Origin of the sequence: Sphingomonas sp. NPDC019816 (assembly GCF_050274375.1) — a bacterium.
Lineage (GTDB): Bacteria > Pseudomonadota > Alphaproteobacteria > Sphingomonadales > Sphingomonadaceae > Sphingomonas.
The window spans coordinates 1-49,538 of the sequence record NZ_JBNNOB010000008.1 but is presented as its reverse complement, the minus strand read 5'-3'; the positions used below and the strand labels follow the sequence as shown (position 1 = coordinate 49,538).

The 49,538-nt window shown below is 66.9% G+C and carries 50 protein-coding genes and 2 pseudogenes; 22 read left to right on the top strand and 30 right to left on the bottom strand.

From position 1 onward, the window contains the following. The 4 genes and pseudogenes from ACQKJZ_RS02495 to ACQKJZ_RS02480 all read left to right on the top strand — a co-directional run. A pseudogene (locus ACQKJZ_RS02495) lies at positions 1-287 on the top strand (HlyD family secretion protein); the annotation flags it as partial. After that, positions 287-1,813, top strand: a complete 1,527-nt coding sequence (locus ACQKJZ_RS02490) for a DHA2 family efflux MFS transporter permease subunit (RefSeq protein ID WP_427729848.1) — start codon at positions 287-289, stop codon at positions 1,811-1,813. The pseudogene ACQKJZ_RS02495 and the gene ACQKJZ_RS02490, both read left to right, overlap by 1 nt. Continuing rightward, on the top strand, positions 1,813-3,240 hold the full coding sequence (locus ACQKJZ_RS02485; RefSeq protein WP_427729847.1) for an efflux transporter outer membrane subunit: 1,428 nt from the start codon (positions 1,813-1,815) through the stop codon (positions 3,238-3,240). The genes ACQKJZ_RS02490 and ACQKJZ_RS02485 overlap by 1 nt, the downstream gene beginning before the upstream one ends. A gap of 100 nt (positions 3,241-3,340) precedes the next feature. After that, complete coding sequence (locus ACQKJZ_RS02480) at positions 3,341-3,772, top strand: MarR family winged helix-turn-helix transcriptional regulator (RefSeq protein ID WP_096362248.1); 432 nt, start codon at positions 3,341-3,343, stop codon at positions 3,770-3,772. A 66-nt stretch (positions 3,773-3,838) separates the two neighbouring features. Here ACQKJZ_RS02480 and ACQKJZ_RS02475 read toward each other — a convergent pair whose 3' ends face one another. Continuing rightward, positions 3,839-4,408, bottom strand: a complete 570-nt coding sequence (locus ACQKJZ_RS02475; protein ID WP_066516399.1) for a DUF4142 domain-containing protein — start codon at positions 4,406-4,408, stop codon at positions 3,839-3,841. 21 nt (positions 4,409-4,429) lie between these two features. Further along, positions 4,430-4,561 carry a hypothetical protein gene (locus ACQKJZ_RS02470; protein ID WP_255210224.1) on the bottom strand — a complete coding sequence of 44 codons (132 nt, stop codon included), beginning with the start codon at positions 4,559-4,561 and terminating at the stop codon, positions 4,430-4,432. Between ACQKJZ_RS02470 and ACQKJZ_RS02465 the strand changes: the two genes are divergently transcribed. Then, positions 4,551-6,113 carry a DUF4403 family protein gene (locus ACQKJZ_RS02465; protein ID WP_231923442.1) on the top strand — a complete coding sequence of 521 codons (1,563 nt, stop codon included), beginning with the start codon at positions 4,551-4,553 and terminating at the stop codon, positions 6,111-6,113. The genes ACQKJZ_RS02470 and ACQKJZ_RS02465 overlap by 11 nt on opposite strands. An 80-nt stretch (positions 6,114-6,193) precedes the next feature. Continuing rightward, positions 6,194-6,871, top strand: a complete 678-nt coding sequence (locus ACQKJZ_RS02460) for a phosphoribosylanthranilate isomerase (RefSeq protein WP_083949045.1) — start codon at positions 6,194-6,196, stop codon at positions 6,869-6,871. 364 nt (positions 6,872-7,235) lie between these two features. Here the strand turns inward: ACQKJZ_RS02460 and ACQKJZ_RS02455 are convergent, their stop codons facing one another. Genes ACQKJZ_RS02455 through merC form a run of 4 tightly spaced genes read right to left on the bottom strand, consistent with a single transcriptional unit; the run spans position 7,236 to position 9,680 of the window. Then, positions 7,236-8,582 (bottom strand): dihydrolipoyl dehydrogenase family protein, encoded by a 1,347-nt coding sequence (locus ACQKJZ_RS02455; RefSeq protein ID WP_007406355.1) that lies wholly within the window; start codon positions 8,580-8,582, stop codon positions 7,236-7,238. 44 nt (positions 8,583-8,626) lie between these two features. Next, positions 8,627-8,848 carry a GDCCVxC domain-containing (seleno)protein gene (locus ACQKJZ_RS02450; RefSeq protein ID WP_082450164.1) on the bottom strand — a complete coding sequence of 74 codons (222 nt, stop codon included), beginning with the start codon at positions 8,846-8,848 and terminating at the stop codon, positions 8,627-8,629. Further along, positions 8,848-9,255 (bottom strand): mercuric transporter MerT family protein, encoded by a 408-nt coding sequence (locus tag ACQKJZ_RS02445; protein ID WP_158005333.1) that lies wholly within the window; start codon positions 9,253-9,255, stop codon positions 8,848-8,850. The genes ACQKJZ_RS02450 and ACQKJZ_RS02445 overlap by 1 nt, the downstream gene beginning before the upstream one ends. Continuing rightward, positions 9,255-9,680, bottom strand: a complete 426-nt coding sequence (gene merC / locus ACQKJZ_RS02440) for an organomercurial transporter MerC (protein ID WP_133177339.1) — start codon at positions 9,678-9,680, stop codon at positions 9,255-9,257. Before merC ends, ACQKJZ_RS02445 begins: the two co-directional genes overlap by 1 nt. 115 nt (positions 9,681-9,795) lie before the next feature. Here merC and ACQKJZ_RS02435 point away from each other — a divergent pair, with 115 nt between their 5' ends. From ACQKJZ_RS02435 to ACQKJZ_RS02420, 4 genes are all read left to right on the top strand, one after another. Beyond that, positions 9,796-10,191, top strand: a complete 396-nt coding sequence (locus ACQKJZ_RS02435) for a MerR family transcriptional regulator (protein ID WP_007406344.1) — start codon at positions 9,796-9,798, stop codon at positions 10,189-10,191. Between the two features lie 183 nt (positions 10,192-10,374). Further along, positions 10,375-11,037 carry a recombinase family protein gene (locus ACQKJZ_RS02430; protein ID WP_007406363.1) on the top strand — a complete coding sequence of 221 codons (663 nt, stop codon included), beginning with the start codon at positions 10,375-10,377 and terminating at the stop codon, positions 11,035-11,037. Then, a complete protein-coding gene (locus tag ACQKJZ_RS02425) occupies positions 11,034-12,695 on the top strand; it encodes an IS481 family transposase (protein ID WP_007406365.1) in 1,662 nt (553 codons plus the stop codon). The genes ACQKJZ_RS02430 and ACQKJZ_RS02425 overlap by 4 nt, the downstream gene beginning before the upstream one ends. A 12-nt stretch (positions 12,696-12,707) precedes the next feature. Further along, positions 12,708-13,679 (top strand): ExeA family protein, encoded by a 972-nt coding sequence (locus ACQKJZ_RS02420; RefSeq protein WP_007406337.1) that lies wholly within the window; start codon positions 12,708-12,710, stop codon positions 13,677-13,679. Positions 13,680-13,947: 268 nt separating this feature from the next. Here ACQKJZ_RS02420 and ACQKJZ_RS02415 read toward each other — a convergent pair whose 3' ends face one another. Continuing rightward, a complete protein-coding gene (locus ACQKJZ_RS02415; RefSeq protein ID WP_427729851.1) occupies positions 13,948-14,103 on the bottom strand; it encodes a hypothetical protein in 156 nt (51 codons plus the stop codon). On the opposite strand from ACQKJZ_RS02415, the gene ACQKJZ_RS02410 reads away from it, so the two are divergent. Beyond that, positions 14,080-15,216 carry a DUF1343 domain-containing protein gene (locus ACQKJZ_RS02410; RefSeq protein WP_427729850.1) on the top strand — a complete coding sequence of 379 codons (1,137 nt, stop codon included), beginning with the start codon at positions 14,080-14,082 and terminating at the stop codon, positions 15,214-15,216. The two genes, ACQKJZ_RS02415 and ACQKJZ_RS02410, sit on opposite strands and share 24 nt — an antisense overlap. A gap of 264 nt (positions 15,217-15,480) precedes the next feature. Beyond that, positions 15,481-16,545: an IS110 family transposase gene (locus ACQKJZ_RS02405; RefSeq protein ID WP_427729846.1), complete on the top strand. Its 1,065-nt coding sequence runs from the start codon at positions 15,481-15,483 to the stop codon at positions 16,543-16,545. 277 nt (positions 16,546-16,822) lie between these two features. Here ACQKJZ_RS02405 and ACQKJZ_RS02400 read toward each other — a convergent pair whose 3' ends face one another. Both ACQKJZ_RS02400 and ACQKJZ_RS02395 read right to left on the bottom strand, forming a co-directional pair. After that, positions 16,823-17,242, bottom strand: a complete 420-nt coding sequence (locus ACQKJZ_RS02400; protein ID WP_427729849.1) for an alpha/beta hydrolase — start codon at positions 17,240-17,242, stop codon at positions 16,823-16,825. 720 nt (positions 17,243-17,962) lie between these two features. Next, positions 17,963-18,394, bottom strand: coding sequence for a hypothetical protein (locus ACQKJZ_RS02395; protein ID WP_427729845.1), 432 nt, complete (start codon positions 18,392-18,394; stop codon positions 17,963-17,965). Between the two features lie 34 nt (positions 18,395-18,428). On the opposite strand from ACQKJZ_RS02395, the gene ACQKJZ_RS02390 reads away from it, so the two are divergent. Then, positions 18,429-18,992, top strand: a complete 564-nt coding sequence (locus ACQKJZ_RS02390) for a CBS domain-containing protein (RefSeq protein WP_427729844.1) — start codon at positions 18,429-18,431, stop codon at positions 18,990-18,992. Between the two features lie 68 nt (positions 18,993-19,060). On the opposite strand, the gene ACQKJZ_RS02385 is transcribed toward ACQKJZ_RS02390, so the two are convergent. The 3 genes from ACQKJZ_RS02385 to ACQKJZ_RS02375 form a co-directional block, all read right to left on the bottom strand. Next, entirely contained in the window at positions 19,061-20,395 is a 1,335-nt protein-coding gene (locus ACQKJZ_RS02385) for a DUF1254 domain-containing protein (protein ID WP_427729843.1), read from the bottom strand. A 20-nt stretch (positions 20,396-20,415) separates the two neighbouring features. After that, the gene (locus tag ACQKJZ_RS02380) at positions 20,416-22,362 is read right to left on the bottom strand and encodes an alkyl/aryl-sulfatase (RefSeq protein ID WP_427729842.1); all 1,947 of its coding nucleotides are present in this window, start codon (positions 22,360-22,362) and stop codon (positions 20,416-20,418) included. A 92-nt stretch (positions 22,363-22,454) separates the two neighbouring features. Then, a complete protein-coding gene (locus ACQKJZ_RS02375) occupies positions 22,455-23,288 on the bottom strand; it encodes a TauD/TfdA dioxygenase family protein (RefSeq protein ID WP_191864914.1) in 834 nt (277 codons plus the stop codon). Positions 23,289-23,368: 80 nt separating this feature from the next. On the opposite strand from ACQKJZ_RS02375, the gene ACQKJZ_RS02370 reads away from it, so the two are divergent. Next, a complete protein-coding gene (locus ACQKJZ_RS02370; protein WP_191864915.1) occupies positions 23,369-24,016 on the top strand; it encodes a Crp/Fnr family transcriptional regulator in 648 nt (215 codons plus the stop codon). 40 nt (positions 24,017-24,056) lie between these two features. Here the strand turns inward: ACQKJZ_RS02370 and ACQKJZ_RS02365 are convergent, their stop codons facing one another. From ACQKJZ_RS02365 to ACQKJZ_RS02345, 5 genes are all read right to left on the bottom strand, one after another. Then, a complete protein-coding gene (locus tag ACQKJZ_RS02365; RefSeq protein WP_191864916.1) occupies positions 24,057-24,809 on the bottom strand; it encodes a response regulator in 753 nt (250 codons plus the stop codon). Positions 24,810-24,909: 100 nt separating this feature from the next. After that, the gene (locus tag ACQKJZ_RS02360; RefSeq protein WP_191864917.1) at positions 24,910-25,179 is read right to left on the bottom strand and encodes an EF-hand domain-containing protein; all 270 of its coding nucleotides are present in this window, start codon (positions 25,177-25,179) and stop codon (positions 24,910-24,912) included. 125 nt (positions 25,180-25,304) lie between these two features. After that, the gene (locus tag ACQKJZ_RS02355; RefSeq protein WP_191864918.1) at positions 25,305-26,642 is read right to left on the bottom strand and encodes a TolC family outer membrane protein; all 1,338 of its coding nucleotides are present in this window, start codon (positions 26,640-26,642) and stop codon (positions 25,305-25,307) included. Next, on the bottom strand, positions 26,639-29,722 hold the full coding sequence (locus tag ACQKJZ_RS02350; RefSeq protein ID WP_314471384.1) for an efflux RND transporter permease subunit: 3,084 nt from the start codon (positions 29,720-29,722) through the stop codon (positions 26,639-26,641). Before ACQKJZ_RS02350 ends, ACQKJZ_RS02355 begins: the two co-directional genes overlap by 4 nt. After that, a complete protein-coding gene (locus ACQKJZ_RS02345) occupies positions 29,719-30,837 on the bottom strand; it encodes an efflux RND transporter periplasmic adaptor subunit (RefSeq protein ID WP_191864920.1) in 1,119 nt (372 codons plus the stop codon). The genes ACQKJZ_RS02350 and ACQKJZ_RS02345 overlap by 4 nt, the downstream gene beginning before the upstream one ends. 139 nt (positions 30,838-30,976) lie before the next feature. On the opposite strand from ACQKJZ_RS02345, the gene ACQKJZ_RS02340 reads away from it, so the two are divergent. After that, on the top strand, positions 30,977-31,300 hold the full coding sequence (locus ACQKJZ_RS02340) for a hypothetical protein (RefSeq protein ID WP_191864921.1): 324 nt from the start codon (positions 30,977-30,979) through the stop codon (positions 31,298-31,300). A gap of 79 nt (positions 31,301-31,379) precedes the next feature. Here ACQKJZ_RS02340 and ACQKJZ_RS02335 read toward each other — a convergent pair whose 3' ends face one another. The 8 genes from ACQKJZ_RS02335 to ACQKJZ_RS02300 all read right to left on the bottom strand — a co-directional run bounded on the left by ACQKJZ_RS02335 (position 31,380) and on the right by ACQKJZ_RS02300 (position 38,788). Next, on the bottom strand, positions 31,380-32,186 hold the full coding sequence (locus ACQKJZ_RS02335) for a hypothetical protein (protein ID WP_191864922.1): 807 nt from the start codon (positions 32,184-32,186) through the stop codon (positions 31,380-31,382). 43 nt (positions 32,187-32,229) lie between these two features. After that, the gene (locus ACQKJZ_RS02330) at positions 32,230-32,706 is read right to left on the bottom strand and encodes an RcnB family protein (protein ID WP_191864923.1); all 477 of its coding nucleotides are present in this window, start codon (positions 32,704-32,706) and stop codon (positions 32,230-32,232) included. Between the two features lie 90 nt (positions 32,707-32,796). Continuing rightward, positions 32,797-34,215: an ATP-binding protein gene (locus ACQKJZ_RS02325; protein ID WP_191864924.1), complete on the bottom strand. Its 1,419-nt coding sequence runs from the start codon at positions 34,213-34,215 to the stop codon at positions 32,797-32,799. After that, positions 34,209-34,973, bottom strand: coding sequence for a response regulator (locus ACQKJZ_RS02320; RefSeq protein ID WP_427729841.1), 765 nt, complete (start codon positions 34,971-34,973; stop codon positions 34,209-34,211). The genes ACQKJZ_RS02325 and ACQKJZ_RS02320 overlap by 7 nt, the downstream gene beginning before the upstream one ends. A 223-nt stretch (positions 34,974-35,196) precedes the next feature. After that, positions 35,197-36,099 (bottom strand): VOC family protein, encoded by a 903-nt coding sequence (locus ACQKJZ_RS02315; protein ID WP_191864926.1) that lies wholly within the window; start codon positions 36,097-36,099, stop codon positions 35,197-35,199. A gap of 25 nt (positions 36,100-36,124) precedes the next feature. Then, positions 36,125-36,421 (bottom strand): hypothetical protein, encoded by a 297-nt coding sequence (locus ACQKJZ_RS02310; protein WP_298273756.1) that lies wholly within the window; start codon positions 36,419-36,421, stop codon positions 36,125-36,127. Then, positions 36,399-37,946 carry a bifunctional 3-(3-hydroxy-phenyl)propionate/3-hydroxycinnamic acid hydroxylase gene (locus tag ACQKJZ_RS02305; RefSeq protein ID WP_314471376.1) on the bottom strand — a complete coding sequence of 516 codons (1,548 nt, stop codon included), beginning with the start codon at positions 37,944-37,946 and terminating at the stop codon, positions 36,399-36,401. Before ACQKJZ_RS02305 ends, ACQKJZ_RS02310 begins: the two co-directional genes overlap by 23 nt. After that, positions 37,943-38,788 carry a fumarylacetoacetate hydrolase family protein gene (locus ACQKJZ_RS02300; protein ID WP_314471374.1) on the bottom strand — a complete coding sequence of 282 codons (846 nt, stop codon included), beginning with the start codon at positions 38,786-38,788 and terminating at the stop codon, positions 37,943-37,945. Before ACQKJZ_RS02300 ends, ACQKJZ_RS02305 begins: the two co-directional genes overlap by 4 nt. An 84-nt stretch (positions 38,789-38,872) precedes the next feature. Between ACQKJZ_RS02300 and ACQKJZ_RS02295 the strand changes: the two genes are divergently transcribed. Further along, entirely contained in the window at positions 38,873-39,532 is a 660-nt protein-coding gene (locus ACQKJZ_RS02295) for a TetR/AcrR family transcriptional regulator (RefSeq protein WP_314471372.1), read from the top strand. A gap of 71 nt (positions 39,533-39,603) precedes the next feature. Here ACQKJZ_RS02295 and ACQKJZ_RS02290 read toward each other — a convergent pair whose 3' ends face one another. From ACQKJZ_RS02290 to ACQKJZ_RS02275, 4 genes and pseudogenes are all read right to left on the bottom strand, one after another. After that, positions 39,604-40,638, bottom strand: a complete 1,035-nt coding sequence (locus ACQKJZ_RS02290) for an MBL fold metallo-hydrolase (protein ID WP_427729840.1) — start codon at positions 40,636-40,638, stop codon at positions 39,604-39,606. Beyond that, positions 40,635-41,873: a DUF1254 domain-containing protein gene (locus tag ACQKJZ_RS02285; protein WP_427729839.1), complete on the bottom strand. Its 1,239-nt coding sequence runs from the start codon at positions 41,871-41,873 to the stop codon at positions 40,635-40,637. Before ACQKJZ_RS02285 ends, ACQKJZ_RS02290 begins: the two co-directional genes overlap by 4 nt. Before the next feature lie 236 nt (positions 41,874-42,109). Continuing rightward, a complete protein-coding gene (locus ACQKJZ_RS02280; RefSeq protein WP_427729838.1) occupies positions 42,110-42,601 on the bottom strand; it encodes an MBL fold metallo-hydrolase in 492 nt (163 codons plus the stop codon). A gap of 265 nt (positions 42,602-42,866) precedes the next feature. Continuing rightward, positions 42,867-44,231, bottom strand: a pseudogene (locus tag ACQKJZ_RS02275) (IS3 family transposase). A gap of 514 nt (positions 44,232-44,745) precedes the next feature. Between ACQKJZ_RS02275 and ACQKJZ_RS02270 the strand changes: the two are divergent. Both ACQKJZ_RS02270 and ACQKJZ_RS02265 read left to right on the top strand, forming a co-directional pair. Continuing rightward, positions 44,746-44,994 (top strand): AbrB/MazE/SpoVT family DNA-binding domain-containing protein, encoded by a 249-nt coding sequence (locus ACQKJZ_RS02270; protein WP_066690582.1) that lies wholly within the window; start codon positions 44,746-44,748, stop codon positions 44,992-44,994. Continuing rightward, positions 44,987-45,385, top strand: a complete 399-nt coding sequence (locus ACQKJZ_RS02265) for a type II toxin-antitoxin system VapC family toxin (RefSeq protein ID WP_066690585.1) — start codon at positions 44,987-44,989, stop codon at positions 45,383-45,385. Before ACQKJZ_RS02270 ends, ACQKJZ_RS02265 begins: the two co-directional genes overlap by 8 nt. Before the next feature lie 319 nt (positions 45,386-45,704). Here the strand turns inward: ACQKJZ_RS02265 and ACQKJZ_RS02260 are convergent, their stop codons facing one another. Continuing rightward, positions 45,705-46,937 (bottom strand): tyrosine-type recombinase/integrase, encoded by a 1,233-nt coding sequence (locus ACQKJZ_RS02260; protein WP_066690588.1) that lies wholly within the window; start codon positions 46,935-46,937, stop codon positions 45,705-45,707. A 326-nt stretch (positions 46,938-47,263) separates the two neighbouring features. On the opposite strand from ACQKJZ_RS02260, the gene ACQKJZ_RS02255 reads away from it, so the two are divergent. The 4 genes from ACQKJZ_RS02255 to ACQKJZ_RS02240 all read left to right on the top strand — a co-directional run. Beyond that, a complete protein-coding gene (locus tag ACQKJZ_RS02255) occupies positions 47,264-47,506 on the top strand; it encodes an AbrB/MazE/SpoVT family DNA-binding domain-containing protein (RefSeq protein ID WP_066690591.1) in 243 nt (80 codons plus the stop codon). After that, positions 47,503-47,889, top strand: a complete 387-nt coding sequence (locus tag ACQKJZ_RS02250) for a PIN domain-containing protein (RefSeq protein WP_066690594.1) — start codon at positions 47,503-47,505, stop codon at positions 47,887-47,889. Before ACQKJZ_RS02255 ends, ACQKJZ_RS02250 begins: the two co-directional genes overlap by 4 nt. A gap of 44 nt (positions 47,890-47,933) precedes the next feature. Then, positions 47,934-49,226 (top strand): abortive infection family protein, encoded by a 1,293-nt coding sequence (locus ACQKJZ_RS02245; RefSeq protein WP_232307961.1) that lies wholly within the window; start codon positions 47,934-47,936, stop codon positions 49,224-49,226. Between the two features lie 40 nt (positions 49,227-49,266). Then, positions 49,267-49,538: hypothetical protein (locus tag ACQKJZ_RS02240; protein ID WP_427729837.1), on the top strand; the 272-nt coding region annotated here is incomplete at its 3' end.

Here is a 49,538-nt window from a genome sequence, read left to right as displayed (position 1 = left end):
CACTGGACGGCGCCGAACTGCGCGGCCGGGTTGCGAGCTTCTCGCCAGGCACGGGCGCGCAGTTCTCGCTCATCCCGCCCGAGAATGCGACCGGGAACTTTACCAAGATCGTTCAGCGAGTGCCCGTGCGGATCAGCATTGAAGCCGGGCCGGAGGCGCGCCGGGTGCTGCGTCCCGGCCTGTCGGTCGAGGTCACGGTCGACACGATCAGCGCAAAGGGAAGTCGTGACCGGATCGAGCAGGAAACCGAGCGGCTGAAGCGCGACGAGACGCAGGGCTCGCGCTGATGGCGTCCGAACGCGCCGGCCTGCGCGACTGGCTCGCCGTTGCGGCGGGCACGATCGGGTCGTTCATGGCGCTGCTCGACATCTCGATCGTCAATGCGGCCTTGCCCACCATTCAGGGCGAGATCGGCGCGAGCGGCACCGAGGGCACCTGGGTCGCGACCTCCTATCTCGTGGCAGAGATCGTCATGATACCGCTCAGCCCCTTTCTCGTGCGCCTGTTCGGCCTGCGCAACTTCCTTCTGGGGGCAGCGGTCAGCTTCACTGGCTTTTCCATCGTGTGCGGGATCTCGACGACGCTGCCGATGATGATCGCTGGCCGCGTGGGCCAAGGCTTCACCGGCGGTGCACTGATCCCGACCGCCATGACCATCATCGCGACACGGCTGCCGCCGTCGCAGCAGCCGATCGGCACCGCCGCGTTCGGCGGCACCGCAATCCTTGGTCCGGTGCTCGGGCCGATCATCGGCGGTTGGCTCACCGACAATTACAGCTGGCATTACGCCTTCTTTCTAAATGTGCCGGTCTGTGCAGGGCTTGTCCTCCTCCTGCTGTTCGGGCTCAAGCACGAGCATCTGCGGCTCGACCAGCTACGCCATGCCGACTGGTTCGGGATCGCGGGACTCGCGATCGGCCTGGGTGCGCTCACCGTCATGCTCGAGGAGGGGCAGCGCGAGATGTGGTTCGAGTCCGCCATGATCGTGAAACTCGCGATCGCCACGGTCTTCGGCTTCGCGCTCATCACGATCGGACAGGTCCGCTCCGCGCATCCCGTGCTCAAGTTGTCGCTGATCTTCAGCCGCTCCTTCGGTAGCGTATTCGTCCTCAGCCTCATCATCGGCGTCGTGCTCTACGGCGTGACCTTTCTCATCCCCCAGTTCCTCTCGTCGATGGCGGATTATAGCGCGCTGCAATCGGGCAAGGTGGTCTTCGTCTCCGGTATCCCCGCCCTGATGCTGATGCCGTTCCTGCCGCTAGCGTTCAAATATCTTGACGTTCGCCTGGCGGTTTTCGTCGGCATGACGCTGATCGGCGTCAGCTGCGCCATGGACTGGCACCTCACCGCGCAGTCGGCTGGGGGCGACCTGACGGGTTCACAGCTCGTCCGGGGCTTCGGGCAGATCTTCGCCATGATGTTCCTCAACCAGGCAGCGATCAGCGCTGTGGCACCCGAGGATGCCGGCGATGCGTCCGCGCTGTTCAACGCGGGGCGCAACCTCGGCGGATCGATCGGCCTCGCCCTGATGGCGACCCTCCAGGACCGGCAGACTTTCCTCCATTTCAACCGGCTGGGTGAGACGGTGTCGGCCAATGCGGCCACCACGCAGGAATGGTTCGCTAAAGCCATGGTCATGCCGTCCGGCGAAGCCGGCGCGTATCGGCAGCTCGCCGGTCAACTTCTCGAACAGGCTACCGTCATGGCCTATAACGACCTGTTTTTTGCGCTGGGCGTCGCGATCGCGATCACGACGCCGCTGGCGCTGTTCCTCCGCCCGATCTCCTCCGACACGCAGATGGCGATGCACTGATGAAGCGACTTGGCTGGGCCATTCTCCCCGCACTCCTGACCGGATGCGTCGTCGGCCCCAACTATGGAGGCCCGCCGGGCGTTGCGAGCGGCGAGCGCGCCGGATCGACATTTCGCCGCGCGGATCAGGCCGTCACGTCACCGCAGACCCCTGTCGCACGCTGGTGGGAAGGCATGGGCGACGCGCAGCTCACGATGCTGATCGACCGGGCGCTTGCCTCCAATCCGGACGTGGCGATCGCCGAGGCGCGCATCCGCAAGGCGCGCGCCAGCTTGCGCGAACAGCGCGCGAACCAGCTTCCCACCGTCTCGGCGTCAGGCACTGCGATCGTCGCCGATCTTCCCGCAGGCTCGCTCGCGCTGCCGACGCAAGGCGAGCAATCCGATCGTATCAGGGCCGAGTTCTATAATGCCGGCCTGGACGCATCGTGGGAGATCGATCTGTTCGGCGCGCGACGCCGCGCTGCCGAAGGTGCCGAGGCCCAGGCTCAGGCGGCCGAAGCCAATAAAGCTGATGCGCAGGTTCGTCTGTCGGCGGAGGTTGCCCAGAATTATGTGACTCTGCGCGAACTTCAGCAGCGCCTGATCCTGGCTCGCCGCTCCGCGCAGCTTCAACAGCGATCACTCGCCCTGCTTCAACAGCGCGAACAACGCGGTGCATCGTCGCGCGACGAGGTGGTTCGGCTGAAGACCGAGCTGACCCGCACGGAGGCCGGGCTGTTGCCGCTCGAGGGACAGATCGCGACCACGCTCGACCAGCTTGCCCTGCTCACCGGCGACGAGCCCGGAACACACGATGCCTTGCTGTCCACTCCTGCCCCGATCCCGATGATCCCAGGAACTGTCGCGATCGGCGACCCGGCCGCGATGCTGCGACGCCGGCCTGACATTCGCGCAGCCGAGCGGCAGCTGGCGGCATCGAACGCGCAGATCGGGGTCAACGTCGCCCGGCAGTTCCCATCGGTCAGCATTATGGGGATCATCGGGCTCGGTGGTCCCAATATCGCCGATGTGGTTGATCCTGACAGCGTCGCGGGCCTGCTCCTGCCGCGGATCAGCTGGAGCTTTCTCGACTTCGGCCGTAATCGTGCCCGGGTCGAGCAGGCGCGGGCTGACCGAGACGAGGCGGAAGCACAATACCGCAAGGCGGTTCTCGGCGCGCTGTCTGATGCTGAAACCAGCCTGACCCGCTTCGGCAATCAGCGCCGTAACCTGTTTTCGTCTGTCGCGAGCCGTAACGGTGCCAGACAGTCAGCGACCTATGCCGGGCAGCGATATGCACAGGGAGCGATACCGCTGACCACGTCCATCGATGCCGAACGCGCGGCGCTGGCTGCCGACCAGTCAGTGCTGGAAGCGACCGGCGAACTTGATCGTGCCTTTATCGCCCTCCAAAAGGCGATGGGACTTGGATGGAGCCAGCAGTGACAGTCTTGCAGCGATGCGAGGGGAGGGCACCGACCGCGTGACGGCTCCGCTTCTGCCGCCTCCTGCCCAGTATCTGCGTGATGACGCGATCAGGGGAGGAATGGATCTGATGTTCTTTGCCCACAGATCCCATCTGGCGCATGCCGACGCCGAGCTGGCAACGCGTACCCTCGGACGGGCGCATCACCGCGCCCTGTACTTCCTCGGCAGGTACCCGGAAATCTCAGTCAGCGAACTACTGGACGTTCTCTGCGTCACAAAGCAATCGCTCGGCAGGGTAATGCGGGATTTGATAGACCGCGGGCTAGTCTGCGGACGTGTCGGGGAGCGCGATCGACGGCAGAAGCTGCTGTCGCTCACCGACGAGGGACGTGCGCTCGAGCACGCGCTGTTCGAGGAGCTCAGGCGTAACATGGCGAACGCGTATCAGGCGGCAGGAGAGACAGCCGTCACGGGCTACTGGATCGTAATGCAGCATCTCATGCGCGGTGAAGCACGGGACCAGTTCCGCAGGCTGCACTCCCGTCAATAATCGCCATAAACAGGTACCGGACCAGGTCTAAAGGGGGCTTCATCGACCTGGCCCGGTGGGTATCACCTATCCTGCAAGCCCGGAGGGAGTAAGCGACTTGCCGGTGGTGAGCTCGTTTTCCAGCACCGGGACCGCGGTGCCGGCGACCTGCTGCAGCGCCGGGTCGGTCCCGTCCTGCGCGTAACCCTTGTGCACGGCCCAGGCGGCCTGCTGAACCTGCGCGGACTGCGTCAGATACAGATTGTCAAAGGCGCTCTTGGGCGCCTTCTGGAGCAGCTTGAGGAGGGCAGCGCGGTCGGCGGACAGGCTCGAGGACGGCGCCTTGATCGTGCGCTGATCATTCTTCAGCGCCGCCAGCAGCGCCTTGTGGCTGCTCTGCGTTTCCGCCAGCACGCGCTTTGCATAGGCCTTGACGTCGTCTCTCTGCGCGCGCGTCGCGGCAAGCTGCGCGGCCTTGATCTGGTAAAGGTTCGCATCGGCCGCAGCGAGCACGTAATTGGGTCCGCTCTGGCTCGCGATCGGCGAGACGCCGACGTCAGCGCTGGTCATTGTTCCCGAAGTGGCGGGCGAAACGGCCTGCGCCAGCACTGGTACCGGCGCCAGGGTGAGCAGCGCAGCGACAATCGCAATCTTCATCGAGGTTCTCCGTTGGTGTTGTCAGGCATTGACCGAAATCAACGGGTCGAACGATAAGGAAACGGAACGGTTCCCTTTCTTGCGACGCACCTCGGCGCTCTGCTGGAGAGGTGGCCGCTCGGACGTCTGGAGGTACGCGGCGATGATGAACATGGCGGCTCTTGAAGCCGTTCCAATGCCGGTTAAGTCGAAATCTGAAGCGGCAGACCGAATTGCGAGGTTTTCCTTGCGCAAAAGCGACGTCTCCCGCGCCTCGATCGTGTTCGCTCTGCTCTGCGTTGCCATCCTCACTGGCTGCGACCGAACTCCTCGCGAGGCGCCTCCGCGAGCGAAGGACACGATCAGCGTACCGCCGCAGACCTCCACCATCGACGTGCCGATCGTCGCGGACCTGGGCAAGCTGGCGGCAACTCTCGAAAAGGCGGTTCCGCGTCGCCTTTGGTCAATCGACAAGCCGGAGCAGACCTGCGTCCCGCCGAAGAAGGTCAAGATCCTCTTTGCGAGAATTAAGACGCCCGCGATCCGGTGCCGCATCACGGGCACCGTAGTCCGAGGGCCGTTGGTGCTGGAGGGCTCGGGCAAAACGATCACCGTCACCATGCCGCTTCACGCCGCGATCAGCGCCCGGGACGTGGGAGGCGTGCTCAGCCGGGAAACAGCCGAGGCGGACGCCCGCGTTCGGGCAGTAGCCAGGCTCGACATCGCCGGCGACTGGTCGCCGCGCGCAACGGTATCGATCGCCTACGACTGGACCGACGAGCCGCACGTCGACTTCCTGGGCCAGCGTATCGAGTTCACCAGCAAGGCCGACGCCAAGCTCGCCGGCGTCGTCGCGCGCCTGGAGCACACTCTGCCGCAGGAGCTCGGCAGATTGCAGCTGCGCGAGCAGATCGCGCAGGTGTGGGGCGCGGCGTTCACCTCCGTCCAGCTGAACCGGGCGAACCCGCCGGTGTGGATGCGGATCACTCCCCGACAGTTGAGCTACGGAGGCTACACTATTTCGCGCAATCGGGTGAACCTGGCGCTGGGGCTGACGGCGGGGACGGAGACCTTTGTCGGCGATCGGCCGCCTGATCCGCAGCGCCAGCCGCTCCCCGCCATGACGCGCATGCAGCCTGGACCCGGCCGCATCCTGTTCGCCATACCCGTCATCGCCGACTATCGTCAGCTGGAGCCGGTGCTCGCAAAGGCATTGGTGAAGCGTTCCCGCCGCCCCTTCGAGGTGCCCGGTGTCGGTGCGGTGCGCGCGCAGTTTTACCAGGTGACCATCTACGGCACGACGGGCGGCAAGATCGCGGTCGGGCTCCGCTTCAGTGCGGCAGCCGAAGGCGGGGAGCCTTCGCGGGGCACGATCTGGCTTACCGCCACGCCGCGCAACGCCGTCAATGATCGCCGTGTCGCGTTTGACGATCTCACCGTCGCAGGTGTGACCGACTCGGTCCGAACAAGCCTGCTTCTGAAGCTCGTCAACGCCCCCGGCATCTCCAGCACCGTGTCCGCCGCGCTGACGCAGAACTTCGAAAAGGATTTCGACGAGCTGCTCGCCAAGATCACCCGTGCGATCGACGAGAAGCGGATCGGCGACCTGATCGTGCGCGCCCACATCACGGACGTGCGCACGGGCCAGCTGAAGGCGGCGGGGCAAGGCGTGTACCTTCCCGTATGGGGGCGCGGCACGGCCACGATCCGCCTTGCTCCACGATAGAGGACGCCCGACCTCACGACGGCAACCGGCACGGACCGGCGCATTGCCCTTGCATCGGCCTGGCGGCATGTCTCCATCCCATGAGAACTCGTATAAAGATTTGCTGCATCGCCTCGCCGGATGAAGCGCGGATCGCGATCGCCGCGGGGGCGGATGCGCTGGGGCTGGTAGCACGCATGCCCTCTGGTCCCGGTCCGATCTCCGACAGGGCGATCGCAGAGGTGACGGCGCTCGTGCCACCGCCGGTGGCCACCTTCCTGCTGACATCCGAGACGACCGCCGACGCCATCTCCGCCCATGTCCGCGCGACCGCTCCGTCGGCGGTCCAGATCGTGTCGCACATCGATCCCGCGGAGTCGGGCAAGCTGGCAGCGCTGGAGCCGCACGTCCGCCGGATACAGGTCATCCACGTCGAAGGGCCGGAAGCGCTACAGCTGATCCCGGCCTATGAGCCTTGCGTTCATGCCTTCCTGCTCGACTCCGGCAGGCCCAACGCCCCGGTCGCTGAGCTGGGCGGAACCGGCCGCGCGCATGACTGGGCGGTCAGCGCCGCTTTCGTCCGTGCGACCGAGAAGCCGGTGTTTCTTGCCGGGGGCCTGACCGCCGCTAACGTGGCGGAAGCGATCGGGCAGGTTCGCCCCTATGGTGTCGACCTGTGCTCCGGCGTCCGGACGGGTGGTCAGCTCGACCCGCAGAAGCTGTTCGCCTTCGTCACCGCGGTCCAGCAGATCGACCGGGAAATGGCGCGGGCGATGTGACGGCACTGGCACCGGCGTGAACGCCTTCCTCCGCCGGAGTCCTGTGCAGTTAAGGTTAGCTGTGACGGCCTGCAATGATGATCGGTTCGACGCGAGATAAAGGGCGCACTCTGGCGCATAGTCTGTGAGACCGTCGAGGTGCTTGGGCGCACGTTATTCGAGAACCAGCGTACGATCTTTGAGACGGACGCGAGACGGTCATCAGTCAGCGCACGCTTTGTGAGACCTTCAAATCGGCACCGGCGACGCGCATCCGTCGCTGGACTGTGCGCATGTTACGATCGTGAGAGCCCCATTGATGTGACGCCGAGTTAGCGGCTATCGCCTTCGGACCCACTGAATTGGTGTTCATTGGACCGCTTAATCACAGCATGTAGCCGATATCCGAAGCCCCGGACGGATAAGCGAACATGGTCGATTTCAGATCGTCGGCCGTCAGACCATGCCGGATCGCGAGCGCGAACAGATTGATGACCTCGTCCACATGCGGTCCGACCAGGTGAGCCCCGAGCACCCGGTCGTCGCCTTCATCGACCATCACCTTGAACCCATAAACCGGTTCGGCCGCTTGCCGCGCGGAGTACCAGTTGGGGACCAGATTGCTTTTCACGCGGAAGCGCAGGCCCCGCTCGCGCGCTTCGGCTTCGCTGAGCCCGACCGAAGCGATGGGAGGAAGCGTGAAGGCGACGCTGGGGATACCCCGATAGTCCGGGCGGAGGTGGTTGCCTTCGAGCATGTTGCCGGCGACGACCTTGCCGTCATGGCTCGATACCGGCGTCAGCGGAGGCCCCATCTGGGCCGCGTCGCCGGCAGCATACACCGCCGGGTTGGAGACGCTTTGCAGATGCTCGTTGAGCGTGAGGCGGCCCCGCTCGTGTGCGATCCCCGCCGCATCGAGGTCGAGTGCTTCGAGCGCCGGGCGTCGCCCGGCAGCATGGACGATCAGATCGGCCGCGAAGCTCTTGCTCACCCCGCCCGTGGAGGCGCGAACCGAGAAGCCGTCGCCTGTCTTGTCGATCGCCTCGACCTCCGTATCGAGCTGCACGTCGATCCCCGCATCGCGCAGGCGGGGCATCAGCCAGCCGACCAGATCGGGGTCGAAGCCGGTCAACATGCGCGGCCCGCGTTGGAGGATGGTCACTTGCGCCCCGGCGTTCGCCGCGATTGTAGAGAACTCCGCCGCGATGTATCCACCCCCGACGATCACGATGCGCCGGGGCAGGCTCTCAATCGCCAGGAACGCCTCATTGTCGATGACGTGCTCTTCGCCGGGCAAGCCGAGCGGGACCGGTTCGGCACCGCTGGCAACAAGGAAATGGCCGCCAACCAGCGTCTTTCCCTCCACGACGAGGCTGTTCGCGCCGGTGAAGCGAGCCGGGCCGTGGTAGGTATCCACCCCGGCCTCATGGTAGCTTCGTTCATGTTTCCCCGGCACCGGATCAGTGAAGGTGCGCTTGAACGCCATCAACTCGCGCCAGTCGATGCAGTCCTTTCCCACCACGCCGTTGCTCCGCATCCGGCGCGCGTCGTCGATCACAGCGGCCCCGTGGCGTAGCATCTTTTTCGGATCGCAGCCGCGCAGGGCGCAGGTGCCGCCATAGGGTCGGCAGTCGATCACGGCGACGCTCTTGCCGGCCTTGCGAACGCGCATGGCCGCTACCCGCGCGGCAGTTCCCGCGCCGATGACGACCAGATCATAGGTGTCGGGCACGAGCTTCTCCTTGGCGTGGTTCAGGTTCCCCGGCTGGCGTGCCGTCAGGCGCAGCAGCTCGCCGTTGATCCCGACGCGCGCGCTTCCTGTATCGGGGGACAGGGCACGTCACCGAAGGAGCAATAAACGCAACAGTCCCCGGCGTTGGGGCGAAGCACCGCGGCGCAGCCTTTGCAGTCGTAGAAGAACTGGCACGCATCGGTCGGCATGGTGTCGGTCGATTGGTGGCCGCACTTGGGGCAGGTCAACGTGGAGGTGAGCAGCATTACAACACCCAATTCATGAGGATAGGCTCGATCGAGCCCCAGATAGCGGCCAGGCCGACCAGCACAGTTGCCGCAATCAGGAGGCCGACGATCCGGCGCGACCTGACATCAACCGCACAGGCGTCCCCCGGCGCACAGGCCGTCTCGCGCTTGCGCCACCACATGGCCCAAGCGACCACGAGCGCGACCGCGCTCAGCACCAGAAGCGGCGCGCGAATGCTCGCCAGCCCTACGAAGCTGCCGGCGAGCCCAGCACCCACGCCGAGCGAGGCGAGCGCGAGTGGCAGAACGCAGCAGGCCGCGGCGGCCGTGACCGCGCCCAGGCCCAACGCAGCCGCTATTGATGCGACACCCCGGACGGGCGGCCCACCCGGTGTTGAGGGTTGCCTTGCGACGGTATCCGTCATTATCTGTTCCTCGATGGGATCGGATTGCTGAACCGCCGCCCCGGAGGCGAAACAAGATCGAGAATCGACACCCCGATCATCAACACCAGCCCCGCATACAGCACCCATTCCGCCCGAACGCCGCGAAGCGACATCAGCAGGGCGGCGATGAGAACAAGCACAGGTCCAGTGACGCCTAACGCTAGGCGCAGCCAGGTCTTGTGACGAAGGCCGGTGCGGAGGTTCGCCGCCAATACGATGAGCGCGGAGAGCGGCAGAACGTATCGGATAAAGGGGCCTTCATACTGGCTCAGAAAACTCAGGCCGATCCCGGCACCGAGACTGCCAAGGGCGGGAAAGCACGCCGCACAGCCGAACGAGGCGATGATCGCGCCGATCACACCCGTTTTATCGGCCGTTCGCGTTAGGGAGTCCTCAGTAGGCACAGCCGTTCCTTTCACCCGCTCCGCCGCAGCGACTCACCGCGCTCGCCTTGGCTCCTCGACAGGATCATAGTCGAAACCTTATATGCACCCTCCAGCAACTGTAGGGTCAAGGGCCGTGGCTCTGAAAATCGGCGACCTCGCCAAGGCGACCGGCACAAAGGTGCAGACGATCCGCTATTATGAGGAGATCGGCTTGCTGCCCGCGCCGGCGCGCACCGAAGGCAACTACCGGACCTATGCTTCGGCGACCCTTCGCCGGCTGTCATTCATTCGCCGCTCGCGCGGCCTTGGTTTCAGTCTCGACCAAGTGCGAGAGCTGCTGGGCTTGGCCGACCATAGCGATTGGTCCTGTGCCGCGGTCGAGACGATCGCGCGCGAGCACAGGGCGGCGATCGAGCGCAAGATCGCCGACTTGGCAGCCCTGGATGGCGAGCTGGCGCGTATCATCGACCGATGCGGACACGGCACCGTTGCCGAGTGCGGCATCCTTGAAGCCCTGTCTCCTGCCTAAGACGGCAGTGCATTACCGCTTCTCCCAACAGCGCGCGCGGCTCGCAAGAAATACGTCCGGTTTCCTTGTGGTCGCAATCGGCCACCCGATCGCGGCCGTTCAGAACGAGAAAAGCCGTTGCGGAAACCAGCGTCAGAATGCAGGGTGGTAGCTGTCTTTCCTTGCGGGTGAACCGGCCTTCTCATGCTGATCGGATACGTCCGCGTCTCGAAAGCCGACGGCAGCCAGACGCTGGAGCCGCAGCGCGACGCGCTGCTCGCGGGCGGCGTCGACCCGAGCCGCATCTACGAGGACCTCGCATCGGGTCGGCACGATGCTCGGCCTGGCCTGACCGCGTGCCTGAAGGCGCTCCAGCCCGGCAACACGTTGGTGATCTGGAAGCTCGACCGGCTCGGCCGTGATCTCCGTCACCTCGTCATCACCGCAGAGGATCTGCGCTCGCGCGGGATCGGGCTGAAGGTGCTGACGGGTGCCGGCGCGCAGATCGACACGACGACCGCCAATGGCCGGCTCGCGTTCGGCATCTTCGCCGCATTTGCCGAGTTCGAGCGCGAGCTGATCACCGAGCGTACGCGCGCCGGGCTCGCTGCAGCGCGCGCCAGGGGCCGGTTGGGCGGGCGCCCGCGCAAGATGGACCGCTCGACGCTGCAAATGGCAATGGCGGCGATGAGCGACCGGAAGGCGGTCGCGGCTGAGGTGGCCAAGCGGCTCGGCATCACGACCACGACGCTCTACCACTACATCAACGGCGACGGCACGCCCAAGGCCCCCGGCCAGGCGCTCCTCGACGGGAAGGCGATGCCCAAACCTCCCACCCGGGCTCGCGAAGAGCGACAAGCGGCGTGACCGTCTGGCGAGCGCCCGTTCCAGCCGAGGCGCTCGCGACCCTGAAACGACGCCTCGCGGCGCTGCCGCCCCGGCACCCCGACCGCAAGGAGATGATGGCGTCGACCTGCCGGCTCTACGCCGTGTCGCGCGCCACCCTGTACCGTGCGCTACGCGGCGAGCACCGTCCCCGCGACGCGCACCGCTCCGATCGCGGGCACGCGCGCGTCATGGGCGACGGCGAGATCGAACACTGGTGCGAGATCGTCGCTGCGGTGAAGAAGAGCACCACCAACAGGAAGGGCCGCCACCTCTCGACCGCGCGGGCGCTCAGGCTGGTCGAGGAGCATGGGGTCCACACGCCCGATGGCCATCGCAAGCTCGCGCCCGGGTTGCTCACCATCTCGACCCTCAACCGACATATGCGCCGGCTCGGGTATGACCACGCGCGCCTGACACGAGAGCCCGCGGCCGTCCGTTTCCAGGCGGAGCACGCCAACGACCTGTGGCACTTCGACCTGAGCCCGTCCGACCTGAAGCAACTCGCGGTTCCCCCGCCCTGGGTCGACCTGGAACGGGGCGGCGCGCCCACGCTGATGCTGTTCTCGGTCGTCGATGACCGGTCGGGGCTCGCCTACCTCGAATACCACTGCGTATATGGTGAGGATGTCGAGGCGGCGCTCGGTTTCCTGTTCCGCGCCATGTCGGCCAAGCCGGACGGCACGACCAACCCGCTCCAGGGTATCCCCAAGCAACTCCACCTCGACAACGGCCCCGTCGCGAAGTCAGCCGTGTTCAAGCGGGTAATGGAGAGCCTGGACGTGATCGTCACTCCGCACATGCCGGCCGGATCGGACGGTGCGCGCACGACCGCACGCGCCAAGGGCAAGGTCGAGCGGCCGTTCCGGACGGTGAAGGAGGCGCACGAGACACTCTACCATCATCACCAGCCCGACACCGAAGCCGAGGCGAACGCTTGGCTGACCCGGTTCGTCGATCGCGAAAATGCGCGCGATCACCGGCACGAGGCTCACTCGCGCGTCGATGACTGGCTTGAGCGCCAGCCCGAGGGCGGGGTCCGCGCGATGTGCGCGTGGGAGCGGTTCTGCTCGTTCGCGCGCGAGCCCGAGCGGCGCATGGTCGGGCTGGACGCGCGGGTGTCGGTCGCGGGGGTCACCTACGAGCTCGACCCCGAGCTTGCCGGCGAGGCGGTCGTGCTGTGGTGGGGGTTGTTCGACGCCGAGCTGTTCGCCGAGCATGGCGACGAGCGCTACGGTCCGTTCGATCCCGTGGGCGGCCCCGTACCGCTCCATCGCTACCGCAAGCACCGCAAGAGCAGGCGCGATGTCCGCCAGGACCGCGTCGCCGAACTCGCGACCCGCATTTCCATCCCGCGCTCCGCGCTGTCGGGTGAGCCCGACCTGATCGCGCGCGAGCCGCACCGCGCCATGCTCGCCACCCGCCCATTCGACGGTCCCGACCGGTTCGAGGAGTTGGCGTTCGCCACGCCGCTGAAGGCGCGCGCGGCGATCGCGGAAGAGCTGCGCGTGCCGCTCGGCAAGCTCAGCGCGGACGACCTCCAATTCATCGCCGACCTGCTCGCCCGCACGCTGGTCCGCGCGGAGGTGATGGTCGCCATCCGCGAACGGTTCCCGCCCGGCCGCGCCCATGCGGGATGAGGAGCCTGCCCCATGCTGACCGAAGTCATGCACCACTACCGGCTTGCCCGACCGCCAGTCGATGTTGGGTTCTACGAGACTGAGCACCACAAGCAAATCGTTCACGACCTGCGTACGACGATCATGGCGGGCCGGCTGATCGCGCTCACGGCCGTGATCGGGTCGGGCAAGTCGCTGCTGGTGCGCAGGTTGCGCGAGGCGCTGGAGCGCGAGAACCGCGTTATCGTGTCGCGCGCGCTCAGCCTGGAGAAGGCCAAGATCACGGTGCCGCTGCTCGTGTCGGCGCTGTTCTACGACCTCAGCCCGGACAAGCTACCCACCATCTCGCGCCAAGCCGAGCGCCGCGAGCGCGACCTCCAGGAGCTGTTCCGCAAGGCTAAGAAGCCGGTCGCGCTCTTCGTCGACGACGCGCACGACCTCCACGCCAACACACTGAAGGCGCTCAAGCGTCTGGTCGAGCTGGTTCAGGAGGGTGGCGGGCAACTCTCGGTCGTCATGCTGGGCTACCCGCGTCTGAAGAACGACCTGCGTCGCCCCACCATGGAGGAGGTGGGTGACCGCACGACGCTGTTCGAGTTCGGAGGGCTGCGCGACCGGCAGCGCGACTTCATCGACTGGGTGCTCCGGGCTTCGCTGGAAGAGGGCGTCGAGCCCGAGGAGGTCATCACCGACGACGCGGCGACGCTGCTCGCCGCGCGGCTGAAGACGCCGCTCCAGCTCAGCCGCTACCTCGTCCGCGCGTTCGAGGCGGGGTTCGGGATCGGCGCCAAGCCGATCGACGGCACCATCGTTGACGGCGTGCTGTCGCGCCGCCTCGACGACATAGAGCCAGAGCTGAACCGGCACGGCTACGACGTGAAGGCGCTGTGCGACCAGTTCGACGCCAAGCCCGCCGAGATCAGGAAGCTCATGCGCGGCGAGCTGGAGGGTACACGGGCGACCGAACTAACGGACGAGATGCGCATCGCGGGACTGCCAATATGAACGTCTCACGTAGCGTGCGTCGCGTGGCCTGCGTCTCGCGTCCGTTTCACCCGAGGTGCGCCCGTTCTCAACTATAGTGCGCTAGAGCACGGCTTCGGTCTCACGGAGCGTGCGCCAGAATAGACCTATAATCTCGCGCCGGGCCGACCATCATTGCAGGCCGCTACAGTTAGGGGATGGCACTCGCAAGCAGTCAGCGCTGCGACCATCACAAGCCGAAGGCCAAACATGATTGGCTGGAGGAGCCGAGGCGCGCCGCTCGCCGCCGTCAATCCTTCGCCTGGGCCTTTGTCGCCGCGCGATCCAGCGTGTCGAAGATCGCGGTGTGGTTGTGCCGGAGCTTGCCGCCGCGCAGGTCCGAACGGGTATCGATGTCCTTCAGGACACACGGTTCAGCGCATTGCGTACGCTGGCCGCGAAGCATGGCGGGCGGCTCCGCCTCGGCATCCTGACCAATCCCGTAGGGATCGATTCGAAGGGGCGCCGGACGATCGATGTGTTGCGCCAGGATGCCGAGGCGGCAGTACCCGGCGTCGAAGTGGTCACCTTGTTCAGCGGGGAACATGGGATCGACGCCGCGCTGGACCGGACGGGGATCGACGACGCGGTCGATGCCGCCAGCGGCCTGAAGATCGTCAGCCTGTACGGGAAGAGCGCCGCGGATCGCTATCCGTTGGCCGACCAGGTGGCAGGCGTCGATGCGATCGTGATCGATCTCCAGGACGTCGGCGTCCGCTACTGGACCTTCCAGACGCTGATGCGCTTCTTTCTCGAGGTCTCGGCGCGCCATGGTCTCGAGGTGCTGATCCTCGACCGCCCGGATCCCTTGAACGGGCTGGCGGTCCAGGGTCCCCTGTCGCAGCCAGGCCGCGAGAATTACGTCAACCCGCATCCCGAGCCGATGCGCCCGGGGATGACGATGGGTGAACTTGCGACCTTCTTCAACGCGGAGCGCCAGATCGGCGCGAAGCTGACCGTCGTTCGGATGACCGGCTGGAAGCGCAGCGACTGGTACGATCAGACCGGGCTGCTCTGGGTCAATCCGTCGCCTAATTTGCGCGGCATGGATCAGGCCACGGCATATGCCGGCACCGCCTTGCTCGAGCCGACCAACGTCAACCTGAAGGGGCCGGCCGAGCAGCCATTCCTGCGCATCGGCGCACCCTGGATCAAGGGTGTCGACCTTGCCGCCTATCTGAACGCGCGCACCATCCCGGGCGTGCGGTTCATGCCGGTCACCTATACGCCGCCGAAAGCCGATCATTATCCTTATGGTGGCGAGCGCGTGGAAGGTGTCGAGATCAATATCCTCGACCGAACCATCCTGGATGCACCACAACTCGGGATCGAAGCTGTTTCCGCTTTGTGGAAGCTCTACCCGGAGCACTTCCACGTCGACGACGTGAACAAGCTGCTCCTCAACGACGCAATCCTTCAGCAGATCAAGGCCGGCGTCGATCCCCGCCTCATCGCGGCCGGCTGGGCGTCGGAACTCGAAGCGTTCCGCCTCAAACGGAAGCAGCATCTGCTGTACTGACGGCCAGCCCTTGCCCTGGGCGACGGTGTTCGTCGCCCAGGCGATGGCGCGATCCGTTCGCTGCAATCGACGGACGCCGTATGGGTCTTGAAGCTGTCGCCCGAGGCCGACGTAAGCGGCTCGCTGAGCTCCGGCGCTTGTCGCGACGAGGTGACGTGAGCTCCGGCGCTTGTCGCGACTAGGTGACGTGATGGGGTGGACGACCCCTGCACCAGGGTAGCTGTGCAATGATGTGGTCGTTGAGCCACGTCTAGGAGTCGATCCATGCAGCAGGATGTCGTGACCGTCGGTGTCGATCTGGCGAAGAACGTGTTTCAGGTCCATGCGGTCGGCGCTGATGGGAAGGTGTTGGTCCGCCGGCAGCTCCGGCGGGGCGAGGTGCTGAAGTTCTTCTCTTCCTTGCCGCCGTGCCTGGTCGGCATGGAGGCATGCGCATCGGCGCACCATTGGGGCCGAGAGCTTCTGGCGCTGGGCCATGACGTCCGGCTGATGCCGCCTGCCTATGTGAAGCCATATGTGAAACGCGGGAAGACCGACGCTGCGGATGCGGAGGCGATCTGCGAAGCAGTGACCCGGCCGACGATGAGGTTCGTGGCAGTAAAGAGCGTCGACCAGCAAGCGGTGTTGATGCTCCACAAGACCCGCGACCTGCTGGTGCGACAACGAACGGCACTGATCAACGCTTTGCGGGCACACCTGTCGGAATACGGGATCGTCTCCAGCAAGGGGCCTGGCGGTGTCACCGCACTGATGAAGCTCCTCCACGAGGGACAGGAAAATCTGCCGACACATGCGCGGTCGGCGCTGCATACCATCGGTGCTCAGCTACGATCGCTGGCAAGCGAGATTGATCGGCTTGAGACGCAGATCCTCGCCTGGCATCGGGCCGATGACACCAGTCGCCGGCTGGCGACCATCCCCGGGATCGGTCCGATTACCGCATCGGCCATCGCTGCGGCTGTGCCCGACGCATCGCTGTTCCGCTCGGGCCGGCAGTTCGCTGCATGGCTCGGGCTCACACCTCGAGCCCATAGCTCGGGTGGCAAGGAGCGGCTTGGCGGCATCAGCAAGCAGGGCGACGGATACCTCCGCAAGCTGCTGGTGGTCGGCGCGACCGCGGTGATGCGCATGGCGCGCAAGGATGCCGCCCGCCAGCCATGGGTCGCGCAGCTCATCGAGCGCAAGCCAGTGAAGATTGCGACCGTTGGGCTCGCCAACAAGACAGCGCGGATCGCCTGGGCGGTGATGGCGCGCAAAGAGGTCTACGCGGCGGCTGCCGCGCGACCGCCGTCCTCGTTGCCCGCTGAAGCGGGCGACAGGATGGTGTAAGGGCAGCTGAGTGGTGATGACAAACCGGTCAGACCGGGGATCGAACAAGCCCAGGGGAGCAGAGCGCTTCGAGCGCGATGACGTGATTAGGGATCCGATCCGCGGACTTCATCAGGGCCAGCAGCCATGCGGTGCTGCACGAACAGGCCGAACACATGGATGCACCCGACCGGTGCTCATCGCTGCACGAAAGCTCTTGCACCGCAGGGGTCGTCCACACATGGCTCAACGACCACATCATTGCACAGCTACGCTGGTGCAGGGGTCGGCCGCCCCATCACGTCACGGCGAGCGCAGGCGCCAGCCAGTCCAGCGACAGGCTCTTGAACCCGGGCGAGAAAAGCACCAGCCCGGCGACATCGGCATGGTCATAGGCATATTCCAGCGCGAGATTGGCGCCGGTCGAGAAGCCGCCGAGGTACAGTGTGTCGACGTCCCGCCGCATCGCGTCAGCCTGCTGCCGGACGACCTGCCGCCAGTCGTCTGCCGTCACATACATCACGTCTTCAGGCCGCGTGCCGTGTCCAGGGAGGAGAATTGTACGGACCAGATACCCGCGCTTGGAGAGCTCCGCCGCGATGTCCACGAACGTCCACGGAGAGTCCCCAAGTCCATGGATCAACAGAATGCCTTTGCGGGGTTGCCCCGGCTCCGCTGCTGCCGCCGGCGTCCACTCTCCCGGGGCGTTCCACTCCACCTCGGCGGCCACATCAACGCTCTGAAAGGTACGCTGCGTCCGCAGATGAGAAACCGTCGATGCCCGATATTCGGCAAAGGTCTGCGCATGGACGGCATGAGACAGATTAGCAAGAGCATTTCCTGCACCGCTTCGAGCACGATACGCGCGACGCCGCTGCTGTCCGCCACAAGATCGGTCAGACCCACAATGCCCGGCACGGCTAGACGGGCACCCTTCGATCAAATCGTTGCCACCAACAGTTCAGCCTCGGCCAATGGCAATCGGCTGATCCGGTCAATTTTTCTCAGCGACGACCACTTCGCCGGGTCGCAGGTCGGCTACCATCCTCAGCAGCTCGGCCGGTCAGCCCGCGCACCCGATGCCTATTCCCGGTACACACCCACACACCCGAGGCGTTCGCTGCAGCGACGCTCATGACGCGGCCCGACAAGGCGCCTGCCAAGGATCGGCAGGCGCTCCACGCGGCCTGGCGCGCGAGCGCGATGGAAGCGGATCTCGACCTGCCGGCTATGATCGTCGCGGCGGAGGCGCGGCAGCAGGAGGTCCCGACCGGATGGGCAAGGCTGGCGCAGGCGGTGGGCAGCATCGGCGACCGAGCATCGGCGGTGCTCGGCGCTTTGCGGGAACGGCTGGGGCTGTCGGCAAGCGACCCCTTATCTGCCCGACGATGGGCATCTGCGTGGGCCCGGGAAGGCCGCGGCCGCGCATGCGGTCGCCTCAGCGCTTCGCCACCTCGAGCAACGCGAAGCGGCGTTCCCGAGGACGGACATCTTCAAGGCCGCGCTCGATACCGGACTGCCCGTCTCCATCGAAGCCGTGGAGCGCCGTGTCGAAATGCTGACGCGGGGCGGGCAGCTGGTCGAAGGTCGCGGCAGGCGCGCGGAGATGATGACGACGGCGCGCGCGATCGATGCAGAGCGCCAGATCCTCGCCGAGGTTGATGCAGGTCGCGGCGCGGGTCGCTCCTATGTGCCGCAGGAGCAGGCGCTCGAACGCCTCGCGGCTGCCGCAGAGGCTCGGTCCAAAATTGTCCCGAGCCCTGGTCAGGCTGCTGCCGGTGCCATGCTTCTCGCTTCCTCGGACCGAATCGTCGCGATCCAGGGTGTCGCGGTTGCTGGCAAGAGCAGCATGCTGGCAGCCACGTGACATCGGATGGATCAACGGTCTGCATGCCGAGCGCCTGATGCGGCGCGACTTTGTGACCGTGCCGGCGGACATCAGCGTTGCCGAGTTTCAGGAGCGTGTCCCGCTCGGCACGGCATCGAAGGCCGTCGTTCTTGACGAGCATGGCCGCTACCTGGGGATGCTCGCGACTGCCGCGGGGCACGCCGGCGATCTCGCGCCTGAGAGCGCTTTTGCCGATGTCGCAAATCTGCAAGCAGTAACTGTCAGCCCGGCAACGGCGATTGACGCGCTGCTGAAGCAGTTTGAAGTTTCAGTCGCCGATGAACTCGCCGTTGTGACGAACGAAGCGCGGGTTCTCGGCGTCGTTACCGAGAACTATGCGCGTGGCCGCTACTTCGAGGAGCTCGATAGGAGACAGCGCGAAATATATGGAGAGATCCTGACCCACAATCGGGCGTCCACGGCGGCCTTTACCAAATCGGTCATACATTCATGTGACGGTTGGCTCGCCTTCGGGATCTTGCCAGCGTCACCGGCTAGTCTCCTATTCATTCGTACGGCCACTTTCGCTCTGCTTGGAAGAGTTGAGCTCTGGACGCTTGGAGCAGATGACGGCGTTTAAGATTGAGGCTGACGGGTACAGCGGCTCGAAGGCGCATCGTACCCGAGCATGCCGGGCTCTTGCCGCCGTCACGTCGATACCCGTTCCATGCGCGGCATCCGCCAGTTGCCGTTGATGAAAGTGCGGCGTGGCAGGTAGCAGCGCAGGTACAGCGAATAGGCGCCTGATCGCGGCGCCGGCAGCCAGTTGGCGCTTCGCTCGCCACCCGGATCGGTTCGGCTGATCCACACCTCGATCGATCCGTCGGCGCCGCGCCGGATGCCCGGCGTGCGATCACCGATCGAATAGCGCTTGATCGGGTTCTCGGTCAGGAACTGCTGCCCGTCGACCCGCTCGTACAGCGTCAGCGACCAGAAGCTGTCCAGCGGAATGTCACCCGGCACGGTGACGCGGTACGGACCGTCGCCCTCGATGATCAGCCTGTCATGCTCGTCCGCCGCGCCGAGGTACATCGCCTCCGCCGGCGGCAGCGCGCCCAGACCGGCCAGCGCGACGCCCGCGCGCAACAGATAATCCTGGCCGAACAGCCCGATGTTGGGCGCCGGATAGGTCCAGCCCTGCACCAGCGCAGGCGGCTGCTTCGCCAGGCCGAGGATCAGCGCGCGTGCTTCGGCCGCTCCGGCGGCAACCGCGGGATCGTCGCCGGGCACCGGCTTGCTTCCGAGCAGGGCGGCGGTCCGGCGCAGCATCAGCGCATCCATGCCCGAGGGCGGATCGGCCGCGAGCAAGCGCCGTGCGCTGTCGAAATAGTCGCCGGCCGCCGCATTGCGCGCGGCAAACGCCGGAAGGTCTCGCCCTTCGGGACCGCGCAGCACGAACCCGTCCTGCGCCGCATGGGCGGCGGCAAGATCCGCCGGGCCGTCGACCAGCACGCGCAGGAACAGCCAGGCATGCGGGGTCGAGACGCGCACGACATTGGGCCCCGATCCGGTCTGGCCGGGACCGACGATGGTGAACACGCCGCCATCCTCGCCGATCGTGCGCGGGCTCAGCACCACCTCATTGTCAGTGTACATGTTGAGGATCGGCACGCAGAAATACCGGCCCTTCATCGGCGGGATGGTGAGCGTGACGGGCCCGTCGGTCAGGTCGAGCCAGCCGTTGGAATAAAGCGTGTCGTTGTTGGGCGCGGTGAGCCAGCGATCGGCCGGCGTGCTCAGGCGACGCTGGTGATGGATGACGTTCTGCCGCGGATCAGCGGCGAGGTTCCGCGCCCGCGTCGTCGCCATCTCGATCAGCGGCAGCGCATATATCCAGGCCTCGCGCGCAGCCCGCTTCGGATCCACGCCGGCCGCGACCGTTCCGGCAGGAGAACGCTGGGCTGCGGCGTCGCTGGCACGTGTCGCAACGGCTGCGCTGCCGACCAGCGCGCCTGCGCCGGCTACAAAGGTTCGACGGCTCATGGTAAGCTCCCGAAAGTTGGTCACGGCGTGACGATCGCGAAATTGGGATCTGGCTTGTCGAAGAAGCCGGCGAGCTGGGCGAAGGCGGACGGATCACCGTCCAGCGTCGCCTCGCCCGATTGCAGCTTCTGGATCAGCGGCGTGGCCCCGGCGAGCGCGGCAAGGAAATCGGCACGCTTGACCGTCAGCGTCGCATCGATCGGGCCCGCCGACCGCGCGTCGCGATGCACCAGCACGCCATTGGCGATGACCAGGTCCACCGTCTCGTTGCGGTCGGAAAACACCAGCACGACGTGCAGCCGGGCATCGCCCGCCTTCGCCGGATCGAGCCGTGTCGCCAGCACATCGAAGATGTCGCGCGTCGGCAAGCCGGCGAGCAGCCCGTTGAACGCACCGCCAGACGCCGGCCTCACGCCGCCGCGCAGTTCCTTCGCGCCCGACAGATAGAAGTTGCGCCACACCGAATTTTCGCTCTGCCACGCGAGCTGGTCGTAGCAAGCCGCGAGCAATGTCCTGGCCGCGGCGTCCGCGGCGTCGGCGAACACCACGCGGTTGAGCAATTCGGCCGCCCAGGCATAATCCCCCTTGTCATAGGCCGCCTGCGCCAGCGCACGCACCTTCGCGGCCCCGCCCATCGCCGCGACATAGCGCATGCCGGCATCGACCGGTGCGATTGGCTGGAGGTGCACCGGATTGCCGTCGAAGAAGCCCATGTAGAATTGATAGACGGCACGCGCGTTGAAGCTGAGCGATCCGTAATAGGGCCGGTTGTACCATTGCTTCGCCAGCGCATCGGGCAGCTTGAGCACCGACGCGATCTCGTCGCCGGTCATCCCCTGGTTCATCAGGCGCACGGTCTGATCGTGCAGGAACTTGTATCCGTCGCGATGCTTTTCGAGAAAGTCCTGCACCGGCGCCGTGCCGAAGCGCGGCCAGCCGTGGCTGGTGATCAGTATCTCGGAGCCCGGGAAGATCGCCATCGACGCCGTGAGCCCGTCCGCCCAGGCCTTGGCGTTGCGGATCTGCGCGCCGCGCGGCGTGAGGATGTTGTGCTGGGTCGGGTTGGCGTTTTCGGCGAGATCGATCACCTCCCAGTCGGGAAAACCGATGTTCATCTCGGCCGGCGCCTCGGTGTCGGGCGTCACCTGGAAGACCAGCCGCACACCGTCGATCGTCCGCGGCGCGGCGCCGACACCCAGCTCCTCGGTCGGCTTGAGCAGGCTCGGCGTGCCTTGCGAGATGCCGGCGCCGATGCCGTTGTTGACTTGCCCCTCCGGCCCCACCGGCAGCGCCGCACCAAGGTGATACGCGACGCGCCGCCCCATCGCCGGGCCGGCGAGAACGTTCTCGCTCACCGCCGCCTCATAGAAGCCGTCGGGTGCAAGGACCGGCACGTCCGGCACGGCGAACGGCATCAGGCCGGCGCCGCCCCCGAAATGGTCGCCATGGCTGTGCGTGAAGATGATCGCGCTGACCGGCCGCTTGCCAAGCTTTTCGCTGACGAGCTCATACGCCGCCTTTGCGATCTCCACCGACGTGCCGGTGTCGATCACGATCCAGCCCGTGTCCCCCTTCACGAAGGTGAGATTGGCAAGATCGAAGCCGCGTACCTGGTAGATCCGGTCAGTGACCTTGAACAACCCGTGCTTGGCCGACAGGCTCGCCTGCCGCCACAGGCTGGGGTTGACCGTCGCCGGCGCCGCGCCCTTGAGGAACGCATAAGCGTCGAGGTTGACGACGACGCGCCCGTCCGCGGCACGGATCAGCGGATCCTTGCGCGTGCCCAGGTAGCCGCGCTCGGCGAAGTCGAAATCCTGCCGGTCGTCGAATGATAGCGATTGCTGCACCTGCCGGTTGGCGGCGACCGTCGCCGGCGCCGGTTGCACGGCCTGCGCCTCGGCCAGGCCCGGCGCCGCCAGCGCGGCGGCCTGCGCGAGCAGCGGCCAGCGAACCTCCAATATCTTCATGTCCTGTTATCCCCCTGATCGTTCCGTAAGCAGCGCCCACGACGTTCGATCGCACGCTGCCGCGCGCGATCGAGTGTCGCCAGGCCGCGCGCTTAGTGCAGGGGTTCGCCCGAAATGGTGATGCGGTGCATCAGCCGGCGGTGGCCGTGATAGTCGTTCATCGCATAATGCCAGGTCGAACGATTGTCCCAGATCGCCAGCGAACCCGGCGACCATTGCACGCGGCAATGGAAGCGCTCCTGCATGGCGACCTGGTAGAGATAGGTGAGCAAGGACATGCTCTCCTCGCGCGTCCAGCCTTCGATGTGCAGCGTGAAGGCCGGATTGACGTACAGGATCTCGCGCCCCGTGCGCGGATGGCGGATGACGACGGGGTGCACCGCATGGGTGCGCTCGTCATGCCCCTTGAGATCGGCGCCCTGATCGGTTTTCGCATAAATGCCGTCGGTGCTGTAGATATGGTCGGCGGAATGCACCGCGCGCAGCGTCCGCAGCGTCGCCTTCAAGCCTTTTGACAGCGAATCGAACGCCGCGCCCATGCTGGCGAACAACGTGTCCCCGCCGCTCGGCGGCGTTTCGCGCGCCAGCAGGATCGAACCCATGGCGGGCACCTGATCATAGCTGTGGTCGGTATGCCAGCCGCCGCCTATGTTGGTCTGCTGGTTTTCCGCCTTGCGCACTTCGGCGATCTCGGGATGGCCGCCATTGGCCGGGAAATATTTGTTGACGTCGATGTCACCCCAGCGGCGCGCAAAGGCGATATGCTGCTCGGGCGTCAGCGATTGGTCGCGGACGAACAGAATGCCATGGTTGGCAACGGCATCGCGCAGCGACGCCATACCGGTCTCGTCCAGCGCGTTCAGGTCGACGCCGCTCGCCTCCACACCGACATGTTCGGACAAGGGGCGAATCTGCAGGGACGTCATTGATCCTCTCCATTTTTGTTGTGCCCGCGGAAATAGCAAAGTGACTCCCGCAAGAATGTCACCATGGTTACAGTGCGTGCGTGACAATCATCGATCAGCTGCGGCGCAACCGCTGGTTCGCGCGCTGCACCGCGCCGGTGCAGGAGGCGCTCGCCGCGGCGGGCCGCACGGTGGCGCTGCGCGCGGGGCAGTGGGTCTATGGGGAAGGCGACGAGTGCACCGGGATCGCGATGGTTCTCGACGGCATGCTCCGGCTCGAAGCGGCCGTCGGGCAGCGGACCGTGCTGGTGGGCATCGCGCGTACCGGCGACGCGATCGGCCAGTCGCAGCGCCGCGGCGGCGGTCCGCGCATCGTCACTGCGCGCGCCAGCCGTACCAGCCTGGTGGTGACGGTCGGCGATCTGGCGCTGGAGCGGATCGGCGGTGAGCACCCGGCGCTGTGGCGGGCGGTGAGCGAGCTCGTGTACGGACAGCTCGACGCCAGCGTCCACGGGCTCGCGCAGATGCTCGCCCTGCCGCCGCGCGCGCGCATCGCCGCCCGGCTGATGGCGTTCGCCGACAGCGGCGTGGCGCCGCTCACCCAGGCCGATCTGGCCGAATTGTGCGGTCTGTCGCGCAAGGCCGTGAGCGCGCACCTCGCCGCGCTCGAGCGATCGGGCACGATCGCGCGCGCCTATGGCAAGGTGCAGCTCCTCGACGTCGCCGCGCTCGCCCGCCTGGTGCGGTGAAGCGTCCAACGGCGCCTAAGAAACCGAAGACTGCTGCGGCTCAGCACCTGATCACTGGCGGGGAGAACAGGTATCCGTCGCCACGTACGGTTCGGATCAGCATCGGCTCGCGCGGATCGTCACCCAGCTTGCGGCGCAATCGGCCAACCTGCACGTCGATCACCCGGTCGATCGTGTCGGCCGTGCCGCCGCGCGTGCGATCGATCAGGAACTCGCGCGACAGTACACGCTGCGGATGCAGCACCATCGCATGCAACAGGTCGAATTCGCTCGTCGTCAGCGTGATCGGCTTGCCGGCGGGATCGCTGAGGTCGCGCGCGCCGACGCGCAGCAGCCAGCCGTTGAAGCGGAAATTGACGTTGACCGCATCGCCCGCAACGTCGTTCAGCTCGCGCGTGCGCCGGATGATCGAGCGCAGCCGGGCCAGCAGTTCGCGTGAATTGAACGGCTTGGCGAGATAATCGTCGGCGCCCAGCTCCAGCCCGAGCACGCGATCCAGCGGATCGTCCTTGGCGGTGACGATCAGGATCGGCAGCCGCGGCCATTGCACGCGCAGCGCATGGCAGATCGACAGGCCGTCCTCGCCGGGAAGAATCAGGTCGAGGATCAGGCAGTCCAGCCGCTCGAACACGCCCGCCGCCATCAGCCCGGCCGCTGCGTCGAAGGCGAGCACGTCGAAACCCTCCCGTTCGAGCAGCTTCGCCAGCAGATCGCGGATGCCGGGATCGTCCTCGACGATCGCGACCAGCCGGTTGCGACCGTTGCAGGAATTGGGGTCGTTCGGGCTCACCATGCGACGACCCTAGAGGAAATCGGCTTGCTCGCCAGTCCGCCAAAAGCCCGCGCCGTCGCGGAGGAGGAACGCGACGGCGCGGGCACGGGGGCGCCGAGGGTTAGCGGCGCGCGCCGTACTTGTCGGCCATGGCCTTGAGCTCGGCCGGGGTGAGCTTTCCGTCACCATCGGCGTCAATCATCTTGAACCCGCGTTCCTTGCGACCGGCGGCGGTCCATTCCTGCAGGCTCAGCGCGCCGTCCTTGTTCGTGTCGGTGGCGGCGAAGGCGGCGCGCGCCTTTTCGATCCGGGCCGCGGGATCGGTCTGCGCCATCGCCGACACGGCCGGCACCATGCCGATCATCACGACGGGAAGAATAAGTCGCTGCATCACTGTTACTCCATGTGATGCCAGTGTCTCGACTGACGCCCGCCGATTAGCCGAACGCGCCACATGGAATTGGGCGCGATTGTTCGCCCGCGTGACAGAATGTGACGGCGGCGGCGGCCTGGCGGCTAGCGCGCGATCATCGTGTCGAGCCGCTCAAGGTCACCCCCGTCCAGCGTCGCGGTGGCGGCGGCGAGTTGCAGCTGGGCGAGCAGGTAATCGTAGATCTGCGCCGACAGCTCGCGCCGGGTGGCGAATAGCTGCGCCTGCGCGTTGAGCAGGTCGGTCTGCGTCCGCACGCCCACCGACAGGCCGGTCCGGGCGGCGCGCTCCTGCAATTCCGCCGACCGCAATGCCGTGCGCAGCGCGTCGGTGCGCGCCGCGCCGGTCGATACGGCATACCAGGCACGCTGCGCCTGCAACCGCGCATCGCGCTGTGCCGCCGCCAGTTCCTGCTCCTTCTGCCCGGCCGTGGCCGCCGCCTCGCGCCGCTTGGAGGCGATGCCCCCGCCGGCGTACAGCGGAATGGTCAGGCGAACGCCCGCGGTGGCGGCGTGAAGCGTATCCGGCAGCAGGCCGGCGTCGTTGGAACCGCCCAGCCGGTACTGGCCCTGATAGCCGGCGATGCCTTCCACCACCGGGCGACCGCGGACCGAATAGCGGTCGATGTCGGCCGTCGCGGCGCGGGCACTGTGCCGAGCGATGGCGACGGCGGGTGCATCGCGGGCCGCCGTGGTCATGGCAGCATCCAGCGTCACCGGCGGCGCGCCGGCGGCGAAGTCCGCCCGGACGTGCGCCAGGTTCAGTGCCGGCCGGCCGACGAGTTCGGCGAAGGTCGCGCGCGCGGCGGCGAGCTGTGCCTCCGCGACCAGCCGCTGTGCCTGCGCGGCATCGCGCTGCGCCTCCGCCTCGCGCACGTCGGTGATCTTGGCCTTGCCGGCGTCGAACCGTGCCTGCGCGCCGCGCCGCTGCAGCTCATAGGCGTCGAATTGCGCCGCATAGCTGGCCACCGTCTCCTCGCCCTCGGCCACGTCGAAATAGGCCTGGGCGACGCGCAGGATCAGCCCCTGCGCCTCGCCATCGAACTGTTCCTCGCCCGCCGCGGCGCGCGCGCGCAGCTTGGTCGCGTCGGCGCGGTTGCCCAGATCGTAGATCGGCATCGCCGCCTGCACGCTGGTCGTCGCGCGGCCGCCGGTCTGCGTGCCGCCGAACGACGGCGCAAGATCCGGCGGCAGGTTGACGTCGACCTCGGTGCGCGTGACCGTCACGTCGCCCTGCGCCTGCACCTTGGGCAGCGACAACGCGCGGGCCTGCGTCGCCGCCTCCCGGTCGGCACGGCGCTTCGCCTCGGCGGCGAGGATGTCGGGGTCGCGCCCCTGCGCCGCGCGCCACGCGTCGCCCAGGCTCATCGGCGGCCCGGGCACCTGCGCGGCAAGCGCCGCCGCCAGGAGGATCGCAGTGGTCATGATTGGGCCTCCGCCTGGGTCCGGCCATGCCCGCGACGATCGAAGACCAGTTCGTACAAGGCGGGCAGGAAGAAGATGGTGAGCAGCGTCGCGACGATCAGCCCGCCCATGATCGCCACCGCCATCGGCCCCCAGAAGGTCGACCGGGTCAGCGGGATCATCGCCAGGATCGCCGCGAGCGCGGTCAGGATGATCGGGCGGAAGCGATGCACCGCCGCCTCGCGCACCGCCTCGCGCAGCGAGCCGGCATGGGCCGACAGCACGTCGATCTGCGCGATCAGGATCACCGAATTGCGCAGCACCATGCCGAACAGCGACAGGCCGCCGAGCATCGCGACGAAGCCGAACGGGATCTGGAACGCCGCCATGATCAGCGCCACGCCGATCAGCGCCAGCGGGCCGGTGGCCAGCACCACGAGCATGCGGCGCACGTCCTGCAACTGGATCATCAGCAGCAGCACGATGATGAAGATCGACATCGGCACCGCCGCCAGCGTCGCCTGCCGCGAGATCGCGCTCTGCTCCTGCGTCCCGCCGACGACGATCGACGCGCCGTCGGGCAAGGTCGCGCGCAGGTCGTCGAGCTTGGGCGCCAGCCGCTTCATCACCTCGGTCGGCTCGACTCCCTCCGCATCGGCGGAGACGGTGATCGTCGGCTGGCCGCCACGCCAGTAAAGGATCGACGGCTCGGCGTTGGGGCGGATGCGCCCGATCTGCGACAGCGGCACCGCGCCCTCGGCCGTGGCGATCGGCAGATTGTACACGCGGCTGAGATCGGTGCGCTCGGCGCGCGCGAGCCGCATTGTCACGTCGAGCGACCGGTCGCCGTCGCGGAAGGTGGTCGCCACCGCGCCGCCGATCGCCGCCTGCAGCGACTGCGCCACCGTCTCGGTCGACAGGCCCAGCGCGCGAACCTTGTCCTGATCCAGCTCGATCCGCATCGTCTTCAGCGGCTCGCCCAGATCGTCGGTCACGCTGCGCGCATTGGGGTCGGCGAGCAGCAATGCCGCGACCTTCTCCGCGAGCGGCGCCGCGGTGGCGAGGTCGCGGGCGGCGACGCGATACTGGATCGGCTGGCCCACCGACGGGCCGTTCTCCAGCCGGCTCACGCGCCCGCGCGCTTCGGGAAAGGAGCTGGCGAACAATTGCTGGAGCCGGGCGAACACCTCCTCGCGCGCTTCCTCGTCGCGGGTGACGACGACCAGCTCGGCCAGCGCGATGTCCGGCGTCTGCACGTTCAGCGGCAGGTAGAAGCGCGGCGAGCCGCCCCCGACATAGCTGGTGACGGAGACGATCCGCCCGTCGCCCGCCAGCAGCCGCTCCATCCGCTGCGCCACCGCCTTGGTCTGGTCGAAGCTCGCATTCTCGTTGAGGTTGAGGTCGACCACCAGTTCGGGTCGTTCGGAGGCGGGAAAGAATTGCTGCGGCACCGCCACGCGGAACAGCAGCACCGATCCGACGAACAGCGCCGCGCTCACCCCCACCACCAGCACGCGCCGGTCGAGGCACCAGTCGATCGCGCCGCGCAGCCGGTCGTAGAAGCGCCCGCCATATTGCTCCTCCGGCTCGCCGGCATCGTCGCGCGCGTCGGGCTTCTGCGGCAGGAGATGATAGGCGAGAAACGGCGTGAAGATCACCGCCACGATCCACGAGATCGCCAGCGACAGCGCCACCACCTGGAACAGCGATTTCACATATTCGCTCGCCGTCGCCTTGGAGATCGCGAGCGGCAGGAAGCCGACGATGGTGATGATCGTGCCGATCAGCATCGGGATTGCGGTCACGCGAAAGGCGCTCACCGCCGCCCGCGCGCGGGTCCAGCCCGCCTCCAGATGGCTGCTGATCGATTCGACCACGATGATCGCATCGTCCACCAGCAGCCCCAGCGCGACGATCAGCGCGCCCAGCGAAATGCGCTGCAGGTCGATCCCCTGATATTCCATGCCGACGAAGGTGATCGCCAGCACCAGCGGAATGCACAGGGCGACCACGATCCCCGGCCGCCAGCCGAGCGAGAGGAAGTTCACCGCCAGCACGATCACGATTGCCTCGATCAGCGAGCGGGTGAACTCGCCGACCGAATCCGCCACCACATGCGTCTGGTCCGACACGGTGTGGATCTTCACGCCCGCGGGCAGCGTGCGGGCATAATCGCCGACGATCCGTGTCAGGTCCTCGCCCATCCGATCGACGTCGCCGGTCGACGCCAGCGCGATGGCGACACCCACCGCATCCTTGCCGCCGAAGCGCATCTGGAACGTCGCGGGATTGACCGGCTCACGCGTTACCCGCGCCACGGCGTCGAGGCGGAACGTCTTGCCGTTGGCGGCGATCGGCGTGGCGGCGATGTCGGCCAGCGCGTCGAAATCGCCCTTTACGGTCAGGCGCACGCGCTCCGCCCCGAGTTCGAGCACGCCCGAGGGGTTGACCGCATTGGTGCCGCGCAGCGCCTCGACGATCTGCTGGCTCGACACGCCCAGCATCGCCAGCCGCGCGCTGTCGTAGGTGACATAGACCGCCTCGTCCTGCTCGCCGAGCAGGTCGACCTTGCCGACGTCGGGCTGCCGCATCACGCGATCACGCAGCTCCTCGGCATAACGGCGCAGCGTCGGATAGGCGAAGCCGTCGCCGGTGACGGCATAGATGTTGCCGAAGGTGGTGCCGAACTCATCGTTGAACTGCGGCCCGACCACATCGTCGGGCAGGTCGCCGCGATGATCCGCCACCGTCTTGCGCACGGTGTACCACAGGTCGGGGATGCTGCCCGCCGGCGTGGTCGGCAGCAAGGTGATGTTCAACGTCGCCTGGCCGGGTCGCGCCTTGCTGCGGATATAGTCGATGTCCGGGATGTTGGTGGTCAGCGCCTGTTCGATCGGCTTCACCACCTGTTCGGCCACTTCCTGTGCCGAGGCGCCGGGCCAGCCGACGCTGATCAGCATCGACTTGACCGCGAATTCGGGATCCTCCTTGCGCCCCAGGTTGAGGTATGACATCGCCCCCATCACCACCGCGACCGCGATCAGGAAGCCGACGAACTGCTGGTGGCGCAGCGCCCATTCGGACAGGTTGGGCAATTTCATGCCTTGGGCACCTCGGCGATGCGCACCTTCTCGCCCTCCCGCAGCAGGTGGACGCCGGCCGTCACGATCGTCTCGCCGGGTTTGAGGCCGCGCACGAGCAACTGGTTGCCGCTCGCCGAGACGATCCGCACCGGGCGCTTGCGCGCGGTCATGCTGGCGCGGTCGATCACCCACACCATGGTCCCCTTGCCCTCGCCGCGCACCGCCGTCAGCGGCACGGTGAGGGCGTCGGTCGCAGGCACGTCGCGCGTGACATGCACCTGCGCGGTTTCGCCGAAGCGCAGCTCGCCGGGCGGCGCGCTGACCGCCAGCCGCACGGCAAAGGTGCGCGTCGCGGGATCGGCGGCGCCCGCCACGCTGCGGACCCGCGCCGCATAGCGCTTGTCGGGCCGCGACCACATCGTCACGTAGATCTCCTGCGTGCGCGACAGCGTGGCGACGTCCCCTTCCGCCACCGCGATCGACACCTCGGGCCTGGACGGGTCTGCCAGCGTCAGCACGCTCTGCCCGGCGCTGACCACCTGCCCCACCTCACCGGTCGTCTGGGTGATGACGCCGGCGCGCGGCGCGGCCAGCGTGGTGCGGCCGAGCTGCGTGGCGGCGGTTGCGCGTTGCGCATCGGCGACCTGCACCTGCGAGCGCGCCTGGTCGGTCGAGGCGCGCTGCTGGTCGAATTCCGCCTGCGAGATGAAACCTTCGGCGAGCAGCGCGCGATTGCGCGCGAGATTGGCGTTCTGCGTCTGCGCCGCGCTTGCCGCCGCCTGGCGCTGCGCGGTGCTGCTGTCGAGATTGCGCTGATAGTCGAGCGCGTCGATGCGGTAGAGCAATCGCCCGCGCTTCACCGTGTCGCCGGTGCTGACCGCACGCTCGACGATCCGCCCCGCCACCTGAAAGCTCAGCGCGCTTTCATAGCCCGACCGCAGATCTCCGGGATAGGTGAGTTCGGCCTCGCGCTGCCCCGTCTGCACCGTCATCGCCGCCACCGGGCGAACCTCGACGGGGGTTGGCTCCGGCTCGCCACAAGCGGCAAGGGCGAGCGCCAGCATCGCGGCCGCGCCGCCTTGCCAGGCACGGCACGCGGGCTGCTGCGCGCCGGCGCGCGGATCGGACGGCATGGCGGACTCCCTGAAGGGGGCGCACGCAAGGCGCCCGCGAGGGGGAGGATGTAGAGGCCGCGACCCGCACGGGTGCGCGGGCTTCGCAACACTCCGTGTCACTTTGTGTCAGCCATCCGTTGCGCGGCGCGGGCGATACATGCGCGACACGAACTGTTTCACGGCCATCATCACCGCGCGGGACGGGGTGGATAGAGCGGACGGGCCGGCGCCGTTGCCGGCAGTCAGCAAGGCCCCGTCACCGATCATGCCGCACAACGATTTGACCTATCACCTTCGCCGCGCCGAGCAGGAAACCCGCATGGCGATCGGTGCGCTGGTGCCGCGCGCCGAGGCGTGCCACGCCGCCCTCGCCCGTCTGCACGTCCGTCTGGCCCTGCAATTACTGACCGGCATGGCCGGCCCGGCGGGGCGAGGCCACCGCAGCGCCGCGCGGCCCGTGCGCATCGAGATCGCAGCCTGAATTGGACCGACGCGAACGAGCCGCCACTTCGATAAGGAAGCGGCGGCTCGCGAGAAACCGGGATTAAGCGGTGTGTGGGCTAGAAGCCGTCGCCGGGCTGGGTCGCCGGCATCTCCTGCGCGGGGGCGCCGGGCGGCGCGAGACGGAAGGCGAAGGGATAATGTTCGCCGTTCCAGCGCACCGTCATGTGGACGACGCCCGGCCGCTTGCGCAGATCGTCGTACAGCGCGACCGTGACGACCCCGCCGAGGCTGGCGTCGGGATCGACGGTGGTGGTCTGCAGCGTCTCGCCGTCGATCCGGTCGAGCGTATAGTCCAGCCGCTCGCCGATACTGCGCGCTGCCATCGCTCCGGCGCCGACCGCCGCGACCGCCCCGGCCGCGCCGACGCTGTTGTCCTGCCACGAGATCGCCCGCGCATAAGTGGCGCGCGGGGTATGCACGACGCGATAGCCGTAGCGCGTGGTGGAGGCCGTCGAGGCCACGCCCGCCAGCACGCCGGCCAGCGCGAGCGCGCCGACCTGACGGTCGCGTGCCTTGTGCGTGGCGGCATCGGCGAGGTCGTCATGGGTGAGCACGCGCAGCGGCACGCGATCGAAGCTGGCGGTCACATTCTCCGTGCCGAAGTTCGCCGCCCGCCCACTGCGGTTGTACACCGCGACGGAAAAGGCGAGCGTGCGATCGTCGCGCAGAGGCAACGGCCGCACCTCGACCGCCCCGGCGGGGCTGGTCAGGCTGACGGTGGCGACGCCGCGGTCGAACCGCGCGGTCTCCGCGCCGATGCTGATCGGCTGCAGCGTCAGCGGGGGTGCCGCCGCGACGCTCGCCACCGACATGCCGGTCATGGCGATGGCGCCGGCCAGCGAGGCAATCTTGTAGAGCTTCATTGGGGGTCGTCCTGGTCTGTGCGGGGATACGGCAGCGGCGCGATCACCAGACGCGCGGCACGCTGCGGACGATCACGCCACTGCGGTTGATCAGCGTGATGTTGTTGTTGACGTAGATCCAGCGATAGCCGGCCGGCGCCACCGTCAGGCCGTAAAAGGCCGGATTGCTGACGACATAGACGCGCATGCTGGCGGGCACCGTCGCGCCGACCACCCAGGTGCGCCCCCAATAGGTGCGCGGCACCGCATAATAGCCATGATGCGGCGCGTAATAATAACCCTGGCGCGGGCCGTGGTAGCCGGCAAAGCCGGGATGGCCGTGCCACCAATTGGGGTTGTCGCGATCCCAGCGGACGGCGCTGCGCGTCGTGACCCGGCCGCCTTCGGGGCCGACGATCGTCGTCCGGCGGACGGCATGGCCGTGGCGATCCTGCGCGGCGGCAGGCAGGGCGCCGAGCGAGACGGTGCAGGCGGTGAGCGCGAGGGCGCCGACGATCGAGATGCCGTGATTGATACGCATGATGGTCGCTCCAGTTCTTCGAGGACTGGAGGTTTCGCCCGGCTGCGCAACACGACGACGAGCGCCGCGTAAATCATTGTAACAATCGCCTCAGGCGGCGCGCAGCCACAGCCCGGCGCGAAAGCCGCCGCCCGGCCGGTTGGCGAGCGTCAGCCGGCCGCCATGGCGCACGAGCAGCGCCTCGACGATCGACAGCCCCAGCCCCGACCCGCCGGTCTGGCGCGCGCGCGATTGCTCCAGCCGGTGGAAGGGTTCGGTAAGCCCGGCGAGCTGGTCTTCCGGCACGCCCGGCCCCTCATCCTCGACATAGACGACCAGCCAGCCGCCCTCGCGTACCACGCGCACCCCGGCATGGCCGCCATAGCGGACGGCATTGTCGAGCAGGTTCGCGAACATGCGCTGGAAGGAAATACGCGCCACCTGCACCTGCGCTGGACGTGGCAGGGGATCGACCAGGATGATCTCGCCCACGCCGCGGCGCATCTCCACCGCCTCCGAAATCTCGGCGCTCAGATCGATCTGTTCGTCGGGCAGCCGATCCGTTTCGCCGGCATAGCGCGCGAAGGTCAATGTATCCTCGAGCAGGACGCTCATCTCCTCCAAATCGGCCATGGCGGCTTTACGCTGCCCGGCGTCGTCGATGAAGTCGGTGCGCAGTTCCAATCTCGTCAGATAGGTACGATAATCATGCGCCACCGCCGCCATGATGCGGGTGCGCTGCTTGGCCAGCTGCTTCAGCCGCCGGCTGCGATCGGCGAACGCCTCACCCAGTTCACGAATCTCGCGCGGGCCGCCGTTCGGCCAGTCCGGGTCAGGCCGTCCCTCGCCGTCGCTGCGCACGGCGGCGAGCAGCCGTGACACCGGGCGCGTCGTCTGCCAGGCAAGCACGACGATCGCGACGACCTGGAGCACCGCAATCACGGCGATCAGCGCGGGAAAGAAGCGGACGAGCCGGGTGACCACCGGCGGCGTCGTTCCCACGATCTCAACTGCAGATCCGCTGCCGCGCAGCGGCACCACGACGCGGATCGGTGCTTCCGACAGCAACCGCCCGCCGCCGAAGTCACGCACCGAGCTGCCTTCTGCAACGCGGACGTGAACCGGCCGGGCGCCCAGCACCGCACGGTACATGCCGGCAAGGTCGTCGGATACCGCTGCCGGCATGCCGGTCGGATCGGGCAAGGTGAGCCGCGCAGCCAGGCGTCCGGACAGGGCGGGCGTGACGCTTGGCTGATCGCCGGGCACGGACGAACGGATCAGGCGCACGTGGCGGAAGTTCGTACCGACGGCGGCGAGCACCGCGGGCCGCACGTCGGCGGGCGAACGCTCGATCGCATGGACGATCAGGGCGACCTCGTCGGGATCGGGCAGGCGGTAGGAGGTCTGCCGCGGCCTGCCGATGCCGACAAACAGCAGGGCCAGCAGTGCCGCCATCACCAGCGTGTGAAGCAGCAGCAGTGCGGCAAGCCGTGCGCGCACGCTGTCGAACAGCCGCACCCGGCTCAGCACCGCACCACCGGCACCGCGAACATGTAGCCGTCGCCGCGAACCGTGCGGATCAGCGCCGGCTCGCGTGGATCATCTCCGATCTTGCGCCGCAGACGGCTGAGTTGCACGTCCACCGCGCGATCGAACGGCGTGGCCGCGCGCCCGCGCGTCCAGTCCAGCAACTGGTCGCGCGTGACCACGCGTTGCGGATGCGACACCAGCGCCAGCAGCAGATCGAATTCGCCTCCGGTCAGGCTGACGATATCGCCGCTCGGCGCGGTGAGGCTGCGATTCGCGGCCGACAACGTCCATCCGATGAAACGGAAGGCGCCGCGATGTTCGCCCTCTGCTGCTCCGCTGTCCGCGCGCATACGGCGCAGCGCTGCCCGAACGCGGGCGAGCAGCTCGCGCGCGTTGAACGGCTTGGCGAGGTAATCGTCGGCCCCCACTTCCAGGCCGATGATCCGGTCGACGTCGTCGCCTCTGGCGCTGACCATCAGGATCGGCAGCCGGGGCCGCGCGGCACGCAATGTGCGGCAGATCGAGAGGCCGTCCTCGCCAGGAAGCATCACGTCCAGAATAAGACAGTCGATCCGCTCGGTCGAAGCCGACCGGAAGAACGAGCCGGCGTCGGCGAAGGCATGCACCTCGAAACCTTCGCGCTGTAGCAGATCCGTCACGAGTTCCCTGATCCCGGGATCGTCCTCGATCACTGCCACCAGCGTGCGCGCGCTGTCCATGTCCATGCTCCGGTCCGCCAGCCAAGGCGTGACGCTCATCACGTTCGCTACTGTCCCGCCGCTGTGCTCTTTAGGCGGTAAGGACGCGAGCCATGCTGCTCCTGCGTAACGGAGGGTAACGGGATGTAACAATGAAGCTGGAGAGAAGCCCGCAGGTCGGTCGCGCGGGCGGTCACGCCCGAGCCGCGTTTCGGGCACGCCGCGGAAGCGGAACGGACGACCTGCCGCCGCTCGTTCGTGGCCGTTTGGGACAGGTGCGGCTTCAGGCAGCAGGCAATCCGAATTGCACTGCGGCAAGTGAAAATTCGTAACGCGTGTCCCACCGGGTCATCTCGGTCAAAGGCCAGCGCTTGGGACGCTGTGGCAGGTCGCCGTGCCATGGCCGCGGCTCGCAATAACCGAGCTCGGCGTCGAACACGTCAAGATCGTTGAACAACTCGATCAGCGCCTTGTCCGCCCCGTGGTGATAGGAGGCGATGTTGTGGCCCGCCGTGTGGCGCGCAGGGCCCCATAAGGTCGGGACCTTGTGACGCGTCAGCAGGTCGGCGGCGCGCACCTGATGCTCGGGGCCGTTCAGCTGGAAGGCGAGGTGGTGAAGCGTGGCGAACGGAGCGACGGTCACGTTCATCACGTGGTGATCGCGGTTACAGGTAACGAAGGTGACGAACTGGTCGAACCAGTCGGTCGCAACGAAACCGAGGCCGTCGTTGAGGAACCGGAGCAGGCCGGCCGGATCGGGTGAGAGCACGGCGACATGCCCGAGCTTGAGCGGGCCGACCTTGCCGGTCGCGAAGCCAGGTGCGGGTGTCGCCATGTTCGCGATGATCTGGAAGCAATGCCCTCCGACATCGCGCACTTCAAGCAGCGAGGCGATACCTGGACGCGCATCGCTCTTCAGTTCGCTGGTGAACCCTAGCTTGTGTAGATGCTTGGCGAGATCGGCCAGCGGCATCGCCGCCGATACCTGAAGCCCGATCGCTCCCAACCCTTCCCGCGGCGCCTGGTGAAGTGCGAGATTGTGGTGATCGAGCCCAAGGCTGAGATACGTCGTCCCGCCCGCCGTCTCTACCGGAACGAGGCCGAGCACCTCTTGGTAATAGCCGCGCGCACCGTCGAGTGACGGCGTCGCCAGATCGACATAGGCGAGACGGAACACGTTCGGCATGGGAGGGCCTTTCTGGTCCGAATGGTCAGGCGACACGGGTACCGGTCATCGGGAACGAGCCGAACGCACCGGCCTTCGCGCTGCCGGTCAATGCGTCGCCGTCGATCGTCGCGGCCATGTCGAGCGTCATCGGCATTGGCGTCGTTATCGCCTGCTGCCAGGTCAGCGTGTTGCCGTTCACGGCGCCGTTGATGTCGAACGTTCCGTTCGCGCCGCTGTTGGTGCCGGTGAAAGTGTCGCCAGCGGTCTTCACGATCAGCTTGCTCTTCTGCTCGCCGAGCGGCGACTTCACCATCACATCATAGGTGCCGTCGATTGCCATAATCTTCTCCTGTGCTTGTTTGAGAAACTGATGGTGCAGGTGGCGCTTCGCCGGCTAACGCGAAGGCATGCCATGCGGCGACGAGCGTCTCGGGCTCGCCGGTGCCGAACACGTAGCGATCGGGGCGGACCAGCACCGCAGCGGCGGCGCGCTCGTCGAGCCAGTTGGCCAAGATATCGCGAAATGGCGCGAGCATGGCATTGTCGAGCGCGACGGCGCGCATGCCCGCGAGCTGCGGCACGTCCGTGCGGGCGATCAGCCAAGCACCGGCGCCGAGCACGTCGTCGAGCCGGGAGTCGCTCGCCACCGGCTGTGGGAAGTAACTGCCCGCTCCCGCGCTACCCGCCAGGATACCCCCCGCGGCGAACGGCGGCCAATTCCCGGCCTGCGGGCCCGCGCCACTGGCCGCGCGCGCCGCCAGCATCTGCGTGTCGCGCTCGGCGGCGGCTTGCGGATCGAGCAGGCAGACAGTGCGCCCCATCATCATCGCCAACCCGATAATCGCGCGGACATGCGGCTCCCGCTCCTGTTGGTAGCTGTCGAGCATGCGGCCTTCGTCGGCTTCTCCGCCGAGGATCGCCGCGAGCTTCCACGCGAGGTTGGCGGCGTCGCGCAGCCCGGAGCACATGCCCTGCCCGGCGAACGGCGGCATCAGATGCGCCGCATCACCCGCCAGCAGCACACGCCCGCGTCGCCACGCAGACGCGACATGCGCATTGAAGCGATAGACGGCAGTACGTTCGATGCTGATCGCCGCCTCGACATTCCACGGGCGCAGCAAGGCTGCCACAAACGCCGGCTCGCTGACCGCCTCTGCCGTCTCGCCCGGCTTCAGCATGAACTCCCAGCGGTGGCGGCCCTCTCCCATCAAGACGCAGGTGGTGGGGCGGGCGGGATCGCAGATCTGCAGGTTGATCGCGGGCAGCCGCGCCGCATCGTTAACGATCGCATCGACGACGAGCCACGGCTCGTCGAACTGAAGGTCGTCCACCGCGATGCCGCTCAACTCGCGTACGGCGCTTCGCGCGCCGTCCGCGCCCACGACGAAGCGCGCGATCACCGTTTCCTCGCCGTCGGGCGCGGCGAAGGTAGCGCGTATTTCTCTGTCCTGTGCCAGCGCAACCAGCCGCCACGAGGTACGAAGGTCGATTGTGTCCGATGCGATCACTGCCTGACGAAGCACGCGCTCGATCGAGGGCTGGTGAATCATGTTCGACGCTGGCCAGCCGCCCGGCCCGATCCGGTCAGCGCCATCGAAACGCAGCAGCACGTCGCCCTTCGCATTGATGAAATCGTAACGCGGCGCCTGCCGGCACGATGCGGCGATCGGCGCCGCGATCTGCAGCGACTGGAAGATCCGCAACGCCTCGGAATCGATGTGTGCGGCCCGCGGCAATTGGTAGATGTCCGCCGCGCGATCGGCGATCACCACCTTGACGCCGCGCTTTGCCAGAAGCAGCGCGAGCGTCGACCCGGTCGGCCCCGCACCGACGACGAGGACGTCGCAGGTGCGGGTCTCGGTCACGCTGTGGCTTCCTCCGCCGCCATCACGCCCTCGATCGCACCGAGCCGGTCGATCTCACAGCGCACGATGTCGCCGGGCTTCAAAAACTGGCGCGGGTCCATCGCCGCACCGACGCCGCCCGGCGTGCCGGTGAAGATCAGATCGCCCGGCTCTAGCGTCATCGCGGCGGAGAGATGCTCGATCTGCTGCCATAGGTCGAAGACGAGGTGCCGGGTGTTTGAATGCTGCCGCTCCACCCCGTTGACGCTGCACCGCACACCCAGCGCATGTGGATCGCCGATTTCGTCCGCCGTGGTGATCCATGGACCGATCGGCGCATGGGTGTCGAACGACTTGCCCAACGACCATTGCGGTCCGGCGTGCTGCCACATTCGCTCCGTCACGTCGTTGCCGACGCAATAGCCGAAGACATGTTCGTGGGCCCGCTCGGTCGGGATGTGCTTGCCACGCCGGCCGATCACCGCGACCAGTTCGACCTCGTAGTCGACGAACGGCGCGCCGCTTGCGATCAGGATCGGGTCATACGGCCCGTTCACGCACGTCTGCGCCTTGGTAAACCAAACCTGGCGCTGCGGCGTCTCCATCTTCGATTCGGCGATGTGATCGGCGTAGTTGAGCCCAATCGCAAAGATCTTGCCCGGGCGCAGCACAGGCGCGCGAAGACGTACGCGATCGAGCGGAACGCCGGCGGATGCGTCCAGCGCCGCGAGGGCATCGGGCTGGTCATGAAAACCCGCGATAAGGTCGATCATCGTCCCGGGCCTGCCGCTTGCCACGATGCGATCGCCCAGCACCACGCCGGTGCGGGTCACGCCCTCATGATCATAGGTGGCGAGCTTCATGCGCCAATCCTCTCGCTTGACGCGGCGCTCGGGCGCCGCACAGTGACTTGGTGGTCAACTGCTCCTTTGTGACCAATTAGTCAAGTGGGATGTGCCGTGTCGTCGTTTCCAGTTCTTTCACCGCGCGCAGCGAAAACCCGCGGCGCACTACTCGCCGCCGGGCTCGAACTGTTGGCGGAACGACCCGTCGACGCGATCGCCATTGATGATCTGGTCGCCGCCGCCGGCGTGGCCAAGGGATCGTTCTTCAACCACTTCGCCGACAAGCGCGCGTTCGCTCAGACGATCGCGGAGGACATCCGGCGCGAGGTCGAGGCGCGGGTCGCCGCGACGAATCAGGGCGTCACCGATCCGCTGGGACGGCTGGCGGGCGGCATGATCGCCGCTGCCGCTTTCGCGCTGACCGAGCGCAAGCGTATGGTGGTACTCGCCGGTGCCGGTCGCGGGATGATCGACATGGCGCACCCGCTTAACGACGGGGTGCGCCGCGACTTCGCGGCCGCCGTCGCCGCGGGCCTGGTCAGCACGGAGGAGGCGGATACGGGGCCGCTCTTCTGGCTCGGCTGTTGCCACACCGTGGCTAGCGCGGTGGCGCAGGAGCAGCCCGACCGCGCCGAGTCGATCGCCATACTGGTCGGCATGCTGACGCTGGCGCTACGCGGCTTGGGTGTCGAGGCCGGTCGGATCGCCAGCATCACCCAGGCGGAGCGGCTGCACGCTCGCCTGGGTCGAGCCACGCGTTAGCGCACCGTCGTCCGCTCGATGTGATTCGATCCGACCGGCAGCGTGAGCATGAGGCCATCGTCCGCGAGCATCTATTTCGATTGCCGCCGCAGGGCTGCAACTCCTCGTGTGAACAGCGCGCGCGTGAGCATATTGTCGGGCGGGATCGGGCCCATGTGGTTGAAGACCAGCAGGCCGACCCCCGCCCTGTTCGCCGCCTCCGCCGCCTGCTCGGGTGTCGCGTGATAGTTGCCGACGTCCGCCATCACGTCAGCGAGTTGCGTCTGCCCGCTCCGGCGCAGGCCGGTCACGAAAAGGTCCCGCGCGCGGTTTGAATTGCCCTCATGGATCAGCACGTCCGCACCACGTGTGGTGCGGATGAGATTCGCGCTCACGCTGGTGTCGCCGGATACCACCACGGAACGCCCGCGATAATCGAAGCGATAGCCGACCGCGGGATAGACTGGCTCGTGCACGACCTGGAACGCGGTAATCCTGAGGCCGCCCTCGTCGTAGATCACGCGCCGGCCCATGTGCGTCGGGCGCTCGGTAGCGCCGGCAAGCCCGAACGGCCGTGCCGCGAGTTTGGCGGCGTCCAGCGGCAGGCCGTGCTCGGTGGACCGCACCCCATCGTCGAATGCATAGGCCGTGTTGAACCCCTCGACGACCCGCTCCACGCCGTCAGGGCCATAGACCGGCAGCGGCCGCGTCCGCCCACCGGCCCAGCCTTGCATCCGAAACTCGCCCAGATCGCCGATATGGTCCGAGTGGAAGTGCGTGATGAGGATTGCGGACACCCGGTTGAGCGGGAAGCGCCACAGTGCCAGCTTGTTGGCGGATCCCGGTCCGGCGTCCACCACGAAGACTCGGCCGCCCGCCATCACCGCGGTGCAAGACTTCGCGCGCAGCGCACTCGGTGGCGGCGGCGCGGTGCCGCAGATCAGGACGCGTAGCGCGTGGCGATCGTCGACGTCGATTGGCGGTCGGGCGAGTTGACGCGCCACGCCCCGCGCGATCATCCAGTCCTGCACCGCCGCGACCCGCAGGAGCAGCCCGCCTCCACCGAGCACTATTGCCGCGGCGAGAAGCGTGAGAAGCGCCCAGCGCTGCACGCGCGACCGGCTCAATTCGCCGCCTCCAGCGCGGGCAGCTCGTACGCGCCGTCGAGCCAGGACTTCGCCGGCAGATAGGCGCGCATCGCCAGGGCGAACGGTCCGTCCGGCGCGGGCAGCCAGTTGGCCGTCTCGCTCGGCTCGCGCGCGCCGATCAGGATCGTCAGCCCGCCGTCCGGATCGAGCCGCAAGCCTGGCGTGCGGTCGCCGATCGAATAGCGCTGCAGCGGGTTTTCGGTCAGGAACATCTGGCCGTCGGGCATGATCTCGTACAGCGCCAGCGACCAGAAGGCGTTGACCGGCGGGAGTTGATCCGGCGCGAAGCGGAGCCGCCACTGTCGGCGACCATCATACGCGCCGCGATCGGGGCCGCGGCCGATCAGGTACAGCGCCTCGACCGACGGCATCGCGGCCAATCCCTTCAGCGCCACCGCCGCGCGGTAGCGATAGTCCTGTCCGAAATCGCCGATACTTTGTCCCGGTTCGATCCAGCCGTTGCGCACGCGAGCGCCGATCCCGCCGCCGCTTCGCACCAGCGTCCGTGCGGAGACGACGCCGCGAGCGATCGCCTCGCGCTCCTCGGCGGTGAAGCGCGATGCATCGAACGATGCGTCGGTCAGTCCCAGCGGAACGATCCGGCGCAGCAGGGCGAGATCCGTCACCGGCGGAGGGTTGTTCCGCATCATGGCGTGTAGCGCCGCGAAATAGTCTGGCCAGTCGGCATCCCGCGCGACAAGAGGCGTCCAGGCCGGCGCTTCGGGCGCCTCCAGTCCAATCGCCTGCTGGACCATACGCGCGGCCTCAAGATCGGATGGTCCATCGACCAGCACGCGCGCAAGGGCCCAGACGAAATCGGTCGGGCTGCGCAGCACCATCGGGCCATGCTCGGTGGAAGCTGGCCCGACGAGGCGGAACGTGCCGCCCTGGGCCCCGGTCGTGCGCGTGCCCAGGATGGCGAAATTGTTGGTCCATGCGTCAATAAACGCCACCGACAGATAGCGTTCGCCGGAGGCAGGCAGCGTCAGCGTCAAGCCTCCCTGGCTCAGATCGAGGTGTGCGCTGGAATAAAGCGTATCGTTGTTGGGAAGGGTCACATCACGATCGCGCGGCGTGAGCAGGCGACCGACATGGTGGAAGCTGTTCTGTCGAGCGCCCCGTGCGAGCGCGCGAGTGCGGGTGGTCGCCATTTCGATCGCGGGCAAGCCATACAGCCAGGCCTCCTGTGCGATCACCTCCAGCTCTTCGATCACCGGCCTCTCCAATCCAGTTTTTGACCGAATAGTCATATACAGGTTCTGGCGGATAGCGATACCTGTTGTGCGCCGATGGAACTCAGCGGTCGCAAATCTGGGCGGTAGCGGACGCTGCGCAGCACCTCACTGGAAGCTAGGAAATGAGCATTGGCGGCGGAGTCGCGACTTTTAGAGTAGGTATAGTCGCGACCGAACCACCCAGCCCGGCCATCGCCTCTTCGCGCCTCTCTCTATCAGATCACCTCGAGGGGCGGGACGCGCGCGCTGATTGCGAAATCATAGACGAAACCCGGCTCAGCCGCGACAAAGCGGCTGGCCGGTAGGTTTGCCGCAGCCAGCGCGTCAGCTAGTGCCCGCTTCGGCGCGTCGCGAGCCTCGTTCGTCAGCTGAAACGTGCCCCAGTGAATACCGAGCGCGTGACAGGCGTCCACGTCGTGAAATATCTGCACCGCTTCGCTCGGATTCACGTGCAGCGGCTCCATGAACCAGCGCGGCTCGTAGGCACCGATCGGGATCAGCGCGACGTCCCGTGAACCGAGCCGCTCTCTTACGTTCCGGAACATAGCGCCATCGCCATACCCCGTGCCACCGGCGAACCACACCGTTCCGACCGGCGTTTCCAGCCAATGTCCTGACCATAGCGCCATCCGCTGATCCGACAGCGAGCGACCGGCCGAATGGTTCGCGGGCGTTAGGGTCGTGCCCAGCGTATCGTTCAGCGGCAACCTGTCCCACTAGTCACCGACCACACAGCGCGCGTCAGCCACGGCGGCGCGAACGATCGCATCATTGCCGAGCGGCATGACGAAAAGGGGCGCGTGTTCAGCCTGGAGCCGCCGAAGCGTTGCCGTGTCGAGATGGTCATAATGGCAGTGGCTGAAAGGACGGCGTCGATCGGCGGGAGATCGCCAAAGACTGTCCGTCGTCAGAACATTTGGCGCAGATCGCGGCGTAGCTTAGCGGAGAGCGGGCCTCGTCTGGGCGTTGATGTTAGGCGGCGAGCTTGCGGTGCTGCAAGCGCCGATGCTCGATGGTCTGTCGCTTGATCCTTTCGCGTTGTTTGATGATGGCTGGCGCCCTGCCGAAGTGGGCATCGGCCGGCGTCACATTGTTCAGGCTCTCGTGGTAACGCTGGTGATTGTAGTGCTCGACGAAGGCTGCGATCTGGGCCTCAAGGTTTCCGGGCAGGAAGTAGTTTTCCAGCAGGATGCGGTTTTTCAGGGTTTGGTGCCAGCGCTCGATCTTGCCCTGGTTCTGAGGATGGCAGGGGGCGCCGCGGACATGGCTCATCTTGTTGGCCTCGATGTATTCGGCCAGTCCGCCAGCGATGTAGCTGGGGCCGTTGTCGCTGAACAGCCGAGGCTTGTGCAGCACCGTGGCGCTGTCGCAGCCGGAAGCGGCCAAGGCGAGGTCCAACGTATCGGTGACATCCTCGGCGCGCATGTTGGTGCACAGCTTCCAGGCAATGATATAGCGCGAGAAGTCGTCGAGCACGGTCGACAGGTACATCCAGCCCCAGCCTATGAACTTAAAGTAGGTGAAGTCGGTCTGCCACATCTCGTTCGGCCGGCTGGTCTTCGTGTGGAACTGATCGGCGGCCTTGACCACAACGTAGGCCGGGCTGTTGATCAGGTCATGGGCCTTCAACAGGCGGTAAGCCGTGGTTTCTGACACGAAGTACCGCTTCTCGTCGGTGAACCGCACCGCCAGTTCGCGGGGGCTCAGCTCGGACTGTTCCAGCGCCAGTTCGATGATCTCGTCGTGGAGGTTGGCTGGGATGCGGTTCCACACCCGGCTCGGCGCCGATAGCCAATCTTCCAGCGCTTCCGGCCTGCCTTCGAGATAGCGGTCGTACCAGCGGTAAAACGTTCGGCGGGGGATGCCGAGCTGGTCCAGCGTCCGCTTTGCTGGCAGGTGCGACTGCTCGACGATCCGGATCATCGTCCAGCTTTTCTGATGCGGGATACCTCATTCGTCGTCGCCCCCATCCGCAATCATGCTTTTCTTGAGCGGACGGTTTTCCAGTGTCAGGTCGGCCACGCATTCCCTCAGGGCGCGGGCCTCGCGGCGCAGATCCTGCACCTCGCCGGTGGTCGCGGCACGGGCGGTGTCGCCGGCTATGCCGCGCTTGCCCGCTTCCATGAACTCCTTGGACCACGTGTGATACAGGCTCTGTGCGATGCCCTCCTTGCGGCACAGCTCGGCGATGCTGTCGTCGCCGCGCAGGCCTTCGAGCACGATGCGGATCTTGTCCTCGGCCGAGAAATGGCGCCGGGTCAGCCGCCGGCTGTCGTTCACGACCTGCTCCGCAGGGGCCTTCGCCGACGATTTTGAATAGGAGGGTTTGGGCTTCATCTTCGTTCCTTCGTCACTACGACAAAGCCCAAATCCTCCTTAAATCACAACCTCAAGTCTGTGCCATTGGCGCTGACGGCGGACAGGGCACCTATGCTCAGCAGCTCGGGCCAGTCAGGCCGCGGACCCGAAGCCTTTTCGCGGTACACCGCTGCAACATGATAGCCTGCGGCACGAGCGCCTGTGACAATCGTATTTCGTCGGGTCAGATCCTGCTTGTCCGTGCTGACGCGCAGGTACACGCGCGCCGCGCGCACCGACGGAAGCGTTCCGTCGCTTGTCATGGCCAATCTACGTACACCCATAGGAGCCACTGCTGGAGCAGCTGGCTCGGAATGGCAAGTTGCGATCCTGTCGAGCCTAGCTCAGCAAGCCAGGCCTAAGTAGCTATTGAGCACGGATATGAACGAGGACTGATCACCAACCGCGACGTAGTGCCGTCCTTGGCGCTAGGCATAAGCGGTGGAAGGCGGTACATTCCAGAGATTGGGTCAGCCAAGCGAGTTCAGTGCAGATGGAAGCGCAAAGGGTCAAGATCGTGGATGGTGGTAAGCTGGTGATCCCGGCGGCTATGCGCCGTGAGCTCGGGATCGCCACGGGTGACATCGTTCTCGTCGATGTGGACGATGGCGAGTTGCGGGTACGTTCCGTGCCTAGAGCACTTGAGCGTGCTCGTGCGATTCTGCGCAAGTATGTGCCCGAAGGCGTCGGCTTGGCTGACGAGCTGATCGCAGAGCGCCGGCGCGAGGCGGAGCGTGAGTAGCAAGGTCGTACTCGACGCCTCCGCCCTGCTCTGCCTGTTGAACGACGAGCCCGGGGCGGATCGGGTAGTCGACGTCCTGACCCGCAGCATTATCGGAACGACCAACCTCGCCGAGGTCGTCTCCAAGCTTCGGGACCGAGGATTGCCGCTCGACAAGGTGCGTGAGGCGCTTGGCGGGCTGCAGCTAGATGTCCGGCCGCTCTCTCCTGCCCAAGCGCTCATCATAGGGGACCTGCGACCGTCGACGAAGGCGCTTGGTCTTTCGCTTGGTGACCGAGCGTGTCTTGCCTTGGCGATCGACCTGCAAGCGGAGATGTTCACGACGGACGCTCCGCTGGCGAGCGCTGAGGTCGGCGTCACCATCACCAACGTGCGGCCGCTCGCGGAGTAGCCGCACATTCGTGCTTTTGGGTGCGGCAGGCTCAGGCGGATGGTGGGCGGCGGACCAGTGCGCCTGACGTCCACTGTTTCGGGCGCAGATCCACTCTTTCAGGGTGCTGCTGTAGGACGGATTGCGTCCACCATTTCAGGAAAACCTACAGATCATGCAACGGTTCGGACGGCCAACCTTCGTGGCCCAAATGTCGGTTTCTCTGAAATAGTGGACATTTCGCCTTCGTTGGAGTGTTCCTGAAATAGTAGCTTCGCAGCTTAAACATAGGACGGTCCGGCTCATGCTTGAGCCGGAAAAAGCCGGTGCGAGGGAGTGCTCAGGTCCGCACGCGGGAGAGCACTCGGGCCGCAACGCCGCTCTGGGCCTGAAGCCGGCGGCCATAGCGCAGCGCCGTGGATGGCGACGACCAGCGCAGTGTCAGCGCGATGCCGGCGCCGTCCTCACCCGCCGCGAACAGGTCCTGCGTCAGTCCGACCCGCAGCGAGTGCGTGGAAAGCGCCGCGATTGCCGCTTCGAGTTCGCCGGCCGGCAGTTCGACTAATCCCGCCCGGGCGGCCGCGAGTGCAATCCGCCGATAGATGCCGGTGATACCCTGGCGGCTGAGAGGCGCGTCCCCGACCGTGTAGGTCACCAGCAGCGCTGCAGCCTCGGCGTCCTCGTCGCCCCAGCGCGCGTCCGCCAGTTCCTTCGACCGCTGCCGACGCCGATCGACGCCAACGCGCCGAAACAGCACGCCGTCGCCAATCATCGCTTCGGCGCGCCATGCGGCGACGCGGCGCATCGTGTCGGCGGACAGCCACGCCCAGGCCCCGATCCCTTCCTGGTCGGTCTTGGAGCGCGGCAGGTGAAGCAACCCGGTGCCGTCCGACTGCGGTCTGAGGTCGGCAACCGCGACGGCGATCAGTTCGCTGACCCGCAGGCCGGCGTCGTAGCCGAGTGATAGCAGCGCTGCATCGCGCAGGCCCTGGGCATCGCCGGTACAGGCGGCGAGCAGCGCCGACAAAGTGAAGCCACCCGCCTCACCGAGCCCGCCGCCAAAGCGGAGCGGGGCGGCCTGGCGTTGCGCCGCGCCCTGGCGCCGGCGGTTGCCGCGCAGCGCGTTGCGGACCATCGGCGCCGACGTCGGCAAGGCGTCGCTGCCGAGGCCGAGCAGCCGGTGCACCGTCGCAAGGCTGGCGATGCGGCGAGATAGCGTTGCGGGCTTCTTGCCGTCGGCTTCGAGCGCGCGCAGGTAGCGCACCAAGTCCTCGGGATCGGCGGGACACGGGCGCCGGTGCTCGCCGGCGCACCAGTCGAGCCAGCAGTCGAGGTCGGCCGCGACCGCAAGCTTGGAGGCGTCGGCCATCGCCTCGAGCGCGGTCTCGACGCCGAGCGCGCTAACCGGGGGCAGGCCGGCGGGTGCGGCGCGGCCGAGCACGGTCAGCAACCGCGCGTCGGGTGTGGCGGCATCGTCGCCGCCGGCGCGCCGCGAGCGGCGCGTCGGCAGCACGGCGTGGGTCCGGACGAGCAGCAGCGTGGTCGGCACGGCTTGTTCGCTGGTGGCCGACATGATGGTGTCACTTGTGTCTTTAGATCCCGGTTGTGGCACGTCGCCGACCGTGAGACTCAAAGGATCTCGCTTGCCCTGATCGGGCGCGCTCGGCGCTGGTGTATTGCTACCTTCGTACACCACCCTGCCCCGCTATCCTGTTCTGAGCAATAACGCGCCTGTACATACCATAAGTCGCGATTATGGAAAGTGCCCGTGTGTGGCGTGGCGCAGGGAAGGGGGCGTGTCACGCTTCTGCACGTGTGGCACGGCATCACCGACGTTGAGGGTCGGCAATGATGCGCCTATACTGTCCCCAGCGACACACCGAGCAACAGGCTGCCACCATGACCGTCCAAGTCAACATCACGCCCAACGGCCGCATGAGCCTGCCGGCCGACATCCGCAAGCGGCTTGGGCTCACCGGCGGCGGTGCGGTTTATCTCGACGAGACGGCCGATGGCGTCGTGCTGCGCACCGTGCCGCAGATCGTGGCGCAGGCGCAGGCGCTCGCGCGCCGTTACCGCGACGCCCCCGGCTCCAGCGTCGACGACTTCCTCGCCACCCGCGCCGCGGAGAACGGCGAATGAGCGTCGTGCTCGACGCCTCGGCGCTGCTCGCGCTGCTGCGCGGCGAGGCTGGCGCCAAGAAGGTCGAGGGCGCGCTCGCCGGCGCGCGCATGTCGGTGGTCAACATGGCTGAGGTTGCCACTCACTACCACAAGCTCGGCATGCCCGACGAGGAGGTCGACGCCATGCTGCGGCCGCTGCCGGTCGAGCTCGTCCCGGCCGATGCGGCGCTTGCGCGCGAGGCCGCGCGGCTGCGGCGCCACACCGTCGAAGGCGGGCTGTCGCTCGGCGATCGCTTCTGCCTCGCGCTCGCCAAGCGCGAAGGTCTGCCCGCCTGGACCTCCGACCGTAAGTGGAAGGAGATCGCGGCTGCGGCCGAGGTCAAGGTGGTGGCGATCCGCTGACTGCACGAGTTCGTGCTATCGAGTAGGATATCGAGGACGCCCGCGTGCAGGACCTGATTGAACAGCCGGCGCGCTATCTCGCGACCGTCGAGGAAATGCTGATCGCCGAACGCATGACCCAGGCGGCCAACGTCGTGCGCGCGGCCACCCCGCGGATCGAGCGGACCGGCTACGACAACTGGAACGGCGGCACTGAGCAGTGGACGGTGTTCCTCTCGATTGATCCGGCCGAGTATGCGCTGCTAGGCGGCGCCAAGGACGGGGTCGAAGAGCAGATCACCCAACGCCTTAAGGCCGTGCTCGAACCCTTCACCCAGGATTGGTACAGCGCCAAGCTCGTGCCGCGGCTCGCGGCGCCAAGTGCTCCCGCCCGGCCGAACGACCGGGTCCGCCGACAGACGCGACAGAACATCATCGATGGCCTACGGATCGACCAGGTTGCGTGGTGCGGCACGCTAGACGACGTCGACTTTCTGGCCCGGCTCTACAGCCTCGACACGCTGCCGTCCTATGACTCGCGTTACAAGGATGCCGCCGGCGACATCTACCAGCACCGCGTTAACAATTTCGATTGGGGCGAGGACTGGGTCTATGACGACGCCCGCTTCGGGCTGTCGAGTGGACCGGACGAGGTCTTCCTGCGCTTCCTCTGCGAAACGGTCCACCCCGTGGTTCGTCCCGACAAGGACGAGGCGATCCGGCTGGTGGCGCAGTACAACGACCAGCTGCGCCAGGACGGCTGGGAGCTGGTTGAGGAGGAGCGGATCGCGGGGCGGCCGCGCTTCGTGGCCCGGCGCGCGGGGCTCGCCGGCGGTCGATCGGTCTCCCGCGCGCGAACGGTCGCGGACGCGCTCGATGCGGGCTGGATGCAGAAGGAGATCGAGCGGCTCGAAGTCGCGGTCGAGGCCGATCCCGCGCTTGCGATCGGCACCGCCAAGGATCTGGTCGAGACCTGCTGCAAGTCGATCCTCACCCGGCAGGGGGTCACCTTCTCCAAGACGGTGACGCTGCCCGAACTGACGAAACTGCTCACCAAGGAACTGAAGCTCGTTCCCGAGGGCATCCCTGACGAGGCCAAGGGCGCTGAGGCGATCCGGCTGCTGCTGCGCAATCTGACCACGATCACCCAGTACCTCTCGGAGATCCGCAGCCTGTACGGCTCAGGCCACGGCCGCGACGGCCGTCACCGCGGGCTCGAGCCGCGCCATGCCCGCCTCGCCGTCGGCGCGGCCGTCGCGTTTATCGACTTTGTCTCCGACACCTATCACCAGCGCATCCTGCCTGGTGCGGCCCCCTCACCATCGCTCACCGACGCGCGCAGCGCGCGGCAGGGCTGACGATCATTACTCAAGAGGCTTTCGCGTGTTCGATCATCCAATGAGCGACCAGGATCGACAATATCTGATCCGGCTCGCCCGTATCGCGGTCGCCAACTTCAACGCCGGCGACTGGAAGGAGCTCGGCGTTCATCTCGGCGCGCTCGACGTCATCACCGGCCACGATCGCCTACTGCGCAGCCTCAGCTTCGCGGATCCCGACTATTCGGGACACGCACATGGCGTGCTGTTCTCGCTGGCGGAGCGCAACCCGCACAACCTCGCCACGATCGCTTCCTTTATCCGCGATAAATACGGTGACGACGGCGAGCT

Coding starts and splice junctions, on each gene's coding strand:
- ACQKJZ_RS02395 (WP_427729845.1), bottom strand. CDS start 18,394: ATGTCACGTGGCTGCCAGCATGCTGCTCTTGCCAGCAACCGCGACACC.
- ACQKJZ_RS02475 (WP_066516399.1), bottom strand. CDS start 4,408: ATGAAGATTGCGATTGTCGCTGCGCTGCTCACCCTGGCGCCGGTACCA.
- ACQKJZ_RS02480 (WP_096362248.1), top strand. CDS start 3,341: ATGGATCTGATGTTCTTTGCCCACAGATCCCATCTGGCGCATGCCGAC.
- ACQKJZ_RS02250 (WP_066690594.1), top strand. CDS start 47,503: ATGAGCGTCGTGCTCGACGCCTCGGCGCTGCTCGCGCTGCTGCGCGGC.
- ACQKJZ_RS02465 (WP_231923442.1), top strand. CDS start 4,551: ATGATGAACATGGCGGCTCTTGAAGCCGTTCCAATGCCGGTTAAGTCG.
- ACQKJZ_RS02300 (WP_314471374.1), bottom strand. CDS start 38,788: ATGAAGCTCGCCACCTATGATCATGAGGGCGTGACCCGCACCGGCGTG.
- ACQKJZ_RS02415 (WP_427729851.1), bottom strand. CDS start 14,103: ATGCTTCGCGGCCAGCGTACGCAATGCGCTGAACCGTGTGTCCTGAAG.
- ACQKJZ_RS02460 (WP_083949045.1), top strand. CDS start 6,194: ATGAGAACTCGTATAAAGATTTGCTGCATCGCCTCGCCGGATGAAGCG.
- ACQKJZ_RS02340 (WP_191864921.1), top strand. CDS start 30,977: ATGCGCGACACGAACTGTTTCACGGCCATCATCACCGCGCGGGACGGG.
- ACQKJZ_RS02380 (WP_427729842.1), bottom strand. CDS start 22,362: ATGAAGATATTGGAGGTTCGCTGGCCGCTGCTCGCGCAGGCCGCCGCG.
- ACQKJZ_RS02320 (WP_427729841.1), bottom strand. CDS start 34,973: ATGAGCGTCACGCCTTGGCTGGCGGACCGGAGCATGGACATGGACAGC.
- ACQKJZ_RS02330 (WP_191864923.1), bottom strand. CDS start 32,706: ATGCGTATCAATCACGGCATCTCGATCGTCGGCGCCCTCGCGCTCACC.
- ACQKJZ_RS02350 (WP_314471384.1), bottom strand. CDS start 29,722: ATGAAATTGCCCAACCTGTCCGAATGGGCGCTGCGCCACCAGCAGTTC.
- ACQKJZ_RS02385 (WP_427729843.1), bottom strand. CDS start 20,395: ATGAGCCGTCGAACCTTTGTAGCCGGCGCAGGCGCGCTGGTCGGCAGC.
- ACQKJZ_RS02345 (WP_191864920.1), bottom strand. CDS start 30,837: ATGCCGTCCGATCCGCGCGCCGGCGCGCAGCAGCCCGCGTGCCGTGCC.
- ACQKJZ_RS02375 (WP_191864914.1), bottom strand. CDS start 23,288: ATGACGTCCCTGCAGATTCGCCCCTTGTCCGAACATGTCGGTGTGGAG.
- ACQKJZ_RS02390 (WP_427729844.1), top strand. CDS start 18,429: ATGCGGCGCGACTTTGTGACCGTGCCGGCGGACATCAGCGTTGCCGAG.
- ACQKJZ_RS02485 (WP_427729847.1), top strand. CDS start 1,813: ATGAAGCGACTTGGCTGGGCCATTCTCCCCGCACTCCTGACCGGATGC.
- ACQKJZ_RS02490 (WP_427729848.1), top strand. CDS start 287: ATGGCGTCCGAACGCGCCGGCCTGCGCGACTGGCTCGCCGTTGCGGCG.
- ACQKJZ_RS02310 (WP_298273756.1), bottom strand. CDS start 36,421: ATGGCAATCGACGGCACCTATGATGTGATGGTGAAGTCGCCGCTCGGC.
- ACQKJZ_RS02360 (WP_191864917.1), bottom strand. CDS start 25,179: ATGCAGCGACTTATTCTTCCCGTCGTGATGATCGGCATGGTGCCGGCC.
- ACQKJZ_RS02335 (WP_191864922.1), bottom strand. CDS start 32,186: ATGAAGCTCTACAAGATTGCCTCGCTGGCCGGCGCCATCGCCATGACC.
- ACQKJZ_RS02420 (WP_007406337.1), top strand. CDS start 12,708: ATGCTGACCGAAGTCATGCACCACTACCGGCTTGCCCGACCGCCAGTC.
- ACQKJZ_RS02470 (WP_255210224.1), bottom strand. CDS start 4,561: ATGTTCATCATCGCCGCGTACCTCCAGACGTCCGAGCGGCCACCTCTC.
- ACQKJZ_RS02255 (WP_066690591.1), top strand. CDS start 47,264: ATGACCGTCCAAGTCAACATCACGCCCAACGGCCGCATGAGCCTGCCG.
- ACQKJZ_RS02365 (WP_191864916.1), bottom strand. CDS start 24,809: ATGGTGAGCCCGAACGACCCCAATTCCTGCAACGGTCGCAACCGGCTG.
- ACQKJZ_RS02260 (WP_066690588.1), bottom strand. CDS start 46,937: ATGTCGGCCACCAGCGAACAAGCCGTGCCGACCACGCTGCTGCTCGTC.
- ACQKJZ_RS02315 (WP_191864926.1), bottom strand. CDS start 36,099: ATGCCGAACGTGTTCCGTCTCGCCTATGTCGATCTGGCGACGCCGTCA.
- ACQKJZ_RS02430 (WP_007406363.1), top strand. CDS start 10,375: ATGCTGATCGGATACGTCCGCGTCTCGAAAGCCGACGGCAGCCAGACG.
- ACQKJZ_RS02450 (WP_082450164.1), bottom strand. CDS start 8,848: ATGCTGCTCACCTCCACGTTGACCTGCCCCAAGTGCGGCCACCAATCG.
- ACQKJZ_RS02270 (WP_066690582.1), top strand. CDS start 44,746: ATGGAAGCGCAAAGGGTCAAGATCGTGGATGGTGGTAAGCTGGTGATC.
- ACQKJZ_RS02445 (WP_158005333.1), bottom strand. CDS start 9,255: ATGACGGATACCGTCGCAAGGCAACCCTCAACACCGGGTGGGCCGCCC.
- ACQKJZ_RS02355 (WP_191864918.1), bottom strand. CDS start 26,642: ATGACCACTGCGATCCTCCTGGCGGCGGCGCTTGCCGCGCAGGTGCCC.
- ACQKJZ_RS02405 (WP_427729846.1), top strand. CDS start 15,481: ATGCAGCAGGATGTCGTGACCGTCGGTGTCGATCTGGCGAAGAACGTG.